The organism is Mesorhizobium sp. M0514, assembly GCF_040321145.1.
GTDB lineage: Bacteria > Pseudomonadota > Alphaproteobacteria > Rhizobiales > Rhizobiaceae > Mesorhizobium.
In genome coordinates this window covers 57672-112842 of record NZ_JAMYQZ010000007.1, presented here as the reverse complement: position 1 = coordinate 112842, position 55171 = coordinate 57672, and the positions used below count along the sequence as shown (strand labels likewise).

Here is a 55171-nt window from a genome sequence, read left to right as displayed (position 1 = left end):
GACAGACGAATACGAGCTTTTGTCCTCGCCGGATTTCTCACCCGCGCTCGACGCAACCTCGCTGGACATCATCCAGCGCACGCTGACCTATCTCTTCCAGCACTTCGCCGAGGACCTGAAGCTGCCGGAGGCGGCGGAGCTGGCGGGGATGAGCGAAAGCACGTTTTCGCGCTTCTTCCAGAAAAACACCGGCAACAGTTTCAGCGACCACATCGCCAAGCTCCGGCTCTGGCAAGCCTGCAAGCTGCTGGCGGACACCGATATTCCGATCACCGACATCTGCTTCCAGGTCGGCTACATGAACATCTCCAACTTCAACCGCGCCTTCCTGCGCAAGCACCGGATGACGCCGTCATCCTACCGCAAGCTGTCGAAGCAGCGGATGACGATGCGCGCCTGAAAACCGGCCTTCCTCACTCCATCGGTACTCATGTGACAGAGGCTGTGCAGGCGGGCCGGATTTTGCAGCGCACAATGCATAAAAGTACAGGTCTGCTGCAACGGGGCTTCTAGCGCGGCCTTTAGCAACTCCTCATTTTGGCGATGGGTGGCTTGTCGCTCGGGCGATGGCGAGGATCGCGCAACCGAAGACTTCCGCTTCCTGCGACTGTTCCTGGAGGAGAAAATCAATGAAACCAATTCGGCTCGCTGCGAGCATAAGCGCAGCTTTCATGCTTACCACGACCCTCTCGACCATGGCGCTGGCGGCGCCGGTCTGCTCGGCGCCGGTCAAGGTGCTGGCGCAACCGCGTGACGGGCTGACGCTGCTGGAGGCGTCCAAGGACGAGTTCCAGAAACTGGCCGGCGCCAGCTTCCAGATCGACTATCTCAACGAGAACGACCGCCGGGCAAAGTCGCGCGCCGATGCGTCCACGGTCGGCAACTACAACGTCTACTATGTCGACGAAGCCAATGTCGCGCTGTTCGCCTCGTCGAAATGGATCGTGCCGCTCACCGACTATTACCCGGCTGACTACGACTACGCCGATTTCGACCCGGGCCGGCAGAAGGTCGCCACCTATGACGGCAAGGTGTGGTTCGCGCCGCTGACCGGCGGCGGCGACCTGATGGTCTACCGCAAGGACATTCTGGAAGCCGCCGGCATCCAGCCGCCGAAGACGCTGGACGAGTTGATCGCCGACGTGCCGAAGCTGACCGATCCCGACAAGGGCATGTACGGCATCGCGCTGCGCGGCGCGCGCGGCTCGGGCGCCAATGTCTGGCGCTGGATGCCGTTCTTCAAGGCCTATGGCGGAAAATGGTTCGACGGTGACAAGCCGGCTTTCAACTCCGAGGCCGCGGTCAAAGCGACCGAGACCTATCTTAAACTGTTCAAGGATTCAGCGCCCGGCACGCAGACCGGCAGCTGGGATGAATCGACCGGCGCCTTCCTGTCGGGCCAGGTTGCCATCTTGGTCGAATCGACGCCGCTGTCGGGCATGGCGGTCGACCCGAAGACCTCGCAAGTGGTCGGCAAGATCGGCTTCCTGCCGCCGCCCTCGCCACTGACCGGCGGCGGCTACGGCCACGGCCTCGCCATCGCCGCCAAGGCCAATGCCGATGACGCCGCGAAGCAATGCGCCGGCCTGTTCATCGCCTGGGCGACGTCGAAGGAGAACGAGAAGCGCCGGCTCGACGCGCACCAATTCGGCGAGCTCAACCGCACCAGCGTGCTGTCCAGCAAGGAGTTCGCCGACATTTACGGCGCCGATCTCGGCCAGGCGCTTGCCGATACCGGCAAGGTGACGGCGGTGAACTTCTGGCAGGATCCGCGCTGGCCGGATCTCGGCGACCGCTGGGGCATCATCCTGGAAGAGCTGGTCACCGGCACGCGCACCGACGTCAAGGGCGGCCTCGACGAACTCGAGGCCTACGCCAACGAGCTGGTGAAGAAGAAGTAATCCTCCCGCCCGCGGCGCGCGGTCCACGGCATTCGACCGGATGCCGGGACTGTGCGCCGCGGGTCTCTCCAAAAAGGCACAGCCCGAGGATAGGCAATGCGCCGACGCTCTTCCCTGCCCGTGACGTTTCTGGTTCCGACGCTCGCCATTCTTCTGGTGCTGTCGATGGTGCCGACGCTCTACGCCGTCGTCATTGCGCTGCAGAACCGCGAGCTGAGCTCGTCGGACTATTCCTGGGTCTGGCTGTCGAACTTCATCGACCTGTTCGCCGACCGGCGTTTCCTCAACGCGGTCTGGGTTTCGGTGAAGTGGGAAATCGTCACCGTGGTGGCGACGATGATGGTGGCGATCGGGCTCGGCGTGCTGATGTTCGAAGTAGCGTCGCCGCGGCTGCGCAACATCTATTGCCTGCTGTTCATCATCCCGGTGCTGTTGCCGCGTGTCTCGGCGGCCTTCGTGTGGAAGTTTGCCTATCATCCGCTCTACGGCATCGCCACCTATCCCTACAGGCTGATCACCGGCGGGCTGATCTTCGACCCGCTGTCGAAGCCGTCGACGGCCCTGTTTGCCGTCGCCTCGGTCGATGTCTGGCAGTGGGGACTGTTCTTCGCGGTCATCGTGCTGAAGCTTCTGGAGACCTTGCCGCCGCAGCCGATCGAAGCGGCGCGGCTCGACCACGCCAAACGCTGGCAGATCCATGCCTATGTGACCTTGCCTATGCTGAAGGCGCCGCTGATCAGCCTGATGTTCGTCAAGATGATCGAATCGCTGCGCTCCTTCGACCTGATTTATGTGATGACGCGCGGCGGGCCGGGCGTGGCGACCGAGACACTCGACATGTACGCCTTCTCGCAAGGCTTCATCGAGTCCGGCAAGGTGTCCTATGCCTCGGCCATGGCGGTGCTGATGATGATCGCGACTGTCATCACCTTCACCATGCTGTGGAAGCGGGTGCAGGCATGAGGCCGTATCGCATGAGACCGGGCCGCCTCATCGGCAAGATCATCCTGGCCTTCGCCGGCTTCATGGCGGTGTTTCCGCTCGCCTGGACGGCGGTCAATTCGCTGAAGAACAATGTCGACATCATCACCCGCGTGCCGCGCCTGGTGTTTACCCCGACCTTCGACAATATCAGCTACATCATCGGCCGCGACAGCGTAATGACCGGTCTCTATAACTCGGTCATTTCCTGCGGCGTCGCCGTGCTGATCGGCGTCATGCTCGGCCTTCCGGCAGCCTATGCGGTGGCGCGCTATCCCAATCGCTTCGCTGGCGACATCCAGTTCTTCGTGTTGTCGCTGCGCTTCCTGCCCCCGGTGGCAGTCGCCATTCCGCTGATGGTGATCTGGCTGCAGATCGGGCTCTACGACACCTTGCCGGCGCTGATCGTCACCTATTCGCTGCTCACCATCTCGGTGATCATGTGGCTCGCCATTCCCGCCTTCCAGGCCGTGCCGAAGGAAATCGAGGAAGCCGCTTTCGTCGACGGCTACGGCGCTTACTCGGTGTTCTGGCGCATTGCGCTGCCGGTAGCGGCGCGCTCGCTGATCGGCGCCGTCGCCTTCAGCTTCGTGCTGGTGTGGAACGAATTCCTGATCGCGCTGATGCTGTCCAGTTCCAACGCCAAGACATTGCCGATCGTCGCTTCCGAACTTTCACAGCAAGGCATGAACGTGCCGTGGGGAATCCTCAACGCCTCGGTCGTGCTGTTGTCGCTACCGCCGCTGCTGTTCCTCGGCGTGCTCAGCGGCTTCCTGAATTCCGTTTTCCGGCAAAAAAAGACTTGATGCGAGGACTTACCTATGCGGGCACTGGTGCTTGAGAAAAAAGGCGAACTGTCGCTGCGCGAGATCGCGCTGCCGCTCGACGTCGGACCGGGCGATGTCAAGATCGCCATCCACACGGTCGGCGTCTGCGGCAGCGACGTGCACTATTACACCCATGGCGCGATCGGCAGCTATGTCGTGCGGGCCCCGATGGTGCTCGGCCACGAAGCCGCGGGAACGATCGTCGAGATCGGCGCCAATGTCGGCACGCTGAAGGTCGGCGACCGCGTCTGCATGGAGCCGGGCGTGCCGAACCTGTCGTCGCGCGCGACCAGGCTCGGCATCTACAATGTCGACCCTGACGTCTCCTTCTGGGCGACGCCGCCTGTGCATGGCGTGCTGGCGCCCTATGCCGTGCACCCGGCCGCCTTCACCTACAGACTGCCGGACAATGTCACCTTCGCCGAAGGCGCGATGGTCGAACCCTTTGCCATCGGCATGCAGGCGGCGAGCCGCGCCCGCATTGTGCCTGGCGACGTCGCCGTCGTCGTCGGCTGCGGCCCGATCGGCATCATGATCGCGCTGGCGGCGCTGGCCGGCGGCTGCTCGAAGGTGCTGATCTCCGATTTTTCCGCACCCAAACTCGAGATTGCCGCGCAATATCCCGGCATCGTGCCGGTCAATATAGGTGAGCAATCGCTGGTCGACGCAGTCTCCGCCGCGACCGACAATTGGGGCGCGGATATCGTGTTCGAGGCGAGCGGCAGCCCGAAGGCATTCGCCAACCTGTTCGATGTCGTGCGGCCGGGCGGCGCGGTGGTGCTGGTCGGACTGCCGGTCGAACCGGTCAGCCTCAACGTTCCGGCGGCGATCTCCAAGGAAGTGCGCATCGAGACGGTGTTCCGTTACGCCAACATCTTCGACCGCGCGCTGCAGCTGATCGCCTCGGGGAAGGTCGACCTCAAGCCGCTGATCACCGGCACTTATGATTTCTCGGACAGCATCGAGGCCTTCGAGCGGGCGGCGCAAGGCAAGCCGCAAGACGTCAAGCTGCAAATCCTGCTTACCGGCGAGAAGGGCTGACCATGTCCGCGATCGTTTGCTCCCATGTCGACAAGGCGTATGGGGCTACCACCGTCATCCGCGATCTCAATCTCTCGATCGAGGAGCACGAATTCGTCGTATTCCTCGGCCCGTCCGGCTGCGGCAAGTCGACCTTGCTCAGGATGCTGGCCGGACTGGAGGATATCAGCGGCGGGGAAGTGTCGATCGGCGGCAAAGTGGTCAACGATCTCGAGCCCGGCGAGCGCGGCATTGCCATGGTTTTCCAGAACTATGCGCTCTACCCGCATATGACGATCTTCGACAACATCGCCTTTGGGCTCAAGCGACAGAAAGTGCCCCCGGCCGAGATCCGGAAGCGGGTCGAGGCGGTGGCAACGACGCTCGGCCTTGAACCTTACCTCGCCCGCAAGCCGACCGAACTTTCCGGCGGCCAGCAGCAGCGCGTGGCGATTGCGCGCGCCATGATCAAGACGCCGAAAGTGTTCCTGTTCGACGAGCCGCTGTCCAATCTCGATGCCAAGCTGCGCAACCATATGCGGGTCGAAATCGCCCGGCTGCATCAGTCGCTGAAGACCACCACCGTCTATGTCACCCACGATCAGTTGGAAGCGATGACGCTGGCCGACCGGATAGTGCTGCTCAGGGATGGCGTCATCGAACAGATCGGCTCGCCGGCCGAGATTTATCGCCAGCCGGGCAATCTGTTCGTCGCCGGCTTCATCGGTACGCCGAACATGAATTTCATCGACGTGGCCGTCGGGCGGAAGGACGAACGCTGGACGCTGACAGGCGGCGGCTCGAGCTTCTCCATAGAAGGCTCGGGCTTCGATCTACGCGGCGTCCAGCGCGCCGTGCTTGGAATCCGACCGCCGGACCTGAAGACCGCCGGCGCTCAGAGCATCAATCTTCTGCAAGGCACCGCCGACCTCATCGAGTTCCATGGCAATGACGCGCTGGTGACGTTCGCCTGCGGCGGCAAGGAGGCCGGCGCATTGGTATCGGCCCGCGAATGCCCGGCGTTGCGCGCGCCTGTGCGCTACACATTCGAGGAGGAGAGCGTGCATCTGTTCGACGCGGCGACCGGCGCATCCTTGCGCCGGCGAGAAGCCTAAATCTGTACGCAATTCCGGACGGAAAACCGTTTTACACTTTTCCTGGAATTGCTCTAGCCGATCGCGTCGAGCGCCTGCCGCTGGCGGTGCATTTCGAGGAAGACCTTGTAGTCGCGGTCAAAGCGGCCTGAAGCGGCCGGGTTCGAAGCGCGGGTTCTGCCGCCTTGCTGCATGGCGACGCAAGCGGCATTCAGGTCCGGGAACAGACCGGCCGCGGTGGCGGCGACCATGCCGGTGCCGAGCAGAACGGCTTCGTCGGCCAGCGGCTCGATCACCGCGCAGCCGGTCGCGTCGGCATAAAGCTCCATCAGCAACGGGTTCTTGGTGTGGCCGCCGGTGACATGCAGCGTGTCTATGAGATAGCCGTTCTCGTTCAGCGCCTCCAGCACATGGCGCACGCCGAGTGCGATGCCGACGGCGGTGCGCCAATACAGCTTGCACAGACTGTCGAAGGAGGAATCCAGCGTCAGCCCGCTGACCACGCCGACGGCATGCGGGTCGGCAAGCGGCGAGCGGTTGCCGTGGAAATCCGGCAGTACATGCAACCTCGCAGCCAGCTTGTCGCCTTCGGTGCTGCGCAGTTCAGCGACGCGCCTGGCGATCTTGGCATGCATGGCCGCATCCGGCTCGCCGCCGGCGCCGTGCCAGCGGATGATGTGGTCGAGCAAAGCACCGGTAGCCGACTGGCCGCCTTCCGACAGCCAGAGCTTTGGCAGTGCGGCGCCATAGTATGGACCCCAGACGCCGGCGAAAGGCTGCGGATCGGGCGACATGGCCATGACGCAGGACGAGGTGCCGGCGATCAATGCCAGATGGCGGCCGATATTCTGCTCGTCGCCAGCAAAGCCGCCGAGCACGCCAAGCGCGCCGGCATAGGCATCGATGACGCCGGCGCCGACCCGACAGTTTTCGCTCAAGCCCAACTCCGCCGCCGCTTCAGGGGTGAGCGTGCCGATGTCGGCGCCGACAGCACTTGCCTTCTCCGGCAGGCTGCCGTGTTCGAACAGATCGCCAAGCCCGACCCTGTCGAAGAAGTCACCGCGCCAGCCGGTTTCCTCATGCGCCAGATAGGTCCATTTGGCGGTCAGCGTGCATTGCGAGCGCGCCAGCGACCCGGTCGCCTTCCAGGTCAGGAAATCGGTGAGGTCGAACAGGTAGCCGGCTTCATGCCAAGTTCCCGGCAGATTGCGCTTCAGCCACATCAGCTTCGGCGTCGCCATTTCCGGCGACATGACGCCACCGATATAGTCGAGTACGGCGTGGCCGCTATCGGTGCATTCATCTGCCTCGGCGATCGCGCGATGGTCGAGCCAGACGATGGTGTCCCAGCGCCGTTCGCCCGTCACCGAGACGCTGAGCTGGCCGGCATTCCTGTCCAGCACCACCAGCGAGCAGGTGGCGTCGAACGACATGCCGACAATATCGTCGGCTGACACACCGGCCTTTTCGCGCGCGGCACGCACCGCGATGCAGACCGCCGACCAGATATCCTGCGAATTGTGCTCGGCGTGATCGGCCTTCGGCTGGTTCATGACGATCGGATGCTCGGCGCGGCCGAGCAAGGTGCCTGACGTATCGAGAATGCCCGCGCGGGCGCTCCCGGTGCCGACATCGACCGCGCAAACGAAGCTTTTCGTCAAGATGCCTTTACTCTCGCTCCCTAGAGCCGGATGATTTCAGGTCTGTTCGACCCGAAATCTGAATCCGTCTCTAAATCAAAGAAGTAGAGCATGATGTCGTCCGAAAACCGCTTCACACTTTTCGGCATCATGCTCTAGCCTGCAATCAGATCGGGCAATTGCAGCATGTCCGCGAATATAAAGTCCGGTTCACTCGACGCAAGCCGCGCTTTCAAGACCGGGTTGCCGGCGTGGGAACCGCCGGTGAAAGCAAAGACGCGCATGCCGGCGGCACGCGCCGCGGCGATGCCGGCAGGGCTGTCCTCGATTACGATGCAATTACCGGGATGCGCGCCCATGGCGGCGGCGGCATGGAGAAAAAGATCCGGCGCCGGCTTGCCGCGCGCGACCATGGCGGCACTGAACAGATGCGGCTCGAGCAGGCCGAGCAGACCGGTGACGTGGAGCGCGTAGCGTATCCGGTCGAGCGTGCCGGAGGACGCGACGCAGCAGGGCACGCCCAGCCTCGGCAGGATGTCGCTGATGCCGGGAATCGGCTTCAGCTCCTCGCGGAATTTGCGCATCAGTTCGACGCGCATGTCGGTAAGATGCACGTCGGTGATGTCGATGGTGAAATCGCGAAGAAGTATCTCGCGCACGCTCTTCATGCTCTTGCCGAGGAAATGCTCGTAGGCGGCATCCTCGCTGACCGAGCCCCCGGCGGCAGAGATCATGCCGAGCAGCGCCGAAACCGACAGCGCCTCGCTGTCGACCAGCACGCCGTCACAGTCGAAGATGACCAGTTCGGGCGTCATTGCGGCTGGCGTCAGAGCTTGCCGGAGATGTAGCGCGTCAGCGTCGCGCGCGTGCCATTCGCCCACAAGACGTTGAGCGCATGGGCAAAGGCCTCGGCGAACGGCGCCGAGCGGCCGACACCGCCATAGATATCCTCCATCGCAAGCCAGGCACCGGGCTTATCCTTCGCCGCCTTCGCGCTTGCCTGCAGCCGGTCCCAACTCGGGTCGTTGGCCTCGATGACCGCGCCGCTGTCTGTGGTGCCGAAACAGTAGCGGCACCACAGCGCGGACTCGAGCGCCAGACCCGCGACGCCTTTGCCGGCCTTCAGCCGGTCGGCAATGGTCGGGATGATGAATTTCGGCTGCCGGTTGGAACCGTCGAGGCAAAGCCGACGGATGGTGTCGCCGATCTTGGGGTTGGAAAAGCGGTGCTCGATGAGCTGATAATAATCTTCCAGCACGGTGTCCGGCACCGGCGGCACGGTCGGGATGATCTCGTCATGCTCGAGCTTGGCGAGGAAGCCGCGCACCAGCGGCTCCTGCATCGCCTCATGGACGAAATGGATGTCCATCAACCCTGCGGGATAAGCGATCGTGGCATGACCGCCATTGAGGATGCGGATCTTCATCAGCTCATAGGGCGCGACATCCCTCACGAATTGCACACCGACCTTTTCCAGCGGCGGGCGGCCGTCGGTGAAACGGTCTTCCAGCACCCATTGCTTGAACGGCTCGCAGAACACCGGCCAGTTGTCCTCAAGGCCGAACTCCGAGGCGAGAATACCGCGCTCGCGGTCGGAGGTGGCGGGGGTGATGCGGTCGACCATGCCGTTGGGAAAGGCGACATTGTCGCTGACCCAGTTCGCCAGATCCTCGTCGATCAGCCGGGCCAGCCCAATGACGCCATCCGAGGTGACATGGCCATTATGAGGGATGTTGTCGCAGGACATGACGGTGAACGGCACGATGCCGTCGGCCCGGCGGCGCATCAGGCCCGCAAGGATGAGGCCGAACACCGTCTTCGGCGTCGTGCCTGCCTGTGCGTCGGCGACGATGTCGGGGTGGGTCGGGTTGAACTTGCCGGAGGCCGGATCGATGAAATAACCGCCTTCCGTGATGGTCAGCGAGACGATCTTGATCGCCGGATCGGCGAGCTGGTCGATGATCGCATCCGCATCGCCGGGCGTCAGAAAGTCGATCATGACGCCGGTGACGCGGGCGCTCATATGATCGGAATCCTGCTCGACCACTGTCGTCAGCCAGTCCTGCTCCTGCAGCTTGGAACGGCCGAGCTTTTCGCCCTCGAAGACCCCGGCGCCGACCAGAGCCCAGTCATGACCGATCCCTGCGTTGAAGAGATCGTCGAGGTAGACCGCCTGATGCGAGCGATGGAAATTGCCGACGCCGAAATGGACGATGCCGGGTTTGAGCCTGGAGCGATCATATCTGGGACCGGCGACCTTGGCGGGGAGTTCCGAGAGGATCGAGGAGGAGAGTTTCACGGTCATTTTTCTACCCTTTTGGCCGGGCTGCGGCCTGCGTGATCCCGGCCCATCAACTCATCCATTGGCCGCCATCGACATTGTAGGTCTGGGCGACGATGTATTCGGCGTCGGCGCTGGCCAGGAAGACCGCCATGCCGGTCAGGTCCTCCGGCTTGCCCATGCGGCCATAGGGCACGCCCTCACCGACCAGCCGCCTCTTCTCGCCCTTCGGCCGGTTCTCATATTTGGCGAACAGCGCATCGACCTCATCCCACATATCGCTGTCGACGACGCCGGGCGCGATGCCATTGACGTTGATGCGGTGCTTGATCAGGTCGAGCCCGGCGGACTGGGTCAGCGAAATCACCGCGGCCTTGGTGGCGCAATAGACGGCGACCAGCGGCTCGCCGCGCCGTCCTGCCTGGCTGGCGATGTTGATGATCTTGCCGCCCTTGCCCCTTGCGATCATCGAACGCGCCGCTGCCTGCAGCATGAACAAAGTGCCGGCGACGTTGACGGAGAACAATTTGTCATAGCTCGCTTCGGTGATCTCGACGATCGGCGCCAAGTCGAACAAGGCAGCATTGTTAATCAGTATGTCGAGGCCGCCGGTCTTTGTTTCGACCGCCTTGACCGCCGCCTGGATCGAAGCAAGGTCGCTGACGTCGAGCCTGACCGGATAGGCGTTGGCGCCAATCTCGGCGGCCGTCTTTTCGGCAGCCGCCAGATTGATGTCGGCAATGGCCACCGTGGCACCCTCGCGCGTATAGGCTTCGGCAAAAGCCCTGCCGATGCCGCGCGCGGATCCGGTGATCAGCGCCGATTTGCCTTTCAGTCTCACTGCGTCAGCGCCTTTCCGTCGGGGCCGAAGCGATGCATGCGGACCTTGTCCGGCGTCAAATAGATGGTGTCGCCGTGGCGTACGGCCAGTTCGCCATCGGCGCGTACCGTCAGCGGACCGACGCCGTCGGCCTGGACATGCAGGAAGGTGTCGGAGCCCAGATGCTCGGCGACGCCGACAAGGGCTTTCCAGTCGCCCGCTGTGGTCGATATCCCCATATGCTCAGGACGAATGCCGATGGTCTTGGCGTTGTATTTGGCCGCCGGCGCACCTTCGATCAGGTTCATTTTCGGCGAACCGATGAAGCCCGCCACGAACAGGTTCTTCGGCGACTTGTAGAGTTCCATCGGCGAGCCGACCTGTTCGATGTTGCCGGCGTTGAGCACGACGATCTTGTCGGCCATGGTCATGGCTTCGATCTGGTCGTGGGTGACGTAGACCATCGTCGTCTTGAGCTGATGGTGCAGCTCGCTGATTTCGAGCCGCATGGTGCCGCGCAGTGCGGCGTCGAGGTTGGACAGCGGCTCGTCGAACAGGAAGGCCGAGGGCTGGCGCACGATGGCGCGGCCGATGGCGACGCGTTGCCGCTGGCCGCCGGAGAGCTGGCCGGGCCGGCGTTCGAGATAGTTGGTGAGGTTGAGGACCCGGGCCGCGTCCTTCACCTTCTTGTCGATCGTCGCCACATCCTCGCCCGCCATCTTCAGCGGGAAGCCGATGTTCTTGGCCACCGTCATATGCGGATAGAGCGCATAGGACTGGAATACCATGGCCAGCTTGCGCTTGGCCGGCGCCTCGCCGGTGACGTCACGGCCATCGATGTTGATGGTGCCCCCGCTGGTGTCCTCGAGCCCGGCGATGAGGCGCAGCAACGTGGACTTGCCGCAACCCGACGGCCCGACGAAGACGACGAACTCGCCATTCTCGATGACCAGGTCGAGGCCTGGAATGATGACCGTCGATCCGAAATGCTTGGCGACGTTCTTGAGCGTGATGTTTCCCATGGTTTCCTCCCCGAGGGGTTATTTGGCCGGATTGCTTCAGGCAACGTCCGTTATTTTACCGCGCCGAATGTCAGGCCGCGCACCAGCTGCTTCTGGCTGAACCAGCCCATGATCAGGATGGGGGCGATGGCCAGCGTCGAGGCCGCCGAAAGCTTGGCCCAGAACAGGCCTTGCGGGCTCGAGAACGAACTGATGAAGGCCGTCAGCGGCGCTGCCTCGGTGGTGGTCAGGCGGATGGTCCAGAACGCTTCGTTCCACGCCAGGATGATGTTGAGCAGCATGGTCGATGCGATGCCCGGCACGGCCATGGGGGTCAGCACATAGACGATCTCGCCCCACAGGGTGGCGCCGTCCATGCGTGCCGCCTCCAGGATTTCGCCGGGGATTTCGCGGAAGTAGGTGTAGAGCATCCAGATCACGATCGGCAGGTTGATCAGCATCAGCATGATCATCAGGCCGATGCGGCTGTCGAGCAGTCCGGCATCGCGGAAGATGAGGTAGATCGGGAACAGCACGGCAACCGCCGGCATCATCTTGGTCGAGAGCATCCACATCAGGATGTCCTTGGTCCACTTGCCCGGCGAGAAGGCCATCGACCAGGCGGCCGGAACCGCGACGATCAGGGCCAGGATGGTGGAGCCGACCGAGAGCAGCACCGAGTTGAAGAAGAACTTGAAGTAGCCGCTCTGCGCCTGGACCTCGGTATAGCTCTCGAACGTCCCCGACGGGATCAGCGCGAAGCCCTGGATGGCCTCCTGCTCCGACTTGAACGAGGTGATGATCGTGTAGAGGATCGGGAAGAAGATCAGCAGCGCGACGATCCAGGCGGCGCCTGTCGCAATGACCTTGTGTTGGGTGGTGACTGCACGTGCCATCGTATCCTCCCTTACTTGTCCAGGTTCTTGCCCACCGCGCGCATGGCGAAGAAGGCGACGATGTTGGCGAGAATGACGGCGATGACACCGCCGGCCGATGCCTGGCCGATTTTGAACTCCAGCAATGCCTTCTGGTAGACGAGGAAGGGCAGGTTGGTGGAGGCAAAGCCGGGTCCGCCATTGGTGGTGACCAGGATTTCGGCATAGACCGACAGCAGGAAGATGGTCTGGATCAGGATGACGACGGTGATGGCGCGCGACATGTGCGGCAGCGTCAGATAGATGAAGCGGCTGACGAAGCCGGCGCCGTCCATCTCGGCGGCTTCCTTCTGCTCGCCGTCGAGCGACTGCAGGGCGGTCAAAAGGATCAGCGTTGCGAAGGGCAGCCATTGCCAGGCGACGATGATGATGATGGCCAGCATCGGGTGCTGCCCGAACCAGTCGATTGGCTGGGCGCCGAAGAAGCGCGCAATGTCGGCAAAGACGCCGTATTGCGGGTGCATGATCATGTTCTTCCAGACAAGTGCAGCCACCGGCGGCATGACGAAGAACGGAGAGATGACGAGGATGCGCACGATCCCCTGTCCCCACATCGGCTGATCGATCAACAGCGCCAGCATGATGCCGCCGATCACGGTGATCAGCAGCACGCTGCCGACCAGGACGAGCGTGTTCAGGATCGATTGCAGGAATGCCGGGTTGGAATAGAACAGCGAGTAGTTCGAGAACCAGACGAAGCCGTCGCGGATCGGGTTCAGCGGATTGTATTGCTGGAAGGAGAACCAGAAGGTGATGACCAGCGGCACGATCATCCAGACGAACAGCAACACGACGGACGGCGCCATCATGAAGCGGGCAAGCGAACGGGTCTGCTGAGTAGCCATGACGGTCACCCTTCACTAGTCGGACTGAATTTTCACAGCGGGGAAAAAGCGGCCGCCCGAACTGGGACTCGGGCGGCCATCGCCGGTCAGGAGGCGACCGGCGTTCGGCACCGGGAGGAGCCTTACTTGATATAACCGCCTTCGGTCATGGTCGCCGTGGCGGCGTCCTGCGCCTGCTTGAGCGCGTCGTCTACGCTGGTCTGGCCGGCGAGCGCCGCCGAGAACAGCTGGCCAACGGTTGTGCCGAGGCCCTGGAACTCAGGAATGGCGACGAACTGCACACCGACATAGGGCACCGGCTTGACCGTCGGATGCGCCGGATCGGCGGCATTGATCGAGTCCAGCGTCATCTTGGCGAACGGGGCCGCCTTCTGGTACTCGGGATTGGCGTAGAGCGAGGAACGCGTTCCCGGAGGAACGTTGGCCCAGCCTTCCTTCGAAGCGACCAGTTCGGCATAGTGCTTGCTGGTTGCCCATGAGACGAACTTCTGGGCGGATTCCGCCTTCTGCGTGCCTGCGGGGATCGCCAGCGACCAGGCCCAGAGCCAGTTGGCGCGCTTGCCGAGGCCATTGTCCGGCGCCAAAGCATAACCGACCTTGTCGGCCACCTTCGAGGCCTTCGGATCCGAGACGAAGGACGCCGCCACGGTGGCGTCGATCCACATGCCGCACTTGCCTTGCTGGAACAGAGCCAGATTCTCGTTGAAGCCGTTGGACGAAGCGCCTTCCGGACCGTCGGCCTTCATCAGGTCGACATAGAACTGCAGTGTGTTCTTCCATTCCGGTTGGTCGAACTGCGGCTTCCAGTTCTCGTCGAACCAGCGGGCGCCAAACGAGTTGGACATGGCCGTCAGGAACGCCGTGTTCTCGCCCCAGCCGGCCTTGCCGCGCAGGCATACGCCGTTCACGCCATTGGCGCGGTCGGTCATCTTGTCGGCGGCCTGCTTGATGAAGTCCCACGTCGGGGCATCGGGCATGGTCAGCCCGGCCTTCTCGATCAGGTCCTTGCGGTACATGACGAAGGAGCTTTCGCCGTAGAAGGGCGCGGCATAGAGCTTGCCGTCGACCGAGAGGCCGCCGGCGATGGCCGGGATGATGTCCTTGGCGTCATAGTCGTCGCCGAGCTTGTCGAGCGGCAACAGCCAGCTCTGCTTGGCCCAGATCGGAACCTCGTAGGTGCCGATCGTCATCACGTCATACTGGCCGCCCTTGGTTGCGATGTCGGTGGTGACGCGCTCGCGCAGCACGTTCTCTTCGAGCGTGACCCAGTTCAGCTGGATGTCGGGGTTCGCCTTGGTGAAGTCGTCCGTCAGCTTTTGCATGCGGACCATGTCGCCATTGTTGACCGTGGCGATGGTGATGGATTCGGCGTGTGCGGCAAAAGCGAAAGCGCTGGCCGACAACAAGCCCAGGGTGAGCGTGCGCAGTTTCATCAAATTCCTCCCATGAACCAAGATGAGCATTTGCCTTGGTAATGGGCAATTACTCACTTGGCATAAATTATGTCAAGCCAGATTCGATGCTGCAGCGCAGCACGCAAGGCGGAGCGCGGCGTTGCGCGCGTAGAGGATATTGAACGGATTTGGGAAGCTGTTTGCAGGGGATGTGAGAGCGCGTTGATGCCGACCCATCGCAACCCAATCGTCGCGCCAGGGGAGCGATAGGGCCGAGTCCATCAGCCGTGGGACGGGTAGCTTCCCACGGAATATTCGAAAACCCTGCCGTCGCGTATTTGCTTGGCTCTGGTCAGCACTTCCGTCACCTGGATCCAGCTGGGCTCGTCCTTGCGCAGCCTAACTTCCCGGCCGATTGCCTTCACGGCAGCTTGAAAGGGCGTAAATGCTTCGATCACCTGCGTCGTGCGCACGGTGTTGTTTTCGATTTCTTCGACGCGATAGACTTTCATCAGCCGGCTGATCGACCCTGTTTCAATCTGCAGACGATTGATCCTGCTCAATTGGGTCGTCACAAGCACAAGCCTATGCCGGGCGAGTGATATCGACAGCGTTTTTGTCAAGCTTGGTTAACCGGGTGGCCCGATCGCAGCTGTTTGTCCGCGAAAGCGAGCATTCGTCGCGGATCCATGGCTCGCTTTGCATCTCGGAAATCAATCCGCGAATCGCTCGCCCTCAGGCGCAGGCGATCTCGGCCAGGATCCAGTCCCGGAAGGCTTTTATCTTCGGCACGTTGCGACGCGCCGTCGGGTAGACCAGCCAATAGGCGTGGCCGTCGTCGCCGACCAGGTCGAAGGGCTGGATCAGGCGGCCGGCGGCGAGCTCGGTCTTGAACAATGCGGTGGTCAGGATCGCCACACCATGGCCGGCGATGGCCGCGTTCGCCTCATAGGCCTGCGCGCCCATGCTGGTGCCGGTGCGCCTGGCAAGTTCGTCCGCCGGGACGCCGGCAAGGGCGAACCATTCCCGCCACCAGATGTCGCCGGGATCGAGAATGGGCAGCTTGAACAGGTCGGCGGGTTCGTGGACGCCACCTATGGTGGCAGCGAGTGCCGGGCTCAGCACCGGGGTGAAATCGGCCTTGAACAAAAGATGGGTCTCCACTCCAGGCCACTTGCCGCTGCCGGAGCGGATAGCGATGTCCATGTCCTCGCGGGCAAAATCGATCACCCTGTTCGAGGTATCGACGCGCACCGCCAGCGACGGATGCGCGACCTGGAAGGAGCCGAGGTGCTGCGCCAGCCAGTTCGAGGCAAAGGTCAGCAGCGTCGAGACGCACAGCACACCATCGGCGCCCCCACGCGCGGCGGAATAGGCGCTTGAGAGCAGGCTGAACGCCTCGCTGACGGCGGGCGCCAGGCGCTGGCCGGGTTCCGTCAGCACAATCTGGCGCGGCTGGCGCAGGAACAGCGGCGAACCGATGCGCTCTTCCAGAAGCTTGATCTGGTAGCTGGCCGCGGCCTGCGTCATGCCGAGTTCCTGCGCGGCCTTGGTGAAGGAGAGATGCCGCGCGACGGCTTCGAACACCCTGATGGCCTGCAGCGGCGGCAACTGGGCGAGCTGTGGTGCCTTGAGATCGGGCATAAGCCCTCCTTATGGGTCGTGATCGACGTTTGATTGGCGGCAAGAGCCAATCAGGCCGATATCTGGTGTCAACGATCAATCAAGTTCAAGCATAGCGGAGGCTGAAGATCATGACCACGGCACAGCAAAAACTCCATTCCACCCCGGCGCAGAGCTGGTTTTCCCTGCTGGTGCATGAATTTTCCCTGCTTGTGCACCGCCGGCGCGGCTACGTCGACGTCCGGGAGTTGTCGCCGCATCTGCAGCGCGACATGGGTTTTCTCGACGGCAACGACCCGTCCGGGCGCTGCAAATAAACGTGTTGGATTTTATCGATGGGCCGCTTAATCTATCAGGAACCGTCGAGCAAGGCCGTGGCGGTCCGCTCGTCGGTGATGAGGCCATTGACCAGCCGGCGGTTCACAGCGGCCAGGATGCCCGGCAATTTGCGCTCGCCCATGGCGAGCGCAATGACCAGCGACTTTTCGCGTGACGGCAAGGCTGCCGACGATACCCGGTCGTTGGTGATGCCCTCGATCATGCGGCCTTCCCGATCGAACACCCAGCCGACGATCTCGGCGACGCCGCCAGCCTTTTGCAACGCCTTCAGCTCGCTTTCCGAGATAAAACCGTCCTCGTAGAGCGGCGCCTTCGGGCCGAGATCGCCGATGCCGACAAAGGTCACGTCGGCTTCCGCGGCCAGCGCCAGCGTCGGTTGGATCATCGGCTGGGCAAGCAGCATCTCGCGCTCTTCCGGCGACGAGGCGATGACCGGCAGCGGCATCGGGAACGAGCGCGCCTTGACCCGGTCGGCCATGGTGAAGATGACGTTGTAGAAGGCGGCCGAACCGTCGGGCGAGATGTTGCCGGTCAAGGACACAACCTTGTGCTGCGAGCATTCCATCGGCGGCAATTGCTCGATCGCCGCCTTCAGCGTGCGGCCGGTGCCGATGGCCAAGACGATGGGCGTCGGTGACCGCAGCCGCCGCTCGATCTCGGCCGCGGCCGCCTCGGCAATGCCGATCGTGGTCGAGGATGAGGTTGGATCGCTCGGCACCACTTCGACGAGGTCGAGCGCGAAGCGTGACTTCAGTCTAGCTGCGAGATCAAGGCAATTGGCGATCGGGTGATCGACGCGAACCTTGATCAGCCCCTCCGACACCGCCAGCGACACCAGCCGCTGCGCCGTCTGCCGGGAAATGCCGAGCGTGGCGGCGATCTGGTCCTGGGTGTTGCCGGCAACATAATAAAGCCAGCCGGCGCGCGCTGCCTCGTCCAGCCTGCTGCTGCCGCCGTCTTGCCGCGAATTCAAAATGTGCCTCCAGCCCTGCCCCTTTGCGCGCCCTTGGGCGAAGCGTCGTAGTCTTGCAGGGAATGTGTCGGCGCGCAATTGTTCAATCGGGAAGACAATTGCTTGCTGCTTCGATCCGGCCGCCGCGCGGCAACCAACCCAGCGAAAATCGCCGGCGGACGGGCTCGGCGGTTTATCTCCTGATACAAACGCTTTAAGGGGATCGGCAAAGGAGCCTCGCATGACGCCGAAAGCGGTTTTCTGGGATATGGACGGCACGCTGGTCGACAGCGAGCCGCTGCACGAGGCGGCCTTGGTGGCGGCGCTGCGCAGCGTCGGTATCACGCCGCCGGCCGACCTGCATGAGCGGGTGCTGGGCGTCGCCGCCGCACCGGTCTACGAGATGCTGCGCAGCGAGTTCGGCCTCGACCTGCCCTTCGACGACTGGATCGTGCGCAAATACGATCACTACATGCCGATGGCCGAGACGCTGAAGCCGCGCCCCGGCGCGATCGAAGTGTTCAACGAGTTGCGCGCGCTCGGCGTGCAGCAGGCGGTGGTGTCCAATTCCGACCGGGTGATCGTCGATGCAAATCTGAGCGCCGTCGGCCTGATCTATCCCGGCATGCGCACGATCAGCCGAAACGACGTGCGCGAAGGCAAGCCGCATCCCGAACCGTTCCTGCGCGCCGCGTGGCTGGCCGGCGTCGATCCTTCAGACGCGGTGGCCGTCGACGACAGCGTTACCGGCGCCACATCAGGCCTGGCCGCGGGGATGCGGACGATCTTCTGGCCGGAAGCGCCGATGGCAGGACCGAAGGGCGCTGTCGTGATCAACAGTGCGGAAGAGTTGCGGGCTCAGTTGGGACTCTGAGTGAGCCTATGAACGTCGGCGCTGCCCCTCATCCTCCCTTCAGCTTGGCCATGCATTGTCTAATGTTGCGCTGGTCGACCCCCGTCTCGGCTTCGCCGAGCCACCCTGCCGGGGCGAGCCACGGGTCTCGCCCGTCCTTCGGACCCCCCGATCGACGGGGTAGAGGAAAGGCGCCAAGCTTTTTGCCGTCAAACGCTCGTCCAGAAAGGCTCCCTTCCTTCCCTCCGGAGGGGGAAAGGTGGCGCTGCGAAGCAGCGACGGATTGGGGGAACCACCTGGCAATCAACCTTACGCCGATCAGTCATAACAAATCACAGAAGGTGAGTGCGTAGCGTAAACGGGAGAAGCACGGATGGTCGCTTAGCTGCGGTACACCGGCTCCTCCTCGTCGAGGATCGCCTTCAGCTCGGCAAGGTGACGCTCCGCCTGGCCGGGATAGTCGTCCATTTCGCTGGCGGTCTTTTCGGCAATGGCGTCGGAGAGCGTGCGCAGCGGACGGCCGGTCCACAGCGCCTTGATGTAGGTCTCGGCGGCACGCTCGAAATAGAACATGCGGTTGAAGGCGTCGGCAACGGTGTCGCCGATGACCATGACGCCGTGATTGCCCATCACCATCACCTTGACCTTAGGGTCGGTGAGCAGTTGCGAGCAGCGCTCGCCTTCCTCCTCGAAGGCCAGCCCGCCATAGTGGGCATCGACGACGTGGCGGTTGAAGAACATGGCCGAGTTCTGGTCGATCGGCGGCAGAGTCGAGTCGGCCAGCGATGCAAGCACAGTGGCATGAATGGAATGCACATGCATGGCGCAGCGCGCATGCGGCACGTTGCGGTGAATGGCGCCGTGCAGACCCCAGGCGGTCGGGTCGGGCGCATTCGGGCCGGACAATGTCTCGGGATCGTTGGCGTCGATCAGCAAAAGGTCGCTCGCCTTGATGCGCGAGAAATGCACCTGGTTGGGGTTCGTCAGGAATTTGCTGCCGGCCTCGTTGACCGACAGCGAGAAGTGGTTGGCCACGGCTTCATGCATGTTGAGCCGCGCCGTCCAGCGGAAGGCGGCGGCAAGATCGACGCGCTCCTCATAATAGGGCAGGTTGGTCAGCGGCTCTTTCTGCAAACGGGCGATGCTCATCAAAAAATCCTCCATTTCCCCGAGAATGCCGCGCCCAATGCCGACCAGCAACCGGTAAGTACTGGGTCAGGCCGCCGAGCGGGCCGACTGCAGCCCGCCATGTTCGACGATGAAGTCGATGACTTTCTGCAGTCCCTTGCCGCGCGATAGATCGGTGAAGCCGAACGGGCGCTTGCCCCGCATTCGGGCGGCGTCGCTCTCCATGACATCGAGGTTGACGTTTACATAGGGCGCCAGATCGCTCTTGTTGATGACCAGGAAATCGGAACGGGTGATCGCCGGCCCGCCCTTCCTGGGGATTTCCTCGCCCTGGCAAACCGAGATGACATAGAGGGTCAGGTCGGCAAGGTCCGGCGAGAAGGTGGCGGCAAGATTGTCGCCGCCGGATTCGATGAAGACGATGTCGAGATCGGGGAATTTCCTGTTCAGCCCGGCGATCGCCTGCAAATTGATCGAGGCGTCCTCACGGATGGCGGTGTGCGGGCAGCCGCCGGTCTCCACGCCGACGATGCGGTCCTCAGGCAGCGCCTGCAGGCGAGCCAGCATCATGGCGTCTTCCTTGGTGTAGATGTCGTTGGTGACGACGGCGATGGAGAAATCGTCGCGCAGCGCCTTGCAGAGCTTTTCGGTTAGCGTCGTCTTGCCGGAGCCGACGGGACCGCCGATGCCGATGCGCAGGGGACCGTTGGCCTGAGTCATAGCGAAAAATCCGTCATGCCGAAAAACTCCGTGATGGCGAGGATGGCGAAGCTGAGCCCGATCAACAGGCAGAGCGGCGAATAGAAGCTGATATCGAGCCGCGCAAAAGGCTGTTCCGGCGCCAGACGGCGCCACCACGGCGTGAAGCCGGCAATGCCGCGGCCGAGGAAGACCAGCCCTATGAGCAGCGCTGTGGCGGCAAGGCCTTCCCTTGGAAAGGGGGTGGCGAAGACCCCGGTCAGCGCCAGCGGCCACAGGGTTGCGAGGCACAGGCACGCGGCAACGGCGAAACAGGCAAACGGCGTCGGCATCTCGTCGACGCCGCGAAAGCCGACGACGGCGTGGGCGCAGGAGACGCCGTCCCTGCCCGGCCAGATGCCGCCAAGGCCCCAATAGACATGCAGCGCGGTGATCAGCAGCAGGACGGCCGAGAGGGCGAAGGCGAGGACGATCATGAGCGGAACAGCCTGGAATACTGCGTCTCGTGCTTCATCGCCATGATGTCGGAGATGAAGGCGCAGCCGCCGAGATCGTCCAATGTCGAGCCGGCGGCGCGCGCGGCCGTCGACAGCGCCAACGGCTCGAAGCCGGCGAGCAAGGCCATGGCGTCCGTCTGGCCGACGATTCCGAGTCGGATCGCCGCCTGAACGAGGTTGGAGAAGAAGGCCTGCAGGAAGGCCGACATCGCGTCCTGAAGCGCGATGCCGTTGCCGCCGGCAACGGCGCCGACGGCGACACAGTAGGCGCATTCGGCCGGCAGGCGGCCCAATACCGGATTCGCCCACGCCGCTGCCGCTTTCAGGAAGGCGGCGCCTTGCAGCATGGTTTCGGTGTGGCGCTCACGCGAGCCGGCCAGCGCTTCGGCGAGATCGGCAATTTCATGGAGGTCGCCTTCATGGAGGTCGCCGCCGTCGCGGGCGCGGCGCCAGCTTTCCGCGAAGAGCACGGCGTCGTTCCAGCCCGAGCCCATCTCGACCAGCGTCTCCAGCCAGAAGGCGAGGCTGGCGGTATCGGCAACCAGCCCGTCTTGCCCGGCGCGTTCGAGACCATGGCTGTAGGCAAAGCCGCCGACCGGAAAGGCCGGCGACAGCCACGCCATGAGCCGCAGCAAAGCGATGCCGGACGGCTGGTCAGTCATGATCGTGATGATGCCCGTCATGGGAATGGCTGTACGAATGCGACTCGCTGTGTGCGTGGGAACGTCCATCATGGGAATGCGCTTCGGCGTGCGCATGCGCATGGCCATGATCGTGACCATGCGCACCTTGGGCGGAATAGGCGCCGCGCACCGGCTTGAACGGTTCGGAGACTTCGCGCACCGTGGCGCCCAGCCCTTCCAGCATAGCCTTGATAACATGGTCGCGCAAAATCAGGATGCGGCTGGGCTCAATCGCAGCCGCCAGATGCCGGTTGCCGATATGCCAGGCGAGTTCGGTCAGATGCACGGCGTGGCGGGCGCGGATGTCGTAGACCTCTTCGGGTGCCGCGGTGATCTCGACCTGGCCGCCATCCTCCAGCACCAGCCGGTCGCCATCGTTCAAGGTCACGGGTTCGGGCAGGTCGACCAGCACCTTGCTGCCGTCGGCAAGCTCGATGGCGCGGCGGCGCAAATGACGCTCGTCATGGGGCAGGACGGCACGGCCGGATGGCGGCGTAGTTCCGGCAGTGCCGGCAGGCACCACCGAGACGGCCCGGGGGAACTTGGTGAAGTCGGTGTTCAGGTTGAGTTTCATCGCATGGCTCCACCGTTAGCCTGGGCTCTCGCACGGGCAGGCCGCGCCAGGACGCGGTCGAAATACGCGTTGACGCGCTCGGATTCGATCGGAAATGTTCCGGCGCGGGCCCAGCCGCCCATGTCGCCCAACAGCACGTCGACGGCGGAAAACCGGTCGCCCAGCGCAAACTCCCGATCCCCCAGCCGGCCGTCGAGCGCCTTGGCCTCCGAGGCGAAATCGTAGGCGGCGGCGGGGCCGACATCGACCCGCACGTCCTTCGGCAACAGGAAGCGGTGGCGCAGCTTGTTCCACAGCGGCGCTTCGAACTCGGACTGGGCAAAATGCATCCAGGAATCCATTTCGGCGCGTCCGGCCACACCTGGATTGGCGCCCATGCCTTTGTCGGCGTGCTTGTCGGCGAGATAGACGCAGATTGCCGCCGAATCAGTCACCGTCAGTTCGCCATCGATCAGGATCGGCACCTTGCCCGACGGGTTGAGCGCATAGGCTTCGGGCGAACGCAATTTGACCTCGACGAATTCATAGGGCTGCCCGAGTTCCTCGAGCATCCACAGAACGCGGCTGACGCGGGATCCACGCGATCCGATGGCCTTGTACATGGTTGAACCCTCTTTCCTGCGACCCTAAACCATAGCCACTGTTCAGACGATGGTGTCGAAGAGCCGCAGGATGAACGATATCTGATAGATCAGCGTGCCGGCGACGAAGGCGATGTGGAAGCGGCGGTCACGCACCAGTATGGCGGCGATGCACAACACCACGAAAACCGGCGTTCGGAACAGATATTCATTGCCGTAGCGGGCGAAATGCTCGGGACCCTTCAGCAGCGTGTCGACGACGTCGAGCAGATAGGTCGTCGCCAGCAGGCCGAAGAACCAGCCACGGCGTGAATAGAAGAAATCCTCGTAGCTGGTGTAGTCGAGCATCGAATCCGGAAACAGCAGCGCGCACAGCAGGAACAGCGTGATGGCGTAGAAGATCAGGAACAGGTACTTGCCGAAAGTCCAGACCTCTATGGTGTAGAGGCCGAACTCCCACCACCAGAAATGCACCAGCAGCAACAGCATGGAGGCGACCCAGCCGAGGTGCACGGGATAGAGCCTGTACTGGCCGGGATGCTGGACGATTCGCGCCACCCCCGACAGCAGGCGAGCGACGCCAAGTCCGATCACCATGCCCATGACGATGCGGATATGCGGGAAGATGTCGTGGGCGGAGGCTATTTCGGTGACCATGACCTGCTACGCGGTTCTTTGAGCCGCATATTGCGGTGGGACCGACCGGGTCGCAACGGAATTTGCCGGGTCGATCAAATCGCCCCTCGCCTCAAAACAGGAAATACCGCTGCGCCATCGGTAGCACGCTTGCCGGCTCGCAGGTCAGTAGCTCGCCATCGGCGCGCACCTCGTAAGTCTCCGGGTCGACTTCGACATGCGGCGTAGCGTCGTTGAGCACCATCGAATGCTTGCCGATGCCGCCACGGGTGTTTTCCACGGCCACGAACTGCTTGTCGACGCCGAGCCGGCCATGCAGGCCTGAGTCCAGAGCCGCCTTGGAAACGAACGTCACCGACGAGTTGGTCCTGGCCTTGCCATAGGCGCCGAACATCGGGCGGTAGTGCATCGGCTGCGGTGTCGGGATAGAGGCGTTTGGGTCGCCCATCGGGGCTGCGGCTATCATGCCGCCGATCAGCACCATGTCCGGTTTGACGCCGAAGAAGGCTGGGTTCCACAGCACCAGATCGGCGCGCTTGCCGACCGCGATCGAACCGATGTCCCTGGACAGGCCATGCGCGATGGCCGGGTTGATGGTGTATTTGGCGATGTAGCGGCGGACGCGGAAATTGTCGTTGTTGCCGGTCTCCTGCGGCAATGACCCGCGCTGGCGCTTCATCTTGTCGGCGGTCTGCCAGGTGCGGATCGCCACCTCGCCGACGCGGCCCATTGCCTGCGAGTCCGACGAGATGATCGAGAAGGCGCCGATGTCATGCAGAATGTCTTCCGCCGCGATGGTCTCCTTGCGGATGCGGCTTTCGGCAAAGGCGATGTCTTCGGGGATCGACGGCGACAGATGATGGCAGACCATCAGCATGTCGAGATGCTCGGCCAGCGTGTTGACGGTGTAGGGCCGGGTCGGGTTGGTCGAGGACGGGATGACGTTGGGCAGGCCGCAAACCTTGATGATGTCAGGCGCATGGCCGCCGCCGGCACCCTCGGTGTGGAAGGCGTGGATGGTGCGGCCCTTGATGGCGGCGACGGTGTTCTCGACGAAGCCGGATTCGTTCAGCGTGTCGGTGTGGATCATCACCTGCACGTCGTAATCGTCGGCAACCGACAGGCAGCAGTCGATGGCCGCCGGCGTCGTGCCCCAGTCCTCGTGCAGCTTCAGCGAGCAGGCGCCGCCCAGCACCATTTCCTCGAGCGCCGCCGGCAGCGAGGCATTGCCCTTGCCGGACAGGCCGATGTTCATCGGGAAAGCGTCGAAGGACTGGATCATGCGCGCCATGTGCCAGGGTCCGGGCGTGCAGGTGGTGGCCAGCGTGCCATGCGCCGGGCCGGTGCCGCCGCCGAGCATGGTGGTGATGCCCGACATCAGCGCTTCGTCGATCTGCTGCGGACAGATGAAGTGGATGTGCGCGTCGAAGCCGCCGGCGGTGAGGATCTTGCCCTCGCCGGCGATGATCTCGGTACCGGGGCCGATGATGATGGTGACACCGTCCTGCGTGTCGGGATTGCCGGCCTTGCCGATCGCCGCGATGCGGCCGTCCCTGAGACCTATATCGGCCTTGAAGATGCCGGCCGTGGCATCGACCACCAGCGCGTTGGTGATGACCGTGTCGACCGCGCCGCCGGCGCGCGACACCTGGCTCTGGCCCATGCCGTCGCGGATGACCTTGCCGCCGCCGAATTTCACCTCCTCGCCATGGACGGTGAGGTCCTTTTCGACCTCGATAAACAGCTCGGTGTCGGCCAGGCGCACTCTGTCGCCGACCGTCGGGCCATACATCTGCGCGTAGGCGGCGCGGGTAATTCTAGCCATCAGTCAATGCTCCCCCAACGAGAGGCCGGCCGCAGCCGAACTCCACATCGTCGCCATCCAATGGTCATGCAATGACCCGCCCGGCGACACCTTCTGATCCCATTTGGCCGTTGAGGTGGCCGTGCCACCCCAAACCGCCCGTTTGCCAAACCCTTGGCCAAATCGATGAAAGGAAAATACATGCGCAAAATCATCGTTCTTGCAGCCGCCGCCACGCTGGCCTCCGCAACCGTAGCCGGCGCCCAGCAGCAGCCCACGCCGCAACCGAAGCCGGCGGCGCCCAGCGCTCAGCCGGCGGCGCCGGCGATCCAGAAGGTCAACATCGTCGATATCAGCGAATTGCCCAAGGCCACCCAGACGCAGGTCAATCAGGTGATTGCCCAGCGTGGCGATGCCGGGCTGCAGAAACTGCGCTCTTCGATCGACGCGACGCCGCAGATCAAGTCGGCGCTCGAAGCCAAGGGGCTCACCTCGGCACAGGTGGTCGCCGCCAGCATGACCACCGATGGCGCGCTGACCCTTGTCACCAAGAAGGCAAGCTGAAAGAAGCGCCTGGCGGGCCGGCACCCGGCCCGCCAGCCCACAGGGAACCTTCGCCCGACAGGAGGCGTTTCGTTCCTTTGGCGCCGAACGGCGTTGCACAGAAAAGTCCACCAGGAGCGAGCAATGCCTGTCTTTGCCGACACCAGATGGCTCCAGAGCCTTGCTGCCTGCACATTTCTCGCAGCTTTCGGCCCGCAAGCCGCGCAAGGTCTTGAAAGCGCTGACGCCGTCAACCGGGCCGACACCGTCGACAGGATCGTCGGCTCCGATGTCCGGCAGGAAGAGGCACGAACGGAACCACAGACCAACAAGATCATCACCGCGATCGAGCGGACGCGTGAGAACATCGGCGCCGTGCGCAAGACGTCCAAACTCGATACTGTGGATATCGTCTTCCTCACCGACGCGGCACGCAGCGAAGGCGGCCCGCCGCCGGCCGTCGAGAGCAAGGTCGAACAGCATCAGGACGACATTGCGGAACTGCGCAAGGAGATCGACGCCAACGCCTTGCTGTTCAACGCCATCGATTCGCGGCGCGTGCTTACGGAAGACGTCCTTGCGGTGGAATTCGACGGCTCGGCAAGAATCGTCATCTACGCGGCGGCCAGGCCGTCGAACTGACCTCAGGGCGCTCGACCCCGTCGATCTCACAGCCTGCCCATGCTCTTCTGCTGAAAACCGTAGACCTCGCGTTTTCCTCCGAACGGCACCAGCGTGACGTCCCGCTCTTGTCCCGGTTCGAAGCGCATCGCGGTGCCGGCGGCAATGTCCAGACGCATGCCGCGCGCTTTGTCGCGGTCGAATTTCAACCCCTCATTGGTCTCGAAGAAATGGTAGTGGCTGCCGACCTGGATCGGCCGGTCGCCGCTGTTGGCGACCTTCAGCGTCACCGTCGGCAGCCCCTTGTTGAGCTCGATGTCGCCGCTTGCGGTGATGATTTCGCCGGGAATCATCGTTAGCCTCACAAAACGCCGAAGACCAGGCCGCCGCCGACTGCAGCACAAGCGGCGCCAGCGGCGCGGGCAAGCCCGCGAAAGCGCATGCCGAGGCCAAGGCCGGCAGCGATGCCCATGGCATGGAGAAGTGCGGTGGCAACGGCAAAGCCGGCCATATAGTCAAGCCCACCTGCATTTTCCGGCACTTCGGTGCCGTGGGCATGGCCATGGAACAGCGCGCACAGGCCGATGATGGCGACTCCGGCCGAGACCGGCAGATCGACCGCCAACGCCACCAGCGAGCCAAGCGCGACGACGGAGGCAAGGATGCCCGGTTCGACGAAAGGCACCGGCACGTGGAGCATGCCGAACGCGCCGCCGACCAGCATGACGCCGACAAAGGCCAGCGGCCAGGCCCAGATCGCCTTGCCGCCCTTGAGCGCCGCCCACAGGCCGACGGCGACCATGACGGTCATATGGTCGAGGCCGGACAGCGGATGCGCGAAGCCCGCCGCGAAGGACGAGGTGGTGCCGATGCCGACATGGGCATAAGCGGGCATCGCCGCCGCCAGCAGCAGGATCGCTGCAAGCGTGGTGCGTTTGGTTGAAGCAGAGATCATCGGTCTTCCCTTCGAAGTCACGAAAACAATCACGCAGCCTTGCGCGGGCCGCAGCCCTCGGCCTTGAGCACGCGTTGGGTCGAGGCCGGATATTTCACCAGTTTCTCCACTGGGCGGATCGGGCGTGCGGAAAAATTGCCGCCGCAGTTCGGGCAGACGCCGCCCAGCACATGTTCAGCGCAGTCAGCGCAGAAGGTGCATTCAAAGGTGCAGATCAGCGCGTCCGCCGCTTCCGGCGGCAGGTCCTTGTCGCAGCATTCGCAATTCGGTCGCAGCTCCAGCATCGTTTTTCTCCTCACCTGATCGGTTCGTGAACGGTCACCAGCTTGGTGCCGTCGGGAAAGGTCGCCTCGACCTGCACGTCGTGGATCATCTCGGCGATGCCTTCCATCACCTGCGCGCGGGTGATGACATGGGCGCCGGCCTCCATCAGTTCGGCGACCGGGCGGCCGTCGCGGGCGCCCTCGACGACGAAATCGGTGATCAGCGCGATCGCTTCGGGGTGATTGAGCTTGACGCCGCGTTCCAGCCGCTTGCGCGCCACGATCGCCGCCATGGCGATGAGCAGCTTGTCCTTTTCACGCGGCGTCAGGTTCATGCGCTTTCCTGGATTTGGCCTGGATTTGGCTCAGAGTGACCATAATTTGGGCAGACCCGCCCGCCCGTTGAGCAGTTCGACGAGCGGAACCAGCCGCTTGCGCAGCTGATAGCCGTCCTCGGCAAACAGCCTCGCAAGAAGCTTGCCAGATTTTTTGACGCTCCAGGCGCTGGCATCGCCGTCGGCGCCGATGATGTCGCGGGCCGGATCGAGCAAGGCTTCTGCCTGCGGCGAGACCATCAGCAGCGTCGCAGCGGCAATGGCGCCGCCGGCGACCGCCGGGCGGCCAAGTGCCGCCGCGATAGCCGGCCCGATGCGGAAATCCTCGGCATGAACGAGCGCACCATCCTGGCGGACACGCCAACGGTCGTGGAAATGGCCGTGCGCGGCCTCTTCGCCCATGGCGAGGCGGCCGAATATGGTGGCTTCAAGCAGCAATGCCTCGGCGCCTGCGGCAAGCTCGACCTCGAGCGTGCGGGCAAAGGCCGAGCGGTCGAAGACGATGGTTTCCTGGGGCAGCCAGGCGATACGCCCGCCTGCGCCGACGCTGAGCTTCACCCGAACTTCGGCGCGGTCGCTAGCGGCACGATAGATCTTTTCGCAGGCCTGGGTGGTTATCGAGGCGGAGGCACCTGGCCCGACATCGATTTCCCAGCCGAGCCGATCGCCGCCGGTCAGACCGCCGGCGGTGTTGATGAGCACGGCTTCGAGCGGATCGGCCGCAACGGCCGGCATGCGGATTTTGGCCGAGCCGTCCTGATAGAGGCGCACAAGCCGAGTGCGTCCGTCCCTGACGCCGCACGCAAGCCGGGCCGCCCCGGCCGCGCGCTGGGCCGGAAGAGCTGAGATCAAGACATGCTGCAACGTATCCACGGCGCTAACGTTAAGCACTACCGGCGCTTTGTCGATATGGTGCTTGTTGATATAGCTTGTTGCTTGACAGCGTTTCCGTTTCTATAGAGGGAGCCTCTTTGGAACGGTCATGCAGCGCCTGGCGGGTTTTTGAAGGCGACGGCGATTTCAGTCCGGGCAACAGGGGCGCCAACCAATCGGCACCGCGACGTTATAAAATTGGGGAAGGAATCGAATGGCTGACGAGCTGGCAACGGAAATCATCGCCAAGATCAGGGCACATGCGGAGCCCGGTGGCGAAGAGATCACCACCAATACGGAATTGACCGCGCTTGGCATCCATTCCCTGGAACTGACCGAGATCATCTTCGATCTCGAGGAGCAGTACGGCATCGAGATCGAGATGAACACGGTCGATGCCTGGAGTAATCTCAAGAATGTCGGCGATATGGTTGAGGCTGTTCGCGCGCTGATTGCGAAAAAAGCCTGAGCTGAATGCAAAAGCGCGTCGTCATTACCGGCATCGGCGGCATATGCGGGCTCGGCGCCAATGCGCCTGCAATCTGGAACGAAATGCGGGCCGGCCGATCGGCCATCGGTCAAATCAGCAATCCCGGTTTGCATGATTTGAAGGTCAGGGTCGGCTGCGAAATCAAGACGCTGCCCGACCATGGCATCAGCCACAAGCAGACCGTGTCGATGGACCGCTTCAGCCTTTTGGCGACGATTGCCGCGCGCGAAGCCATGCAGCATGCCGGCCTGACATCGACTGAAGCAACCACCTACCGGATGGGCGCGGTCGTCGGCGTCGGCGTCTGCGGCTGGGAGGCGATCGAGGAGAACTACCGCGCCATTCTGGTCGACGGCAAGAACCGGGCCGGCATCTTCACCGTGCCAAAAGTGATGCCGAGTGCGGCGTCCGGCCATGTCAGTATGAATCTCGGCCTGCGCGGGCCGGTGTTCGGCGTCACTTCGGCCTGTTCGTCGTCGAATCATGCCTTTGCTTCGGCGGTCGACCAGATCCGGCTCGGCCGCGCCGATGTCATGGTCGCCGGCGGCACCGACGCGCCGCTGCTCTGGGGCATCCTGAAAGGCTGGGAAGCCCTGAGGGTGCTGGCGCCCGATACCTGCCGGCCGTTCTCGGCCGATCGCCAGGGCCTGTCGCTCGGCGAAGGTGCTGGAATGGCGGTGCTGGAAACGTATGAACACGCCATGGCCCGCGGCGCGACCATTCTGGCCGAATTTGCCGGAGCCGGCCTTTCCGCCGACGCTTCCGATATCGTCGCGCCGACTGTCGAGGGACCGACTGCGGCGATGCGCGCCTGCCTGGCGGACGCCGGGCTCAATCCCGAGGACGTCGATTATCTCAACGCCCACGGCACCGGCACCAAGGCCAACGACCAGATCGAGACGGCGGCAATCAAGCGCGTCTTCGGCGACCATGCCTACAAGCTGTCGGTGTCGTCGACCAAGTCCATGCATGCCCATTGCCTCGGCGCCTCGGGCGGCCTGGAAATGATCGCCTGCGTGATGGCGATCCGCGAAGGCATCGTGCCGCCGACGGCCAATTTCCGGCAGGCCGACCCCGACTGCGATCTCGACATCACGCCGAATGTGGCGCGCGAGCGCAAGGTGCGCGCGGCGATCAGCAACGGTTTTGCCTTCGGCGGCACCAATGCCGTGGTGGCGTTCAAGGCGGTCTGACGGCAAGCGACTGGCCTGAGCGACTGGCCCTGAATGACTGCGAAGACGGTGTGTGCACCTTCGACCGGTTGATCGGCAAAGAAGCCGAGGATAATCCTTCGCAACTCGCCAGACGGCGCGATACCGCGCCAAATTCCCGACCGGAGCTTTCGATGACCGACCTGTCCGCCTTTCCGATCACCAAGCGCTGGCCGGCCAGCCACCCCGACCGCCTGCAGCTCTATTCCGCGACGACGCCGAATGGGGTGAAAGTCTCGATCGCGCTGGAAGAACTCGGCCTCCCCTACGAGGCGCATCTGGTGGATATCGGCAAGGACCAGAGCTGGACGCCGGAATTCCTGTCGCTGAACCCGAACGGCAAGATACCCGCGATCATCGACCCCGACGGGCCGGGCGGCAGGCCATTCGGCCTGTTCGAATCCGGCGCCATCCTGCTCTACCTCACCGACAAGACCGGCAAGCTGATCCCTGCCGATCCGGCGCGGCGCTACGAGACCATCCAATGGGTGTTCTTCCAGATGGCGGCGATCGGGCCGATTTTCGGACAGGTCGGGTTTTTCAACAAATTCGCCGGACGCGAGATCGCCGACAAGCGGCCGCTGGATCGCTACCGCAATGAATCGCGGCGGCTGATCGGGGTGCTGGAGACGCGGCTGAAGGGTCGAACCTGGATCATGGACGACGACTATACCATCGCCGACATTTCGATGCTGGGCTGGGTGCGCAATCTGATCGGCTTCTACGAGGCGCGCGAACTCGTCGGCTTCGACGACTTCCCCACCGTCGCGGCATGGCTGGAGCGCGGGCTGGCGCGGCCCGCGGTGCAGCGCGGCCTGACCATTCCCGCCAGGAATTGACCTCGGCCAGCCGAAGCAGCCGGGTCTATTTCGCCTTGGCCTTGCTTTTCGAGCCGCCCTTGCCGATGACGGACGCAGCGAGCGACGCAGCGCCCCTGGCTGTCGCCGCCACCGCACCAGCGGCGACATTGGCGGTCGCCTTGACGGTGCGCATCGCGCCGCCGGCCACCGAGCCGCTGCTTGCCGGCTTCTTGGGTTTGGCGGTTTTCGCCGTCACCTTTGCCGTCGCCACCGGTTCTACCTTCTTTGGCGCCGCTTTGCCGAAAGCCGGCTTTGCGTCCTTGGACCGCTCGGCGATCGCCGGGCCGGCGCCTGCCTTCGCCTGCGTGGCCTTTGCCTGCCTGGCTTTGGGTTGAGCGGTCTTGCTCTTGGCGGGTGTTTTTGCCTTGGTTGCCATCTGACGGTTCCCTCACGGCGGCACGATTGCCGATGAGAGATAACGACCTGAAAGTCTTAAGGTTCCCGTTCCGAAGTCCAGCGAACTATGCGGGATCGCCAACAACCAGGTCGGCGGACCTGCGACGGCCGAGCACGCGATCGATGTTGGGCATGTCGTTGGAAGCGATCCAAGCGCGGGCGTCTTCGTCGGAGCGGCCATGCTCGTGCCAGCGCACCAGAAGGCGGCGCTCGAGTTCGGCACGCGGCACATCGACAAAGATGGTGAAGTCGAACAGCGGCGCCAGCCGCGACCACGGCTCCTCGTCCAGCAGGAGGTAATTGCCTTCGACCAGGATGAACTTGGTCTCGGCGGCAACGATGGAGGCGGCGGCGCGCGACAATTCCATGCTGCGGTCGAACACCGGAATGGCGATGTCTGGCTCGCCCGAACGGATGCGCTTCAACAGCGTCTCGAAGCCGGCGAAGTCGAAAGTCTCCGGCGCGCCCTTTCTTGACCGCAGGCCGCGCTGGTCGAGCACGATGTCATCATAGTGGAAGCCGTCCATCGGCACGACTTCAGCCGCGCCCTCCGGCAACAGATCATGCAGGCCGGCCGAGAGCGTCGACTTGCCGGCGCCGGGCGGGCCGGCAATGGCGACGATGAAGCGTTTCGCCTTGCCAGCGCGCTTGAAGATGGTGGCGGCGAGATGGGCGATTTCGGACATTGGGCGCTTCCAGTTATGCTTTGCATCTTGTCGGCAGTTTGAGGAAATTTCAAACCGCGATTTGGGCAATCTCACGACATCCGCCACGTCAGCGCTGCCCCTCGTCGCCCTGCCGGTGTGCAGCCGGTAGATGGGTAACACTTCTCCCCCTATGCGTCCGCCGCAGGGCCAAGCAGATTGGTTGGCGCGGCGGTGCGGCGGACAAGCTCCATGTGCCGTGTGTCGAGGATGCCGGCAGGCAGGTGAGGGGCAGGGCCAGCGTTCGAAAATCAGCCGGGCTGGCCGATCCGCAGGAAATCGCTGTCGAACCTGACATCGCGGGTCGAACCATCGGCTCCGGTGAGACGCATGTGACCTGAGGCTGTCCCGATATCGCGCGGCGGCTCGCCGCTCGTCAGCGGCAGCGTGCCGATGACATGGCGGAAGGAGACTTCGCCGCCGAGGGTAAAAGCGGTCGCGACCCCTTCGCGCTTCAGCCAATTGTCGTCGATCGATGCGGCATGGCCGATGGCGGCGCGGCCGTCCTCGATGCCGAGCACGCCGCGATGGCGGCTGCTCCACGGCGCGTAGTCGCGGCCGCCATTGCTGAACCACAGCATGGTGACCGGAAGCTCCGCCGGGTTCTTCAGCACCAGCACCAGATCCTGTTCGGCCCGGCGCGCCAGCGCCGTCCAGCCCGGACCGTCATGATCGGCTTCGACCAGGGTGATGAAATCCTCGCGCTCATCCTCCATGCGGTAGTCGGTGAGATCGAGCGTGCCGCCGCCAGTGGCTGGAAAGCGCGTCAGATCGGTCGAGCGGGCGGGATAGGAAAGCTTGAAGCGACCGCGGGCCGGATCGGGCTCCAGCGGTGCGTCCAGTGTCCCGGCAAAGCGCTTCGGCGAGAAGGCCAGCCGGCCGCCATCGCGCATCGCCGCCATCGGATGGTGGGCGGCGGAGACCGCGCCGGAACCGCCGGAAAAGACATGCTCCTGATAGAGAAAGGGATGACAGTTGCGGAGCGTGAAGATCTTGTCGACCGTCGCGCCCATCACCGTGCGGCGCAACCGGAAGACGGCCCGCCAGCCGTCGGATGTCGCTTCGCTGGCGGTGACATCCCAGGCGCTGTTGGCCGGCCAGCCATGCAGCGGTGCGGCCTCGATGTCGCTGGCCGAAAACGGTGCGCATAGGAAATCGCCAGACAGCCGCACCGTGCCTTGAGGCAGATCCGGCGGCAGCGTCTCGCCGGCATCGATCCAGGGCGCGCGGTGCAGCGGCTTCAGCTGGCGGCCATCGCTGTCGACCGTCATGTCGGCGATATGGCCGACAGTGAGATCGAGCGTGACCGAAATGCCCTTTGCCTTGATCGTGACCGTATCCATCCGCGCACCTGCTGATTCTGATGGCAGCGAACAAACCCGCTCCGTGACGGATGCGCAAGCACAGCGACCGGCATTTTGCATCAGGGCGATTTTTACCCTCCCCCTTGTGGGGAGGGTCGGCGAGCACGCTTCGCAAAGCGAAGCGAGTGAGACGGGGTGGGGGTGCGGCGCTGACCTACCGACTTCCTCGAAAGTTAGCCGCGCACCTACCCCCATCCCGCTCCGCTTCGAGGATCGACCCTCCCCACAGGGGGGAGAGTGAAGCCATGCGCCCCTCCCTCCTCGACCCTCTCTTCGTCCCGATCACTTCGCTTGCCGGCGTCGGCCCCAAGGTTGGCGCTCTGATCGAGAAGGTGGTGGCGGCCGATCTCGGCGAACGGCCGGCGCGCGCCGGCGACCTGTTGTTCGTTCTGCCGCACACCGTCATAGACCGCCGCAATCGTCCCGGCATCGCGCTTGCGCCGGCCGGCGCCATCGTCACGCTCGACGTGCGCATCGACCGCCACCAGCCGCCGCCGCGCGGCAACCGGTCGGTGCCTTACCGCGTCTATGCCCATGACGACACCGGCGAGATCGGCCTGATCTTCTTCCACGCCCATGCCGCCTATCTCGAAAAGGCGATGCCGGTGGGCGAGCATGTCGTCGTCTCCGGCCGCATGGAGTGGTTCAACGGCCGCCCGACCATGGTCCATCCCGACCATATCGCCCTGGTGAGCGAGGCGGAAACACTGCCGCTGGTCGAACCGGTCTATCCGCTGACCGCCGGCCTGTCGGGCAAGGTGCTGCGCCGCGCCATCGGCCAGGCGCTCGGCCGGCTGCCGGAATTGTCGGAATGGCAGGACGGCGCCTTCATGCGCAAGCAGACTTTCCCCGCCTTCGCCGACGCGCTCGCCCGCATCCACTATCCCGCGGACCCGATCGATGTCGCCATCGAGGGGGTGGCATGGCGCCGCCTTGCCTATGACGAGCTTCTCGCCGGCCAGGTCTCGCTGGCATTGGTGCGGGCAAAAGTGCGCCGCCTGTCGGGCCGGCCGCTCATCGGCGACGGTCGCATCGTTGAGAAACTGCGCGCAGCCCTGCCCTATTCATTGACCGGCAGCCAGGAATTCGCGCTTGCCGAAATCAATGCCGATCTGGCCGACCCCGAGCGCATGCTGCGCCTGCTGCAAGGCGATGTCGGCTCCGGCAAGACGGTGGTGGCGCTGCTGGCCATGGGGCGCGCAGTCGAGGCCGGTGGCCAGGCGGCATTGATGGCGCCGACCGAGATCCTGGCGCGCCAGCATCTGGCGACGATCACGCCTTTGGCCGAACAGGCCGGCCTGCGCGTCGCTATCCTGACCGGCCGCGAAAAGGGCCGCGAACGCACTGAAACGCTATCAGGTCTCGCCAGCGGCGAGATCGACATCGTCGTCGGCACCCATGCGCTGTTCCAGGAAACGGTGACCTATCACGACCTCGTCTTTGCCGTGGTCGACGAGCAACACCGCTTCGGCGTCCACCAGCGGCTTGCCATCACCGCCAAGGGCGACGCCCCCGACATGCTGGTGATGACGGCGACGCCGATCCCGCGCACTCTGGTGCTGACCGCCTTCGGCGACATGGACGTCTCCAAGCTGACGGAAAAACCGATCGGCCGCCAGCCGATCCGCACCGTCACGCTGCCACTGGAACGGCTGGACGAGTTGGTCGGTCGCATGCTGGACGCGGTTGCCGACGGCCAGAAGATCTACTGGATCTGCCCGCTGGTCGAGGAATCCGAAGAGATCAAGCTGATGTCGGCCGAGGACCGTTTTGCCTCGCTGCAGCCCTTGTTCGGCGATCGCATCGGCCTCGTCCACGGCCGCATGAAGGGTGCCGAAAAGGACGAGGCGATGCGCGCCTTCAAGGCCGGCGAAACCCGCATCCTGATCGCCACCACCGTTATCGAGGTCGGCGTCGACGTGCCGGACGCCACGATCATGGTCATCGAGCATGCCGAGCGTTTTGGCCTGGCGCAACTGCACCAGCTGCGCGGCCGCGTCGGGCGCGGCGACAAGCCTTCTTCCTGCGTGCTGCTTTACAAGGACCCGCTCGGCGAGACGGCAAAGCGCCGGCTGTCGGTGATGCGCGAGACCGAGGACGGTTTCCTGATCGCCGAAGAGGATCTGAAGCTGCGCGGCGAAGGCGAATTGCTCGGCACCCGCCAGTCCGGCACGCCGGGCTTCCAGGTGGCGCGCATCGAGGTGCACGCCGACTTGCTCGAAGCAGCCCGCGACGATGCAAGGCTGATCCTGTCGCGCGACCCGGAACTACAGTCTGAGCGCGGCGAGGCGCTGCGCCTGCTGCTCTATTTGTTCGGCCGCGACGAGGCCGTACGGCTCTTGCGCGCCGGCTGAGCGCCCTCGGCGATCAGCCCGCCAAGCGGCGGGTTGGCGAGATCTCCGTCGATCGGCTGGCCGTTCATCGTCACCATTTTCGGCTTGACTTCGGGCGCCACCAGCCCGGCCGAGACGATCAGCCTGGCGCCGTCCTCGATCGTCATGTCGAGCAGCACGATGTCGGATTTCGGCACGTACATCAGGAAACCGGTGGTAGGGTTCGGCGTGCACGGCATGAACACGGCGATCATCGGGTCGCCTGCATGGTCGAGCTTCTGGTTGATCTCGGTTTCCTTCTCGCTGGCGACGAAGACCAGCGACCAGACGCCTTTTCGCGGATATTCGACCAGCCCGACCTGGCGGAACATATCGCCCTTGTTCGACAGCACCGTCTGGAAAATCTGCTTCAGCGAACCGTAGATGCCGCGCACCAGCGGCATACGGCCAAGCAGCCGTTCGCCGAAATTGACGATGGCGCGACCGACGATGTTGGCGGTCATGAAGCCGATCAGCGTGATCAGCACGAGCGCCACGATCAGGCCGAAGCCGGGCACCGGAAACGGCAAATAGGTGTCGGGGCTGTAGCGCGCCGGAATGTACGGCTTCACCCAGGAATCGACCCAGCCGACGAACGACCAGGCGATATAGGCGGTGATCGCCAGCGGCGCGCAGACGATAAAGCCTGTGAGGAAATAGTTCCTCAGCCGGGTCATGCCGGAAGTTCTGGGAGCATCGGACATGGTTCACCGGGGATGCGGGTTGCAGCGCCACACTAGTGAAGCGGACGGCGCTTTGGAACTGCGAAGTTTTTTAGACCCCCGATGAGCGCCGACTACTCCACGGTCACCGATTTCGCCAGATTGCGCGGCTGGTCGACGTCCGTCCCCATGAACACGGCGGCGTAGTAGGCCAGCATCTGGATCGGCAGCGCATAGATGATCGGCGAGATGATTTCCGGCACGTCAGGCAGGATGATCGTCTCCATCGTCTTCAAGCTCACCTGAGCCGCGCCCTTGGCGTCGGTGATCAGGATGATCTTGCCGCCGCGCGCCGCCACCTCCTGCATGTTCGACACAGTCTTTTCGAAGATGCGGTCATGCGGCGCGATGACGATGACCGGCATGTTTTCGTCGATCAGTGCGATCGGGCCATGCTTCAGTTCGCCCGCGGCATAACCCTCGGCATGGATGTAGGAGATTTCCTTGAGTTTCAGCGCGCCTTCCATGGCGAGCGGGAAATTGGTGTCGCGGCCGAGATAGAGCACGTCCTTGTAGCGCGAGATTTCGCGCGCGATGCGCTCGATCTGCTCCTCGAGCTTGAGCACCTGGTTGGCGTAGCGAGGCGCCTCCGAAAGAGCGCGCACCAGCGTCTTTTCCTCGTCCTTCGAGATCGTGCCGCGGGCCACACCCGCACGCACCGCCAGCGAGGCCAGCACCGAAAGCTGGCAGGTGAAAGCCTTGGTCGAGGCGACGCCGATCTCCGGCCCGGCCAACGTCGGCAGCACGACGTCGGATTCGCGCGCCATGGTCGATTCGCGCACATTGACGATGGCGCCGATCTTCATGCCCGCCTTGCGGCAATAGCGCAGCGAGGCCAGCGTGTCGGCGGTTTCGCCGGACTGCGAGATGAAGAAGGCAGCATCATCAGCCGATAACGGCATTTCGCGATAGCGGAATTCCGAGGCGACATCGATGTCGACCGGCAGCCGCGCATAGCGCTCGAACCAGTATTTGCTGATCAACCCCGCGAGATAGGCGGTGCCGCAGGCCGAGATCGCCAGCCGGCCGATCTTAGCGAAGTCGAACGGCAGTTCCAGCGGCTTCGACACGCCAGAGACGAAATCGACATAGTGCGCCAGCGTATGCGAGATCACTTCGGGCTGTTCATGGATTTCCTTTTCCATGAAATGGCGGCGGTTGCCCTTGTCGACCATGAAGCTGGTCGACAGTGATTGCTGGCGCTTGCGGGCAACCTCTTTGCCGTCGATGTCGAAGATGGTGACGCCATCGCGGCGCACCACCGCCCAGTCGCCGTCTTCGAGATAGGTGATGGAATTGGTGAACGGCGCCAGCGCGATGGCGTCGGAGCCCAGAAACATCTCGCCATCGCCATGGCCGACGGCCAGCGGCGGGCCATTGCGGGCGCCGACGATGAGATCCTCGTCGCCGGTGAACATGATGGCCAGAGCAAAGGCGCCTTCCAGCCGCTTCAGCGCCTGGTGCGCCGCCTCGATCGGCTTCAGCCCTTTGGCAAGCTGCCGCGCCACCAGATGCGCTACGACCTCGGTATCGGTCTGCGACGAGAAGGAATAGCCGTCGCGGATCAGCTCATCGCGCAACTCGGCGAAATTCTCGATGATGCCGTTGTGAACGATGGCGACGCCGTCGGAGAAATGCGGATGGGCGTTGGTCTCGTTGGGCACGCCATGTGTGGCCCAGCGCGTGTGGCCGATGCCGATCGTGCCATCGAGCGGCTCGTCCTTCAGCCGGCGTTCGAGGTTGATCAGCTTGCCTTCGGCGCGGCGGCGGCCAAGCCGGCCATGCTCGATCGTGGCGACACCGGCCGAGTCATAGCCGCGATATTCCAGCCGCTTCAAAGCATCGACGATGAGCGGCGCGACTTGGCTCTGGCCGACAATTCCGACGATACCGCACATGCGCCTGCCCCCGATTCACCTGGAAAACCAGTCCCGATGGAAAACCAGCGCTATCTAGGGATTGCCGGCCCGCCGCGAAAGTCACTTTGCGTTTCGTCTGCTGTAACGGAACGCTTCTCAACCCGATGCACCATGACACACCGCTCTTGCAATCCGGTTACCGCAATTCCTCGGTTGTTCAATTGCTTCGGCGGTTAATGGCCGGTGCCGGCCTTTTTCTTCGCCGCTGCGGCAGACGCGAAGCGCTCGCGCAATTCCTTGCCCTTGCCGGGAATGGTCTTCTGGCGGGCGCGGCCGAAGGCCAGCGCATCGTCCGGCACGCTTTCGGTTATGACGCTACCCGAGGCGATGTAGCCGCCCTTGCCGATCGTAACCGGCGCCACCAGCGACGAGTTCGAACCGATGAAGGCGCCCTCGCCGATGTCGGTGAAAAACTTCGAGTAGCCGTCATAGTTGCAGGTAATGGTGCCGGCGCCGATATTGGCCCCCGCGCCCACACGGGCATCGCCGATATAAGTCAGATGATTGACCTTGGCGCCCTCCTCGATGACCGCCTGCTTGACCTCGCAGAAATTGCCGACCTTGGCTTTCTCGCGGAGATCGGCGCCTGGCCTGAGCCGTGCGAACGGACCGACGTCGCAATTGGCAGCGACGGTCGCGCCTTCGATGTGGCTGAAGGCGTGGATCTTGGCGCCGCCGGCGATTTTCACGCCCGGGCCGAACCAGACATTGGGCTCGACGATGGTGTCGGCGCCGATTTCGGTGTCATGCGAGAAATACACAGTTTCCGGCGCAATCAGCGTCACGCCCGACAGCATGGCCTCGTGCCGCCGGCGCACCTGCCAGATGCCTTCGGCCTGCGCCAGTTCGGCACGGTTGTTGATACCGAGCGCGCTCTCGAAGCTGGTTTCGGTGGCAACGACATCGAGGCCTTTTGCACTGGCGAGCTCGACGATGTCGGTGAGATAGAACTCGCCCTTGGCGTTCTTGTTGCCGACTTGGTCAAGCAGATCGAGCGCATGCTTGCCCGCCACCGCCATCATGCCGGAATTGCAGAAGCCGATTTTCTTTTCCTCGGCGGAGCAGTCCTTCTCCTCGCGGATGGCGGTGAGCTTGCCACCTTTTTCGATCAGCCGGCCATAGCCGGTCGGGCTGGGCGGACGGAAACCGATCACCACGACGGCCGCGCCATCGGCAAGCTTTTGCCGCGCGGTCACCAGGGCTTCAGCATCGATCAGCGGCGTATCACCGAACATCACGAGAATATCGTCATAACCCTTTGATATCGCGTCGCGCGCAGCCAGCACGGCATGCGCAGTGCCGAGCCGCTTCTCCTGCACGAAGGTCTCGGCCTTGGGCGCGAATTTCGCCGCCGCCTTGCGCATATCATCGGCGCCATGGCCGATCACCAGCGCCTGGCTGCGGGCGCCGGCGGCCTCGGCCGCTTTCACCACATGGGCGACCATCGGCAGTCCGGCGATCTGGTGCAGCACCTTCGGCATCGCGCTCTTCATGCGCGTGCCTTCGCCGGCGGCGAGAATGACGGACAAGCAGGATCTCTGGCTCATGGAAGGACAACCGTATGAATGGGATCAGGAATCGCAGAGTGGTAGCATCTGGCGCCATGCTGCACCAATGGGGTTAAATTCCGGTGAGGTGATGAGGCAGTTCACTCTCGATCAGCGGATCTCTACCCCAGCCGGCCCAGCACCGGAACATTCTCCAGCAGCCAGTAGGACACCGTCTGCACGCCGCCGGTGAGGAAGAACACGCCGGCGACGACCAGCAGCGCGCCGATGGCTTTTTCGACGCGGCCGAGATGGACGCGGAACCTGCCGAGGAAGCGCATGAAGGCGCCGGAGAACAGGGCAGCGATCAGGAACGGAATGCCGAGGCCAAGCGAATAGGCGGCGAGCAGCAGCGCCCCCTCGCCCACCGTCTCGCGGCCGCCGGCCAAGGTCAGGATCGGCCCCAGCACCGGGCCGATGCACGGCGTCCAGCCAAAGGCGAAGGCCAGCCCCATGACATAGGCGGCGACCATGCTGGCAGGCTTGCCCTGCGACTGAAAGCGCGCCTCGCGCGACAGAAGTGGTATGCGCAGGATGCCGAGGAAATTCAGCCCCATCAGGATGATCAGCACCCCGGCCGCCATCGCCAGCGGCTCCTGCCAGACGCGCAGCCAGTGGCCGATGGTCGAGGCGCCGGCGCCAAGCGCCACGAACACGGTGGAGAAACCGAGTACGAAGGCGAGCGAGGAATAGATGAGCGCGCCGCGGGCGCCGGCCTTGGCCGTGACGCCAGCATCGTCACCGCGAAAATCGTCGACCGACACGCCGGCCATGTAGCAGAGATAGGGAGGCACCAGCGGCAGCACGCAAGGCGACAGGAACGAGATCGCCCCCGCTCCGACCGCGCTGACATAGCCGATGTCCAATGGCATTCCAGAACTCCAGATTCCCTGGCGCCGATATAGCGGTGCAAACCCGTGTTCGCCAATCACCATCGTGTGGCATTTGGCTACAGATACGCTCCGGCGGACGAATTGTTGGCGGCCAATCCCAAGTTGACCAAGCCGGGGAAGAAATGTCCCTCGCCGAACGTTCACAGAGCGAAGCCGCGATTTCTGCGCGCTTCGTCGGATCACCAGGGAGATTTCCATGAAAACGATCACCGTCGGCCTGGCCGCCCTTCTGCTCAGCACCGCCGCATCCTTCGCCGCCGAAGCGTGGAAGGAAGCGGAAGTCGGTGGCACCAAGATCTACACCGATGCCAATGGCATGACGCTCTATACCTATGACAAGGACGAGAAGGGCAAGACCAACTGCTACGACAAATGCGCCACCAACTGGCCGCCGCTGAAGGCCGAGGACGGCGCCAAGGCGGACGACGAATGGACCATCGTCGACCGCACCGACGGCACGAAGATGTGGGCCTATGACGGCAAGCCGGTCTACACCTTCATCAAGGACAAGAAGGCCGGTGACATCACCGGCGACGGCGTCGGCGAAGTCTGGCACATCGTCAAGGCCGACTGATCGTCCGAACCTCTATCCCGCCCGCCATCGGCGGGACTCGGCTGGCCGCCGGCTCCAAGCGACCCGGCGGCCAGTTCGGCATTTACGGGCAGCACGAACCGGTCGCGGCGCCTTTCCCGGTGGCTCGAAACACGAACCGTCCCAGACAAAAATTTTGTGATCTTCTCCATACACTTTAAGAGTGTATTGCGGCACACGCCTCCGCATTTTGGCCGCTTGCCCTTGACCGATCGCAAAAGCGCGGCCATGTGAGCGACCAATTGAATGCGTCACGCAGCGGAATTCTTCTGCCGCCCCACAGCTGATATGAGACCTCATGGACGTCGTCGTCGTCGAATCGCCGGCCAAGGCAAAGACAATCAACAAGTATCTCGGCAAGAACTTCAAGGTTCTGGCCTCGTTCGGCCATGTCCGCGATCTGCCGGCCAAGGATGGTTCGGTGCGTCCCGACGAGGATTTCGCCATGTCCTGGGCGGTCGACACCGCGTCCGGAAAGCGTCTCACCGACATCGCCAACGCGGTCAAGGATGCCGATGGCCTGATCCTCGCCACCGATCCGGATCGCGAGGGCGAAGCCATTTCCTGGCACGTGCTGGAGGTCCTCAAGCAGAAGCGCGTGTTGAAGGACAAGCCGGTCAGCCGCGTCGTCTTCAATGCCATAACCAAGTCGTCGGTGCTGGAAGCGATGGCCAATCCGCGCCAGATCGATGCACCATTGGTCGATGCCTATCTGGCTCGCCGCGCACTCGATTATCTCGTCGGCTTCACGCTGTCGCCGGTGCTGTGGCGCAAATTGCCGGGCGCCCGTTCGGCCGGCCGCGTCCAGTCGGTGGCGCTGCGCCTGGTCTGCGACCGCGAATCCGAGATCGAGCGCTTCATCCGCGAGGAATACTGGCAGATCGCTGCCCTCCTCGGCACGCCACGTAACGACAGCTTCGAGGCGCGGCTGACCGCGTTCGAGCGCAAGAAGCTGCAGAAGCTCGACATCGCCAGCAAGGCGCAGGCCGACGATATCAAGGGCATGCTCGAAGGCGCGACCTTCAAGGCTCTGTCGGTGGAAGCCAAACCGACAAGGCGCAATCCTGGCCCGCCCTTCACCACTTCGACGCTGCAGCAGGCGGCATCGTCCGGCCTCGGCTTTTCGGCGACGCGCACCATGCAGGTGGCGCAGCGCCTCTATGAAGGTATGGAGATCGGCGGCGAGACTACCGGCCTGATCACCTATATGCGAACCGACGGCGTGCAGATGGCGCCGGAGGCGATCGACGCCGCCCGCGACACCATCGCCAAGGAATTCGGCCCAAGATACCTCCCGGAAAAGCCGCGCCAGTACACAGCCAAGGCCAAGAATGCCCAGGAAGCGCACGAGGCGGTCCGCCCGACCGATTTCATGCGCACGCCGGCTTCGGTCAGGCAGTATCTCGATTCCGACCAGCTGCGGCTTTACGAATTGATCTGGAAGCGCGCCATCGCCAGCCAGATGCAGTCGGCCGAGATCGAGCGTACCACGGTCGAAATCGAGGCGGTCAATGGCGCTCGCACCGCGGAGCTTCGCGCCGTCGGTTCCGTCGTTCGCTTCGACGGCTTCATCGCCGCCTACACCGACCAGAAGGACGACGACGCCGAAGACGAGGAAAACCGTCGTCTGCCCGAGATCCGTGCCGGCGAGCAGCTGGCCCGTCAGGCGATCAATGCCACCCAGCACACCACCGAGCCGCCGCCGCGCTACTCCGAGGCGTCGCTGATCAAGAAGCTGGAAGAGCTCGGCATCGGCCGTCCGTCGACCTACACCGCGATCCTGAAGACGTTGGAAGACCGCGACTACGTCACCATCGACAAGCGCCGGCTGGTGCCGCAGGCCAAGGGCCGGCTGCTGTCGGCTTTCCTCGAAAGCTTCTTCGAGCGCTATGTCGAATATGACTTCACGGCCTCACTCGAGGAAAAGCTTGACGAGATTTCCGACGGCAAGCTCGCCTGGAAGGACGTGCTGCGTGACTTCTGGAAAGATTTTTCCGGCGCCGTCGCCGACATCAAGGAACTGCGCGTCACCGACGTGCTCGACGCGCTGAACGAGGAACTGGCGCCGCTGGTGTTCCCCGCGCGGGAGGATGGCTCGAATCCCCGCATCTGCCCAAAATGCGGCTCCGGCAATCTGTCGCTGAAACTCGGCAAGTTCGGCGCCTTCGTCGGCTGCTCCAACTATCCGGAATGTTCCTTTACCCGCCAACTCGGCGATGCCGCCAACCCGAATGGCGAGAATGGCGGCGGCGAGGACGGCACCAAGGTGCTCGGCAACGATCCCTACACGGCAGAGGAAATCACGCTGCGCTCAGGCCGCTTCGGTCCTTATATCCAGCGCGGCGACGGCAAGGAAGCCAAGCGCTCCAGCCTGCCCAAGGGCTGGACGCCCGACTCGATCGACCATGAAAAGGCCTTGGCGCTGCTGTCGCTGCCGCGCGATATCGGCAAGCATCCTGAATCCGGCAAGATGATCTCCGCCGGGCTTGGCCGCTATGGTCCATTCGTTTTGCATGATGGCACCTATGCCAATGTCGACAGCATAGAGGATGTGTTCTCGATCGGCCTCAACCGCGCTGTCACCGTGATCGCCGAGAAGCAGCTGAAGGGCAAGGGCGGCCGCAATGGCGGCACCGCGGCGGCGCTGAAGGAACTCGGCGACCATCCCGATGGCGGCGGCAAGATCGTCGTGCGCGATGGCAAATACGGGCCCTATGTCAACTACGGCAAGGTCAACGCGACACTGCCCAAGGGCAAGGATCCGCAGTCGGTGACCGTCGAGGACGCGGTGGCGCTGATTGCCGAGAAGGAAGCCAAAGGCGGCGGCAAGAAGCCGTTCCGCAAGGCGGCAGCCGCCAAGGCCCCCGCAGCCAAGACAACCACTGGCAAGACAACCACTGGCAAGAAAACCACAGCCAAGGAATCGGCGACCAAGAAGCCGGCGGCGAAGAAAAAGGGATAGCAGCGTGGCGCGCAGGATCACCGGTAGAAGCCACGGCGATCCGCGCACCGCCGATACCCGCGCCAAGGTCAAGGACGACTATCGCCCGTCGCGTGACGAAATCCTGCGCTACATCGCCGAGAACCCCGACCGCGCGGGAAAACGCGACATCGCCAAGGCCTTTGCCTTGCGCGGCGACGACCGCATTTGGCTGAAGGACATCCTGCGCGACCTGCAGGACGAAGGCATCCTGACCAAGGAGCGCAAACGGCTGGCCCGTGTCGGCGCCTTGTCGCATGTCGCCGTACTCGACATTTTTGGCCGCGATGGCGACGGCATCCTGCTGGCGCATCCTGCCGAGCCCGTAGGCACCGGCGAACCGCCTGTCGTCTCGATCCGCGTCTCCCGCGGCGGCAATGGCCCGCAGCCGGGCATTGGCGACCGTGTGCTGGCCAAGACCTTCCCGACCGACGAGGCGACCGGGCCTGCCTATACGGGCCGCGTAATGAAGATTTTCGAGAAGCGGACAGATGCCGTGCTGGGCGTCTTCCGTATCCTGAGGGACGGCACCTTCCGAATCGAGCCGGTCGAACGTCGCCAGCCCGAACTGATCGTCGACAAGGAATTCCAGAACGGCGCCAGGAACGGCGACCTTGTCGAGGTCGAGCCGGCGCGGGCCTCCCGGTATGGTTTGCCGCGCGCAAAAGTGCTGGCTGTGCTGGGCTCGCTGACCAGCGAAAAGGCGGTCTCGATGATCGCCATCCACGCGCACGACATTCCGCATATCTTCCCGGCCGACGTCATCGCCGAATCCGAGGCGGTAAAACCGGCGACGCTTGCTCACCGCGAGGACTGGCGCGACCTGCCGCTGGTGACCATCGACCCGGCCGACGCCAAGGACCATGACGACGCCGTCTTCGCCACGCCCGACCTCGACGAGAAGAACCCCGGCGGCGTGATCGCCACGGTGGCGATCGCCGATGTTGCAGCCTATGTCCGCTATGGCACCGCACTCGATCGCGAGGCGCTGAAACGCGGCAATTCTGTCTATTTCCCCGACCGCGTCGTGCCGATGCTGCCAGAGCGCATCTCCAACGACCTGTGCTCGCTGCGAGAAGGCCAGGACCGTCCCGCGCTTGCCGTGCGCATGATTTTTGCCGCCGATGGCCGCAAGCTGCGTCACACCTTCCACCGCGTCATGATGAAATCGGCGGCAAAGCTCGCCTATCCGCAGGCCCAGGCCGCGATAGACGGCCTTCCTGACGACAAGACCGGCCCGATCCTCGATACGGTGCTGAAGCCGCTGTGGGACGCCTACGCCATCCTCAAGCGCGGCCGCGATGGCCGCCAGCCGCTCGAGCTTGATCTGCCCGAGCGCAAGATCCTGCTCAAGCCGGACGGCACCGTCGACCGCGTCGTCGTCCCGGAGCGGCTCGACGCCCACAAGCTGATCGAAGAATTCATGATCCAGGCCAATGTCGCCGCCGCCGAAACGCTGGAAGCGAAGAAGCAGGCGCTGGTCTACCGCGTCCACGATGCGCCGTCGCTGGCCAAGCAGGAATCGCTGCGCGAGTTCCTGCAGACGCTCGGCCTGTCGCTGGCGCGTGGCGCGCAGATGCGGCCCGCCCAGTTCAACGGCATTCTCGAGCGCGTGCGTGGCGCCGACAATGAGGGGCTGGTCAACGAAGTGGTGCTGCGCTCGCAGAGTCAGGCCGAATATTCGCCCAAGAACATCGGCCATTTCGGCCTCAACCTGAAGCGCTACGCGCATTTCACCTCGCCGATTCGCCGCTATGCCGATCTGATCGTGCATCGCGGGCTGATTGCCGCACTTGGGCTCGGCCCTGGCGGGCTGACGCAGGACGAAGCGACGCAGCTGGAAGACTTCGCGGTGCTGATCTCCGGCACCGAGCGCCGCGCCATGGCGGCCGAGCGCGACACCGTCGACCGGCTGATCGCTGCCTACCTCGCCGAGCGCATCGACGACCGCTTCGACGCCCGCATTTCGGGCGTCACCAAATCGGGACTATTTGTCCAATTGCCGCAGTTTGGCGCAGATGGCTTCATCCCGGTGTCAAGTCTGGATGGCGATTACTATATATATGACGAAACCGCGCGATCGCTGTTCGGAGAACGCACCGGCAAGGGTTATCAGCTTGCCGACCGCGTCGAGGTTCGCCTGATCGAGGTGGCGCCTATGGCCGGCGCGATGCGTTTCGAGATGCTGACCGACCCGAAGCCCCTGCCCGGCTCCAAACGGTCGTTTCACAAGGCAAAAGGCCGCGCCCGCGCGTCGCAATCGCGCCCGGGGTCGCGCGGCAGGAGACGATAATGGCAAGCGAAATGGGAATCCAGAAGCAGGTTTTCGGCGGCGAACATCATTCGGGCCGAGTCGCCCGCCCGCTGTGGACGGCGATGAAGCGCGGCGCCCTTGGCCGCTGCCCGCATTGCGGCGAAGGCAGGTTGTTCGCCGGCTTCACCAAAAGCGTCGACAAATGCGCCGCGTGCGGTGAGGAGTTCCACCACCACCGCGCCGACGACCTGCCCGCTTATCTCGTCATCGTCATCGTCGGCCACATCGTTCTCGGCGCCTTCATGGGCGTCGAGGCGACGTCGACGCTCTCCATGTGGCAGCACATCGCCATTTGGGTGCCGCTGACCATCGTGTTGTCGGTCGCTCTGCTGCAACCGGTCAAGGGCGCCGTCATCGGACTGCAATGGGCGCTCTATATGCACGGCTTCGGCGGCGAAAAAGACGGCACCGAGCCGCATCCCGGAACCTAGTTTGCGTCAGGGCAATGTCGCCTGGCGCAACATGCCGACCGTGAAAGGCCACTTTCGTTTGCCAGAAGTTTCCGCTAGGTCCTGCGCATGGAAGGTATGACCAAGGCGGAAGTCAGCAGGATGGACCGTGGCGCAGCCGCCCACAGCGGCCTGCCCATACGCCCGCGCGATGCCGCCACCCTGATCCTGCTCGACCGCGAGGGCGACGAGATTCTGGTGCTGATGGGCCGGCGCCATGCAGGCCACGCCTTCATGCCCGGCAAGTTCGTCTTTCCCGGCGGCCGCACCGATTCGGCCGACAGCCGCATTGCCGTTGCCACCCCATTGCTCCCGGAGGAAGAAGCCAGGCTGACCGCCGGCGTCGGCCGCATCAGCCCGTCGCGGGCCCGTGCCATCGCGCTCTCGGCCATCCGCGAGACTTATGAGGAAGCCGGCCTGCTCATCGGCAGCAAAGGCTCGTTCGCAACCGACAAACGCGACTGGCAGGGCTTTGTCGAGCACGGCGTCCAGCCTTCGCTGGCGCCGCTGCGCTTCATCGCCCGCGCCATCACCCCGCCCAATCGCGTGCGTCGTTTCGACACCCGCTTCTTCAGCGCCTGGCGCAGCGATGTCGCCGTGGAACTGCCGGGTGGCGGCCCGACCAATGAGCTGGAAGAACTGGTCTGGCTGCCGCTTGCCAAGGCCAGAGAGGCCGATATCCCCGACATCACCCGAACGATCTTGCAGGAGCTGGAGACGCGGCTTGCCGACGATCCGCGCCTGCGACCCGGTGGGTCCGTGCCGTTCTACCGGCTTGTCCGCAACCGCTTCGTTCGCGAAATTCTTTAGAGCAATTCCAGGAAAAGTGTGACGCGGTTTTCCGTCCGGAATTACGCAATATCAAACAAACAGAGTATTCAGGCATCACATGACGGTCGATACCCAGCAAGAGGGCGACGAGCGCGTACATTGGCTACCTATGATCGCCGCGATCTCGTCGATCAGCGTCGTCGGCATCGCCATAGGCCTCGGCATGCCGCTGCTCAGCGTTATTCTCGAGAGCCGCGGCCACTCGGCATCGATGATCGGCCTCAACACCGCGGTCGCCGGCCTCGCCTCGATCGCCGGCGCCCCGCTGGCCACGCCGCTGGCGATGCGCTTCGGCGTCGCCTGGACGATGATCGCCATGATCGCCGCCGGCGCGCTCGCCTTTGTCGGCTTCCACTTCGCGCCGGACTTCTGGATGTGGTTCCCACTACGCGTCGTGTTGCACATCGCGCTGACGGTGCTGTTCATCCTGTCGGAATTCTGGATCAGCACCTCGGCGCCGCCGCGCCGGCGCGGCCTGGTGCTCGGCATCTACGCCACAGTGCTGTCGCTCGGCTTCGCCGCCGGGCCATGGATCTTCGCCCATATCGGCAGCACCGGCTTCTTGCCGTTTGGCGTCATCATCGTCCTGGTCGCGCTGGCCGCAATCCCGGTGCTGGCCGCACGGAATGAAAGTCCCACAATCGTGGTTGACGGCGAAACCAGCAACTTCCTGCGCTACATCTGGCTGGTGCCGACAGCGACCGCCGCCGTGCTGGTGTTCGGCGCCGTCGAGACCGGCGGCTTTGCGCTGTTCCCCGTCTATGGCAACCGCATCGGCTATTCCGAGGCGGATGCAGCCCTCCTGCTCACCATGATCGGCCTCGGCAACGTGCTGTTGCAGATCCCTATCGGCATGATCAGCGACCGCGTCTCAGACCGCCGCTATCTGCTTTTGGCCTGCGCCACGGTCGGACTTGTCGGCACCATCTTCATGCCGTTCTTCGCCGGCAATTGGCACCTGATGGCGGCGCTTCTGTTCGTCTGGGGCGGCGTGGTGGCCGCCATGTACACGATCGGCCTTGCCCATCTGGGCTCGCAGCTCTCCGGCCATGAACTGGCCTCGGCCAACGCCGCCTTCGTGCTCTGCTACGGCGTCGGCATGGTGCTTGGCCCGCAGGCGATCGGCATCGGCATGGATGCCTTCGGGCCCTCCGGCTTCGGCTGGTCGCTCGGCCTGTTCTTTGCCGCCTATCTCGCCTTGGTCAGCGCCAGGCTGGTCCGCAAGATCTGGTAGCCTGTCCGTCGCCAGCCTGCGCAATCCTGACCGGACGTCGCCGCTGCTGACAGAACCGTGTCAGGAGACCTCAGCTAAAAGGGTGTCCCAAAAAACCCGAGTTTGAGGATACGGCGATGATCGACAGCGGCTTTGAAACCACATCTCTGCGCATGACGCTTCTGCTGCTTGTCAGCTTCCAGGCCCCGGCAGCCGATGTCGACCGCATCATGGACGCCGTGGTCGCGATCGCGCCGCTGGCAATGGGCAAATACGACCGCAACGCCTATCAAACGGCGCACGGCATCGAACGCTACCGACCGCTGGAAGGTGCAGCCGCCGGCGTCGAAACCGAACTGCGCCGCCGCCCCGGCACCGTCGAGGTCTCGTTCGAGTTGCCCGACGACCAGGTGCTCGCCGCCCGCGTCGTCGAGGCGATTTTCCAGGCGCATTCCTACCAGGAGCCGGTGATCCGCATCCAGCCGATCCTCGCCAGCCGCTCCAAGGGCCTGGACGACCGCGCCAATCCGAATCGCTGGTGGAACACCACCGGGGACTGGAAGAAAGCACTTCCAGTTAAGGAAGAAGCCTAGAAATTCGGCCCCGCTGAGGGGAAGCACCGGCCTTACCTTCTCCGTTGTGAGGTGAGAAGCGGTCCGTAGCGGACGAAAAGCCAATTGCGTGGTTTTTCGAGATTCGAATGCCCTGAGCCTGCGAAGAGTTGGGCGCGGGTGACCAATCCACCCTGCCGAACCAGCGCCGCTTCGCAGCGTCGCGGCATTCGCCGGCCTATAGCCATGCTGTCCGTCTCATCCTCAGCCTCCATCGGGCCGATGATAAAACCGGACAACTCATGTGCTACCTAATCCGGACAACTCATGTGCTTACGACACAGGCAAGGCGTCGGGCTTGACTTTCCGGGCACGTTCTTTATGTGTCGCGCCAAGTTTCCCGCGTCCGGGTGTTTTCCCCCGCTCCAGCGGCCAAAACCCCACGAACATAACGGACTGATACAATGGCCAAAGCCGCAAACATCAAGATCAAGCTTCTGTCGACCGCCGACACCGGTTTCTTCTACGTGACCAGCAAGAACAGCCGTACCAAGACCGACAAGCTGTCGTTCCGCAAATACGACCCGGTCGCCAAGAAGCATGTCGAGTTCAAGGAAACCAAGATCAAGTAATCTGGTTTTCATACGCTCTGTCAAAAGCGCCGCCCCTTCGGGCGGCGTTTTTGATTCAAGGCCCCGAAAAGCCAGAACCCTCCGCTGTTTGGCGCGAAGTGCTCATCTCATGTTTTGGCAAAAAAGGGGGCCGGTCGGCGTATGGCAGCGGTACGAGGAGGCCACTATGTGCCAGCGCCGGCCGGCCGACCCCACGGACCCAGGAGATGCGGCGGACCTGAGCATCATGGGGTATTCGGCGAAGCGATGCGGCTGTCTACCCTCGTGCCCGCATCGCCCTTGTTCTTGCACCGCACATTTGCGCACCAATGTTTGAAAATCAATAGTTTCTTAACCAAGCCTGCCGAATCGCTTGGATTAAGGTAAATTCCTAACCCTGTCCGATTGACTGCATAATCGGTGGTCTAGCCTACGCTGCCTTGGCGACGACCCGGTTGCGGCCGCCACTTTTGGCTTCGTAGAGCGCCACGTCGGCACGTTTCATCAACGCTGCGGCCGTGTCCGCGCCCTTCAGAACCGATGACACGCCGACGCTGACCGTGACTTCGATCGCCTTGCCGTCAGGACCGATGGCAAACGGCAGCTGGGCGATTTCGGCGCGAATGCGCTCGGCAACCTTCTCCGCCACCGTGCCGTCCGTGTCCGGCATCACAACGACGAATTCCTCGCCGCCGAAGCGGCAGGCAAGGTCGATGCCCCTGACGTTCTTGCGCAGCCGCCTTGCGAACTCGCGCAGCACATCGTCGCCGCCATCATGGCCATGCGAGTCATTGACGGTCTTGAAGCGGTCGAGATCGGTGATCATCACCGACAGAGGCCGCCGCCGCGCCACGGCGCGGTCGAACAGCGTCTGCAAATGGCTGTCGAGGTAGCGGCGGTTGTGCAGCCCGGTCAACGCGTCGGTCACCGCCATCTCGATGGTCTGGGTGACACTGGCGCGCAGCTGGTCGTTGTAGCGCTTGCGGCGCACCTGCGTGCGCAGCCGCGCCGTCAGCTCCTGCTGGTCGATCGGCCGCATCAGATAGTCGTTGATGCCGAGCTCGAGCCCGCGAATGATGCGCCCCTCCTCGCCGTCATCGGCAATCAGGATGATCGGCAGGAAGCGGGTGCGGTCAAGCGAACGCAATTGCGAACACAACCGCAGCGGATCGAAATCGGTAAAACCGGTCGAGATCAGCACGCACTCATAGGGCGCCTCGGCGGCTTGGAAGAAGCCGGCATGCGGATCGGTGGCAATGTCGAGCTCGGCGCTGCCGCGCAGCATGTTCTGGATGCGCTCGAACGACGATTTGCGCTCGTCGATCAACAGCACCTTCGGCGTGGCGTCCTCCGACGCGAAGCTGCGGCTCAACAGCGCCTCGATGCCGATGTTGCGGGTGGTCGATGCGCGCAGCCGCAGCTCGTCGGTCAGCGACTTCAGCCTGACCAGGCTCTTCACCCGCGTCATCAGTTGCAGATCGTTGACCGGCTTGGTGAGAAAGTCGTCGGCGCCTGCCTCGAGGCCGCGCACCCGGTCGGCAACATGGCCCAGCGCGGTCACCATGACCACCGGTATATGCGCGGTCGCCGGATCGCTTTTCAGCCGCTTGCAGACCTCGAACCCGTCCATGCCGGGCATCATCACGTCGAGCAGCACGACATCGACCTTGCCGTTTTCGCAGGTCTCGATCGCGTCCGGCCCGTTGGAGGCCGTCAACACCTCGAAATATTCGGCCAGCAGCCGAACCTCGAGAAGTTTGACATTGGCAGGGATGTCGTCGACGACGAGGATCCGCGCGGTCATGTCACAAGGGCTCCGGCTGAAGGCATCAGGCATCACCGAGATAGGATTTGATGGTCTCGATGAAACGCGGCACCGAGATCGGCTTGGAGATGTAGGCCTCGCAACCGCCCTGGCGAATGCGTTCCTCGTCGCCCTTCATTGCGAAGGCGGTGACGGCGATGACCGGAATGGAATGGAGGTCGTCGTCCTCCTTCAGCCATTTCGTCACTTCCAGCCCCGACACTTCGGGTAGCTGGATGTCCATCAGGATCAGGTCGGGCCTGTGCTGGCGCGCCAGATCGAGCGCCTCGAGCCCGTTGCGCGTGCGCACCGTTTCATAACCGCTTGCTTCGATGAGGTCGCGAAAGAGCTTCATATTGAGCTCGTTGTCCTCGACGATCATGACCTTCTTAGGCATCGATTTCCCATCCCGGCCAGGCTTCTGCCCGAAGCCCTGCCGCTATGCGCCCTTGTCGAAGCACACCAAACCCTCGCCCGCTCTTAAGGCAATATGATTGACGAAATGGAAACCCGAAGCGGCAAAAGCCATTCGGATTCCACCTCGAAAACCACATTGGATCGGGGCTGTGGCTTGCCGCAGGCGACGCTTGCGATTACTGCGGAAAAGAGACTCATTTCCGCAACGAGAAAGTAGTGATGGCAAACGCAGCGTCAATGCGCGAGGAAGCGGAAACCATTGCCGTGAAGGCACTGGGCTTCGTCGCCGCCGACCCCGAACTCCTGCCGCGCTTCCTGGCCATCACCGGCATCGAGGCGTCCGCCATCCGCCGCGCCGCGGCCGAACCGGGATTCCTTGCCGGCGTGCTGCAGTTCATCCTCGCCCACGAGCCGACCTTGCTGCGCTTTGCCGAGGAATCCGGCACCCCGCCTGCCTCAGTCGGCAAGGCTTTGCGCGCGCTGCCTCTTGGCGGCGACGACCATGAGCATTCGATATGAGCGACGATCCCGAGACGGCACGCCAGATCGCCGAACTTGCAGCCGACAACCGGCCTCTGCTGATCCTCGATGTCGACGATGTCGTGCTCGAATTCATCCGGCCGTTTCCGCATTTCCTGAAATCGCGCGGCTTCGGCCTGACGCTGGCCTCGTTCCGTCTCACCGGCAACATTGCCGAAACGGCGAGCGGCCGGCTGATCGAACAGCCGGAGGTGACGGCACTTCTCGGAGATTTCTTCGATACGCAGGCCGACTGGCAGAGCGTCACCGATGGTGCCGAACAAGCGCTTGCCAGCCTTGGCGACCGCGCCGAGATCGTCCTTTTGACCGCCATGCCGCACCGGCATCGCGCTGCGCGCCGCGCCCATCTCGATGCGCTCGGGCTGCCCTATCCGCTGTTGACCACCGAGATGGCCAAGGGACCGGCGGTGGCGAAACTCCGCGGCAAGAACGGCCGGCCGGTGGCCTTTGTCGACGACCAGCCCGCCAATCTTATCTCGGCGCGCAATTCCGTCGCCGACGCGCATCTCTTCCACCTGATGGCCGACAATTCGCTGCGCGCCTTCATGCCGCCGGTGCCCGACGACATCATCTCCGTCGAGGACTGGCGCGATGCCGCGCCGAAGATCGCGAGCGCGCTCGGGCTTTAAGCCCAAGCGCCTCCAAGCTTGGCGATCAAGGCTGCAGCTTCGCCCCTGCTCCGCCATTGTTGCCCTCGCCAGGGATCGCATCCTGATCGGTGTTGTCTTCCACGACCGGATCCGGCCCCTTCAGCATGGCGCCGTTGACCGTCACCGACCCATCGTGCCTGGCGTTGATCACCCATTCGATACGGCCATCCGGCAGCGTCTTGGCAAATCCCTTGATGGCCAAGGCGCCGGTAAAAGCCTGTGAGGCCTGCGGGTCGGTCTTCGCCGCCTCCTGCAGGCTTGCCACGATCTTGTCGTAGCCAGTCACGTCGATCGTCACGTTGGCATCGGGCTTCTTGTCGGGGAAGGTCATTTCGCCTTCCATGGCGACCTCAATGTCACCATTCTTGACCGTGCTGTGTCCAAGCACGAACTTTGGTGTCTTGGCCAAGAAATCGGCGGAAATCTCATCGCCGAAATCTGCCGGAAGCGGTGGATCCTTACTGAAATCGAGGGTTTCTATGGTTTTCCGAGCCATACTGTCGAGATCGATGTTGGCGCCGCCGAAATTCAGGTCGAGATCCGTCGGCAGCAACGCAACGGTCCAACTGGGCAGCATCTGCTGCGGTATTGTCAGGCCGGAAACCTTGAATGCGTAGCTGATCTTGCCGTCCTTGGTGATGCCGTCCATGCCGACAACGGTGTTCAGCTGCGCCGCGCCGAAATTGCCGGCATATGTTTCAATGGCAAGGTTTTTGAATGCGTAGGTCCCATCGATCCGTTCCCATAGCGGCAGCGCACCGAGCAGAAGCGTTTTGAACTCTGCTTGATCGGCCTTCAGCCGCGCCTCGTCCTCATGGGCGACGGCGAACGCCAAAAGATCCAGAAGCGGCTTGGTCTGAATGGCCTTAGCGGTCACGTTCACAGCGAGCTCCGGTGCCCGGAGCGCTGCGATTGACCGGTCATCGATTTTGACCGTTTCGACGAAGTCCGCCATCGCCTGTGTGAAATTAAGATCGACGCCGCCGTTGGCCGACTTGCTGGCGTCAAATTTGGAAGAGCCCAGCCCCACGCTCAAATCGGTC

The 55171-nt window shown here is 63.5% G+C and carries 58 protein-coding genes (2 of these 58 only partly in view); 24 read left to right on the top strand and 34 right to left on the bottom strand.

Annotated elements, in window-relative coordinates:
• The 6 genes from NKI61_RS05415 to NKI61_RS05390 all read left to right on the top strand — a co-directional run.
• Positions 1-400, top strand: partial view of an AraC family transcriptional regulator gene (locus NKI61_RS05415; protein ID WP_023671262.1) — the 3' portion only. It extends 518 nt beyond the left edge of the window; the window shows 400 of its 918 coding nt (coding positions 519-918); its start codon lies beyond the left edge, outside the window; the stop codon is at positions 398-400.
• Between the two features lie 229 nt (positions 401-629).
• Positions 630-1901 (top strand): ABC transporter substrate-binding protein, encoded by a 1272-nt coding sequence (locus tag NKI61_RS05410; RefSeq protein ID WP_023693095.1) that lies wholly within the window; start codon positions 630-632, stop codon positions 1899-1901.
• Between the two features lie 96 nt (positions 1902-1997).
• The gene (locus tag NKI61_RS05405) at positions 1998-2864 is read left to right on the top strand and encodes a carbohydrate ABC transporter permease (protein ID WP_352460776.1); all 867 of its coding nucleotides are present in this window, start codon (positions 1998-2000) and stop codon (positions 2862-2864) included.
• An 11-nt stretch (positions 2865-2875) separates the two neighbouring features.
• The gene (locus NKI61_RS05400; RefSeq protein WP_023671259.1) at positions 2876-3688 is read left to right on the top strand and encodes a carbohydrate ABC transporter permease; all 813 of its coding nucleotides are present in this window, start codon (positions 2876-2878) and stop codon (positions 3686-3688) included.
• A 15-nt stretch (positions 3689-3703) separates the two neighbouring features.
• A complete protein-coding gene (locus tag NKI61_RS05395) occupies positions 3704-4750 on the top strand; it encodes an NAD(P)-dependent alcohol dehydrogenase (protein ID WP_352838973.1) in 1047 nt (348 codons plus the stop codon).
• Positions 4751-4752: 2 nt separating this feature from the next.
• Entirely contained in the window at positions 4753-5844 is a 1092-nt protein-coding gene (locus NKI61_RS05390) for an ABC transporter ATP-binding protein (protein WP_352838972.1), read from the top strand.
• Positions 5845-5897: 53 nt separating this feature from the next.
• Here NKI61_RS05390 and NKI61_RS05385 read toward each other — a convergent pair whose 3' ends face one another.
• The 10 genes from NKI61_RS05385 to NKI61_RS05340 all read right to left on the bottom strand — a co-directional run bounded on the left by NKI61_RS05385 (position 5898) and on the right by NKI61_RS05340 (position 16383).
• Entirely contained in the window at positions 5898-7484 is a 1587-nt protein-coding gene (locus tag NKI61_RS05385; protein WP_352838971.1) for an FGGY-family carbohydrate kinase, read from the bottom strand.
• 134 nt (positions 7485-7618) lie between these two features.
• Positions 7619-8278 (bottom strand): HAD family hydrolase, encoded by a 660-nt coding sequence (locus NKI61_RS05380; RefSeq protein ID WP_352838970.1) that lies wholly within the window; start codon positions 8276-8278, stop codon positions 7619-7621.
• A gap of 11 nt (positions 8279-8289) precedes the next feature.
• The gene (locus NKI61_RS05375; protein WP_352838969.1) at positions 8290-9768 is read right to left on the bottom strand and encodes a mannitol dehydrogenase family protein; all 1479 of its coding nucleotides are present in this window, start codon (positions 9766-9768) and stop codon (positions 8290-8292) included.
• Positions 9769-9814: 46 nt separating this feature from the next.
• Positions 9815-10585, bottom strand: coding sequence for an L-iditol 2-dehydrogenase (locus tag NKI61_RS05370; protein ID WP_352838968.1), 771 nt, complete (start codon positions 10583-10585; stop codon positions 9815-9817).
• A complete protein-coding gene (locus NKI61_RS05365) occupies positions 10582-11586 on the bottom strand; it encodes an ABC transporter ATP-binding protein (RefSeq protein WP_352838967.1) in 1005 nt (334 codons plus the stop codon). Before NKI61_RS05365 ends, NKI61_RS05370 begins: the two co-directional genes overlap by 4 nt.
• A 50-nt stretch (positions 11587-11636) precedes the next feature.
• On the bottom strand, positions 11637-12461 hold the full coding sequence (locus tag NKI61_RS05360) for a carbohydrate ABC transporter permease (RefSeq protein ID WP_023671250.1): 825 nt from the start codon (positions 12459-12461) through the stop codon (positions 11637-11639).
• Between the two features lie 11 nt (positions 12462-12472).
• Entirely contained in the window at positions 12473-13345 is an 873-nt protein-coding gene (locus NKI61_RS05355; protein WP_352838966.1) for a carbohydrate ABC transporter permease, read from the bottom strand.
• A 122-nt stretch (positions 13346-13467) separates the two neighbouring features.
• Positions 13468-14778 carry an ABC transporter substrate-binding protein gene (locus NKI61_RS05350; RefSeq protein WP_023746514.1) on the bottom strand — a complete coding sequence of 437 codons (1311 nt, stop codon included), beginning with the start codon at positions 14776-14778 and terminating at the stop codon, positions 13468-13470.
• 242 nt (positions 14779-15020) lie between these two features.
• The gene (locus tag NKI61_RS05345; protein ID WP_352838965.1) at positions 15021-15362 is read right to left on the bottom strand and encodes a hypothetical protein; all 342 of its coding nucleotides are present in this window, start codon (positions 15360-15362) and stop codon (positions 15021-15023) included.
• Between the two features lie 112 nt (positions 15363-15474).
• On the bottom strand, positions 15475-16383 hold the full coding sequence (locus NKI61_RS05340) for a LysR substrate-binding domain-containing protein (RefSeq protein ID WP_023671245.1): 909 nt from the start codon (positions 16381-16383) through the stop codon (positions 15475-15477).
• A gap of 110 nt (positions 16384-16493) precedes the next feature.
• On the opposite strand from NKI61_RS05340, the gene NKI61_RS05335 reads away from it, so the two are divergent.
• On the top strand, positions 16494-16679 hold the full coding sequence (locus NKI61_RS05335) for a hypothetical protein (protein WP_023700462.1): 186 nt from the start codon (positions 16494-16496) through the stop codon (positions 16677-16679).
• A gap of 35 nt (positions 16680-16714) precedes the next feature.
• On the opposite strand, the gene NKI61_RS05330 is transcribed toward NKI61_RS05335, so the two are convergent.
• The gene (locus tag NKI61_RS05330) at positions 16715-17674 is read right to left on the bottom strand and encodes a sugar-binding transcriptional regulator (RefSeq protein ID WP_023671243.1); all 960 of its coding nucleotides are present in this window, start codon (positions 17672-17674) and stop codon (positions 16715-16717) included.
• A gap of 220 nt (positions 17675-17894) precedes the next feature.
• Between NKI61_RS05330 and NKI61_RS05325 the strand changes: the two genes are divergently transcribed.
• The gene (locus NKI61_RS05325; protein ID WP_023671242.1) at positions 17895-18527 is read left to right on the top strand and encodes an HAD family hydrolase; all 633 of its coding nucleotides are present in this window, start codon (positions 17895-17897) and stop codon (positions 18525-18527) included.
• A gap of 360 nt (positions 18528-18887) precedes the next feature.
• On the opposite strand, the gene NKI61_RS05320 is transcribed toward NKI61_RS05325, so the two are convergent.
• From NKI61_RS05320 to ureC, 8 genes are all read right to left on the bottom strand, one after another.
• On the bottom strand, positions 18888-19655 hold the full coding sequence (locus NKI61_RS05320) for a class II aldolase and adducin N-terminal domain-containing protein (RefSeq protein WP_023732686.1): 768 nt from the start codon (positions 19653-19655) through the stop codon (positions 18888-18890).
• Between the two features lie 66 nt (positions 19656-19721).
• Complete coding sequence (gene ureG, locus NKI61_RS05315) at positions 19722-20354, bottom strand: urease accessory protein UreG (RefSeq protein ID WP_352838964.1); 633 nt, start codon at positions 20352-20354, stop codon at positions 19722-19724.
• The gene (locus NKI61_RS05310) at positions 20351-20809 is read right to left on the bottom strand and encodes a DUF3995 domain-containing protein (protein ID WP_352625004.1); all 459 of its coding nucleotides are present in this window, start codon (positions 20807-20809) and stop codon (positions 20351-20353) included. The genes ureG and NKI61_RS05310 overlap by 4 nt, the downstream gene beginning before the upstream one ends.
• Entirely contained in the window at positions 20806-21492 is a 687-nt protein-coding gene (locus NKI61_RS05305) for an urease accessory protein UreF (protein ID WP_023689159.1), read from the bottom strand. Before NKI61_RS05305 ends, NKI61_RS05310 begins: the two co-directional genes overlap by 4 nt.
• Positions 21485-22087 (bottom strand): urease accessory protein UreE, encoded by a 603-nt coding sequence (ureE, locus tag NKI61_RS05300; RefSeq protein WP_352838963.1) that lies wholly within the window; start codon positions 22085-22087, stop codon positions 21485-21487. The genes NKI61_RS05305 and ureE overlap by 8 nt, the downstream gene beginning before the upstream one ends.
• Positions 22084-22689, bottom strand: a complete 606-nt coding sequence (locus NKI61_RS05295) for a glutathione S-transferase family protein (RefSeq protein WP_352838962.1) — start codon at positions 22687-22689, stop codon at positions 22084-22086. The genes ureE and NKI61_RS05295 overlap by 4 nt, the downstream gene beginning before the upstream one ends.
• A gap of 42 nt (positions 22690-22731) precedes the next feature.
• Positions 22732-23325 carry a hypothetical protein gene (locus tag NKI61_RS05290; protein WP_023683601.1) on the bottom strand — a complete coding sequence of 198 codons (594 nt, stop codon included), beginning with the start codon at positions 23323-23325 and terminating at the stop codon, positions 22732-22734.
• 91 nt (positions 23326-23416) lie between these two features.
• Positions 23417-25129 (bottom strand): urease subunit alpha, encoded by a 1713-nt coding sequence (gene ureC, locus NKI61_RS05285; protein ID WP_502899850.1) that lies wholly within the window; start codon positions 25127-25129, stop codon positions 23417-23419.
• Positions 25130-25309: 180 nt separating this feature from the next.
• On the opposite strand from ureC, the gene NKI61_RS05280 reads away from it, so the two are divergent.
• Positions 25310-25672 carry a hypothetical protein gene (locus NKI61_RS05280; protein WP_023671233.1) on the top strand — a complete coding sequence of 121 codons (363 nt, stop codon included), beginning with the start codon at positions 25310-25312 and terminating at the stop codon, positions 25670-25672.
• 123 nt (positions 25673-25795) lie between these two features.
• Positions 25796-26293 carry a hypothetical protein gene (locus tag NKI61_RS05275; RefSeq protein WP_352838961.1) on the top strand — a complete coding sequence of 166 codons (498 nt, stop codon included), beginning with the start codon at positions 25796-25798 and terminating at the stop codon, positions 26291-26293.
• A gap of 26 nt (positions 26294-26319) precedes the next feature.
• On the opposite strand, the gene NKI61_RS05270 is transcribed toward NKI61_RS05275, so the two are convergent.
• From NKI61_RS05270 to NKI61_RS05250, 5 genes are read right to left on the bottom strand one after another with little or no spacing between them, the layout of a single operon-like run.
• Positions 26320-26625 (bottom strand): urease subunit beta, encoded by a 306-nt coding sequence (locus NKI61_RS05270; protein WP_352838960.1) that lies wholly within the window; start codon positions 26623-26625, stop codon positions 26320-26322.
• Positions 26626-26633: 8 nt separating this feature from the next.
• Positions 26634-27227 carry a HupE/UreJ family protein gene (locus NKI61_RS05265; RefSeq protein ID WP_352838959.1) on the bottom strand — a complete coding sequence of 198 codons (594 nt, stop codon included), beginning with the start codon at positions 27225-27227 and terminating at the stop codon, positions 26634-26636.
• Between the two features lie 29 nt (positions 27228-27256).
• Positions 27257-27511, bottom strand: a complete 255-nt coding sequence (locus tag NKI61_RS05260) for a DUF1272 domain-containing protein (protein ID WP_023671229.1) — start codon at positions 27509-27511, stop codon at positions 27257-27259.
• Between the two features lie 11 nt (positions 27512-27522).
• A complete protein-coding gene (locus NKI61_RS05255; protein WP_023671228.1) occupies positions 27523-27825 on the bottom strand; it encodes an urease subunit gamma in 303 nt (100 codons plus the stop codon).
• A 30-nt stretch (positions 27826-27855) separates the two neighbouring features.
• Positions 27856-28698: an urease accessory protein UreD gene (locus NKI61_RS05250; RefSeq protein WP_352838958.1), complete on the bottom strand. Its 843-nt coding sequence runs from the start codon at positions 28696-28698 to the stop codon at positions 27856-27858.
• A gap of 214 nt (positions 28699-28912) precedes the next feature.
• On the opposite strand from NKI61_RS05250, the gene NKI61_RS05245 reads away from it, so the two are divergent.
• The 3 genes from NKI61_RS05245 to NKI61_RS05235 all read left to right on the top strand — a co-directional run bounded on the left by NKI61_RS05245 (position 28913) and on the right by NKI61_RS05235 (position 31238).
• Positions 28913-29167, top strand: coding sequence for an acyl carrier protein (locus NKI61_RS05245; protein WP_023671226.1), 255 nt, complete (start codon positions 28913-28915; stop codon positions 29165-29167).
• A 5-nt stretch (positions 29168-29172) separates the two neighbouring features.
• Positions 29173-30381, top strand: coding sequence for a beta-ketoacyl-[acyl-carrier-protein] synthase family protein (locus NKI61_RS05240; protein WP_352838957.1), 1209 nt, complete (start codon positions 29173-29175; stop codon positions 30379-30381).
• 152 nt (positions 30382-30533) lie between these two features.
• Positions 30534-31238, top strand: coding sequence for a glutathione S-transferase family protein (locus NKI61_RS05235; protein ID WP_023671224.1), 705 nt, complete (start codon positions 30534-30536; stop codon positions 31236-31238).
• Between the two features lie 25 nt (positions 31239-31263).
• Here the strand turns inward: NKI61_RS05235 and NKI61_RS05230 are convergent, their stop codons facing one another.
• From NKI61_RS05230 to NKI61_RS05220, 3 genes are all read right to left on the bottom strand, one after another.
• Positions 31264-31635 (bottom strand): hypothetical protein, encoded by a 372-nt coding sequence (locus tag NKI61_RS05230; RefSeq protein WP_023683605.1) that lies wholly within the window; start codon positions 31633-31635, stop codon positions 31264-31266.
• A gap of 85 nt (positions 31636-31720) precedes the next feature.
• A complete protein-coding gene (locus NKI61_RS05225; protein ID WP_023671222.1) occupies positions 31721-32341 on the bottom strand; it encodes a nucleoside triphosphate hydrolase in 621 nt (206 codons plus the stop codon).
• Between the two features lie 269 nt (positions 32342-32610).
• Positions 32611-33702 (bottom strand): hypothetical protein, encoded by a 1092-nt coding sequence (locus NKI61_RS05220; RefSeq protein WP_023683606.1) that lies wholly within the window; start codon positions 33700-33702, stop codon positions 32611-32613.
• A 266-nt stretch (positions 33703-33968) separates the two neighbouring features.
• Between NKI61_RS05220 and recG the strand changes: the two genes are divergently transcribed.
• A complete protein-coding gene (recG, locus tag NKI61_RS05215; protein WP_027050382.1) occupies positions 33969-36077 on the top strand; it encodes an ATP-dependent DNA helicase RecG in 2109 nt (702 codons plus the stop codon).
• Here recG and NKI61_RS05210 read toward each other — a convergent pair.
• From NKI61_RS05210 to NKI61_RS05195, 4 genes are all read right to left on the bottom strand, one after another.
• Positions 36029-36799 carry a DUF502 domain-containing protein gene (locus NKI61_RS05210; protein WP_031193123.1) on the bottom strand — a complete coding sequence of 257 codons (771 nt, stop codon included), beginning with the start codon at positions 36797-36799 and terminating at the stop codon, positions 36029-36031. The two genes, recG and NKI61_RS05210, sit on opposite strands and share 49 nt — an antisense overlap.
• Positions 36800-36891: 92 nt before the next feature.
• Positions 36892-38715 (bottom strand): glutamine--fructose-6-phosphate transaminase (isomerizing), encoded by a 1824-nt coding sequence (glmS, locus tag NKI61_RS05205; protein WP_352444069.1) that lies wholly within the window; start codon positions 38713-38715, stop codon positions 36892-36894.
• Between the two features lie 194 nt (positions 38716-38909).
• The gene (gene glmU / locus NKI61_RS05200; protein WP_352838956.1) at positions 38910-40283 is read right to left on the bottom strand and encodes a bifunctional UDP-N-acetylglucosamine diphosphorylase/glucosamine-1-phosphate N-acetyltransferase GlmU; all 1374 of its coding nucleotides are present in this window, start codon (positions 40281-40283) and stop codon (positions 38910-38912) included.
• A 122-nt stretch (positions 40284-40405) separates the two neighbouring features.
• On the bottom strand, positions 40406-41155 hold the full coding sequence (locus NKI61_RS05195) for a cytochrome c biogenesis CcdA family protein (RefSeq protein WP_023704550.1): 750 nt from the start codon (positions 41153-41155) through the stop codon (positions 40406-40408).
• A 217-nt stretch (positions 41156-41372) separates the two neighbouring features.
• On the opposite strand from NKI61_RS05195, the gene NKI61_RS05190 reads away from it, so the two are divergent.
• From NKI61_RS05190 to rpmG, 8 genes are all read left to right on the top strand, one after another.
• Positions 41373-41750 (top strand): COG4315 family predicted lipoprotein, encoded by a 378-nt coding sequence (locus NKI61_RS05190; protein WP_023725729.1) that lies wholly within the window; start codon positions 41373-41375, stop codon positions 41748-41750.
• 316 nt (positions 41751-42066) lie between these two features.
• On the top strand, positions 42067-44730 hold the full coding sequence (topA, locus tag NKI61_RS05185; RefSeq protein ID WP_352745641.1) for a type I DNA topoisomerase: 2664 nt from the start codon (positions 42067-42069) through the stop codon (positions 44728-44730).
• 4 nt (positions 44731-44734) lie between these two features.
• The gene (rnr, locus tag NKI61_RS05180; protein WP_352745638.1) at positions 44735-47041 is read left to right on the top strand and encodes a ribonuclease R; all 2307 of its coding nucleotides are present in this window, start codon (positions 44735-44737) and stop codon (positions 47039-47041) included.
• Entirely contained in the window at positions 47041-47493 is a 453-nt protein-coding gene (locus tag NKI61_RS05175; RefSeq protein WP_027050375.1) for a DUF983 domain-containing protein, read from the top strand. Before rnr ends, NKI61_RS05175 begins: the two co-directional genes overlap by 1 nt.
• Positions 47494-47580: 87 nt before the next feature.
• Entirely contained in the window at positions 47581-48321 is a 741-nt protein-coding gene (locus tag NKI61_RS05170; RefSeq protein WP_352838955.1) for an NUDIX hydrolase, read from the top strand.
• Between the two features lie 79 nt (positions 48322-48400).
• Positions 48401-49576 (top strand): MFS transporter, encoded by a 1176-nt coding sequence (locus NKI61_RS05165; protein ID WP_352838954.1) that lies wholly within the window; start codon positions 48401-48403, stop codon positions 49574-49576.
• Between the two features lie 116 nt (positions 49577-49692).
• Positions 49693-50148, top strand: coding sequence for a YqfO family protein (locus NKI61_RS05160; protein ID WP_023688312.1), 456 nt, complete (start codon positions 49693-49695; stop codon positions 50146-50148).
• A gap of 422 nt (positions 50149-50570) precedes the next feature.
• Positions 50571-50738 carry a 50S ribosomal protein L33 gene (gene rpmG, locus NKI61_RS05155; protein WP_006201775.1) on the top strand — a complete coding sequence of 56 codons (168 nt, stop codon included), beginning with the start codon at positions 50571-50573 and terminating at the stop codon, positions 50736-50738.
• Positions 50739-51147: 409 nt separating this feature from the next.
• Here rpmG and NKI61_RS05150 read toward each other — a convergent pair whose 3' ends face one another.
• Positions 51148-52521 (bottom strand): PleD family two-component system response regulator, encoded by a 1374-nt coding sequence (locus NKI61_RS05150; RefSeq protein ID WP_352653746.1) that lies wholly within the window; start codon positions 52519-52521, stop codon positions 51148-51150.
• A 25-nt stretch (positions 52522-52546) separates the two neighbouring features.
• A complete protein-coding gene (locus NKI61_RS05145; protein WP_023667574.1) occupies positions 52547-52918 on the bottom strand; it encodes a response regulator in 372 nt (123 codons plus the stop codon).
• Positions 52919-53157: 239 nt separating this feature from the next.
• Here NKI61_RS05145 and NKI61_RS05140 point away from each other — a divergent pair, with 239 nt between their 5' ends.
• Both NKI61_RS05140 and NKI61_RS05135 read left to right on the top strand, forming a co-directional pair.
• Positions 53158-53457: a DUF3572 domain-containing protein gene (locus NKI61_RS05140; protein WP_352838953.1), complete on the top strand. Its 300-nt coding sequence runs from the start codon at positions 53158-53160 to the stop codon at positions 53455-53457.
• Entirely contained in the window at positions 53454-54107 is a 654-nt protein-coding gene (locus tag NKI61_RS05135) for a hypothetical protein (RefSeq protein ID WP_352653743.1), read from the top strand. Before NKI61_RS05140 ends, NKI61_RS05135 begins: the two co-directional genes overlap by 4 nt.
• Before the next feature lie 25 nt (positions 54108-54132).
• Here the strand turns inward: NKI61_RS05135 and NKI61_RS05130 are convergent, their stop codons facing one another.
• Positions 54133-55171, bottom strand: the 3' portion of a protein-coding gene (locus NKI61_RS05130; protein ID WP_352838952.1) for a hypothetical protein. The gene runs 473 nt beyond the window's last position; only the last 1039 of its 1512 coding nucleotides appear in the window; the start codon falls outside the window, past its right edge — the gene reads right to left on this strand; the stop codon is at positions 54133-54135.

What these genes read in the sequence shown, in the direction of transcription:
- NKI61_RS05410 (WP_023693095.1), top strand. Translation starts at nt 630, where the DNA reads ATGAAACCAATTCGGCTCGCTGCGAGCATAAGCGCAGCTTTCATGCTT.
- NKI61_RS05405 (WP_352460776.1), top strand. Translation starts at nt 1,998, where the DNA reads ATGCGCCGACGCTCTTCCCTGCCCGTGACGTTTCTGGTTCCGACGCTC.
- NKI61_RS05400 (WP_023671259.1), top strand. Translation starts at nt 2,876, where the DNA reads ATGAGACCGGGCCGCCTCATCGGCAAGATCATCCTGGCCTTCGCCGGC.
- NKI61_RS05395 (WP_352838973.1), top strand. Translation starts at nt 3,704, where the DNA reads ATGCGGGCACTGGTGCTTGAGAAAAAAGGCGAACTGTCGCTGCGCGAG.
- NKI61_RS05390 (WP_352838972.1), top strand. Translation starts at nt 4,753, where the DNA reads ATGTCCGCGATCGTTTGCTCCCATGTCGACAAGGCGTATGGGGCTACC.
- NKI61_RS05380 (WP_352838970.1), bottom strand. Translation starts at nt 8,278, where the DNA reads ATGACGCCCGAACTGGTCATCTTCGACTGTGACGGCGTGCTGGTCGAC.
- NKI61_RS05375 (WP_352838969.1), bottom strand. Translation starts at nt 9,768, where the DNA reads ATGACCGTGAAACTCTCCTCCTCGATCCTCTCGGAACTCCCCGCCAAG.
- NKI61_RS05365 (WP_352838967.1), bottom strand. Translation starts at nt 11,586, where the DNA reads ATGGGAAACATCACGCTCAAGAACGTCGCCAAGCATTTCGGATCGACG.
- NKI61_RS05360 (WP_023671250.1), bottom strand. Translation starts at nt 12,461, where the DNA reads ATGGCACGTGCAGTCACCACCCAACACAAGGTCATTGCGACAGGCGCC.
- NKI61_RS05355 (WP_352838966.1), bottom strand. Translation starts at nt 13,345, where the DNA reads ATGGCTACTCAGCAGACCCGTTCGCTTGCCCGCTTCATGATGGCGCCG.
- NKI61_RS05350 (WP_023746514.1), bottom strand. Translation starts at nt 14,778, where the DNA reads ATGAAACTGCGCACGCTCACCCTGGGCTTGTTGTCGGCCAGCGCTTTC.
- NKI61_RS05340 (WP_023671245.1), bottom strand. Translation starts at nt 16,383, where the DNA reads ATGCCCGATCTCAAGGCACCACAGCTCGCCCAGTTGCCGCCGCTGCAG.
- NKI61_RS05335 (WP_023700462.1), top strand. Translation starts at nt 16,494, where the DNA reads ATGACCACGGCACAGCAAAAACTCCATTCCACCCCGGCGCAGAGCTGG.
- NKI61_RS05325 (WP_023671242.1), top strand. Translation starts at nt 17,895, where the DNA reads ATGACGCCGAAAGCGGTTTTCTGGGATATGGACGGCACGCTGGTCGAC.
- NKI61_RS05320 (WP_023732686.1), bottom strand. Translation starts at nt 19,655, where the DNA reads ATGAGCATCGCCCGTTTGCAGAAAGAGCCGCTGACCAACCTGCCCTAT.
- ureG (WP_352838964.1), bottom strand. Translation starts at nt 20,354, where the DNA reads ATGACTCAGGCCAACGGTCCCCTGCGCATCGGCATCGGCGGTCCCGTC.
- NKI61_RS05310 (WP_352625004.1), bottom strand. Translation starts at nt 20,809, where the DNA reads ATGATCGTCCTCGCCTTCGCCCTCTCGGCCGTCCTGCTGCTGATCACC.
- NKI61_RS05305 (WP_023689159.1), bottom strand. Translation starts at nt 21,492, where the DNA reads ATGACTGACCAGCCGTCCGGCATCGCTTTGCTGCGGCTCATGGCGTGG.
- ureE (WP_352838963.1), bottom strand. Translation starts at nt 22,087, where the DNA reads ATGAAACTCAACCTGAACACCGACTTCACCAAGTTCCCCCGGGCCGTC.
- NKI61_RS05295 (WP_352838962.1), bottom strand. Translation starts at nt 22,689, where the DNA reads ATGTACAAGGCCATCGGATCGCGTGGATCCCGCGTCAGCCGCGTTCTG.
- NKI61_RS05290 (WP_023683601.1), bottom strand. Translation starts at nt 23,325, where the DNA reads ATGGTCACCGAAATAGCCTCCGCCCACGACATCTTCCCGCATATCCGC.
- ureC (WP_502899850.1), bottom strand. Translation starts at nt 25,129, where the DNA reads ATGGCTAGAATTACCCGCGCCGCCTACGCGCAGATGTATGGCCCGACG.
- NKI61_RS05280 (WP_023671233.1), top strand. Translation starts at nt 25,310, where the DNA reads ATGCGCAAAATCATCGTTCTTGCAGCCGCCGCCACGCTGGCCTCCGCA.
- NKI61_RS05275 (WP_352838961.1), top strand. Translation starts at nt 25,796, where the DNA reads ATGCCTGTCTTTGCCGACACCAGATGGCTCCAGAGCCTTGCTGCCTGC.
- NKI61_RS05270 (WP_352838960.1), bottom strand. Translation starts at nt 26,625, where the DNA reads ATGATTCCCGGCGAAATCATCACCGCAAGCGGCGACATCGAGCTCAAC.
- NKI61_RS05265 (WP_352838959.1), bottom strand. Translation starts at nt 27,227, where the DNA reads ATGATCTCTGCTTCAACCAAACGCACCACGCTTGCAGCGATCCTGCTG.
- NKI61_RS05260 (WP_023671229.1), bottom strand. Translation starts at nt 27,511, where the DNA reads ATGCTGGAGCTGCGACCGAATTGCGAATGCTGCGACAAGGACCTGCCG.
- NKI61_RS05255 (WP_023671228.1), bottom strand. Translation starts at nt 27,825, where the DNA reads ATGAACCTGACGCCGCGTGAAAAGGACAAGCTGCTCATCGCCATGGCG.
- NKI61_RS05245 (WP_023671226.1), top strand. Translation starts at nt 28,913, where the DNA reads ATGGCTGACGAGCTGGCAACGGAAATCATCGCCAAGATCAGGGCACAT.
- NKI61_RS05240 (WP_352838957.1), top strand. Translation starts at nt 29,173, where the DNA reads ATGCAAAAGCGCGTCGTCATTACCGGCATCGGCGGCATATGCGGGCTC.
- NKI61_RS05235 (WP_023671224.1), top strand. Translation starts at nt 30,534, where the DNA reads ATGACCGACCTGTCCGCCTTTCCGATCACCAAGCGCTGGCCGGCCAGC.
- NKI61_RS05230 (WP_023683605.1), bottom strand. Translation starts at nt 31,635, where the DNA reads ATGGCAACCAAGGCAAAAACACCCGCCAAGAGCAAGACCGCTCAACCC.
- NKI61_RS05225 (WP_023671222.1), bottom strand. Translation starts at nt 32,341, where the DNA reads ATGTCCGAAATCGCCCATCTCGCCGCCACCATCTTCAAGCGCGCTGGC.
- NKI61_RS05220 (WP_023683606.1), bottom strand. Translation starts at nt 33,702, where the DNA reads ATGGATACGGTCACGATCAAGGCAAAGGGCATTTCGGTCACGCTCGAT.
- recG (WP_027050382.1), top strand. Translation starts at nt 33,969, where the DNA reads ATGCGCCCCTCCCTCCTCGACCCTCTCTTCGTCCCGATCACTTCGCTT.
- NKI61_RS05210 (WP_031193123.1), bottom strand. Translation starts at nt 36,799, where the DNA reads ATGTCCGATGCTCCCAGAACTTCCGGCATGACCCGGCTGAGGAACTAT.
- glmS (WP_352444069.1), bottom strand. Translation starts at nt 38,715, where the DNA reads ATGTGCGGTATCGTCGGAATTGTCGGCCAGAGCCAAGTCGCGCCGCTC.
- glmU (WP_352838956.1), bottom strand. Translation starts at nt 40,283, where the DNA reads ATGAGCCAGAGATCCTGCTTGTCCGTCATTCTCGCCGCCGGCGAAGGC.
- NKI61_RS05195 (WP_023704550.1), bottom strand. Translation starts at nt 41,155, where the DNA reads ATGCCATTGGACATCGGCTATGTCAGCGCGGTCGGAGCGGGGGCGATC.
- NKI61_RS05190 (WP_023725729.1), top strand. Translation starts at nt 41,373, where the DNA reads ATGAAAACGATCACCGTCGGCCTGGCCGCCCTTCTGCTCAGCACCGCC.
- topA (WP_352745641.1), top strand. Translation starts at nt 42,067, where the DNA reads ATGGACGTCGTCGTCGTCGAATCGCCGGCCAAGGCAAAGACAATCAAC.
- NKI61_RS05175 (WP_027050375.1), top strand. Translation starts at nt 47,041, where the DNA reads ATGGCAAGCGAAATGGGAATCCAGAAGCAGGTTTTCGGCGGCGAACAT.
- NKI61_RS05170 (WP_352838955.1), top strand. Translation starts at nt 47,581, where the DNA reads ATGGAAGGTATGACCAAGGCGGAAGTCAGCAGGATGGACCGTGGCGCA.
- NKI61_RS05165 (WP_352838954.1), top strand. Translation starts at nt 48,401, where the DNA reads ATGACGGTCGATACCCAGCAAGAGGGCGACGAGCGCGTACATTGGCTA.
- NKI61_RS05160 (WP_023688312.1), top strand. Translation starts at nt 49,693, where the DNA reads ATGATCGACAGCGGCTTTGAAACCACATCTCTGCGCATGACGCTTCTG.
- rpmG (WP_006201775.1), top strand. Translation starts at nt 50,571, where the DNA reads ATGGCCAAAGCCGCAAACATCAAGATCAAGCTTCTGTCGACCGCCGAC.
- NKI61_RS05150 (WP_352653746.1), bottom strand. Translation starts at nt 52,521, where the DNA reads ATGACCGCGCGGATCCTCGTCGTCGACGACATCCCTGCCAATGTCAAA.
- NKI61_RS05145 (WP_023667574.1), bottom strand. Translation starts at nt 52,918, where the DNA reads ATGCCTAAGAAGGTCATGATCGTCGAGGACAACGAGCTCAATATGAAG.
- NKI61_RS05140 (WP_352838953.1), top strand. Translation starts at nt 53,158, where the DNA reads ATGGCAAACGCAGCGTCAATGCGCGAGGAAGCGGAAACCATTGCCGTG.
- NKI61_RS05135 (WP_352653743.1), top strand. Translation starts at nt 53,454, where the DNA reads ATGAGCGACGATCCCGAGACGGCACGCCAGATCGCCGAACTTGCAGCC.